The 56,611-nt window shown below is 52.4% G+C and carries 50 protein-coding genes, 1 tRNA gene and 4 pseudogenes; 7 read left to right on the forward strand and 48 right to left on the reverse strand.

Translation table 11 applies throughout. From position 1 onward, the window contains the following. A partial coding sequence (locus HGBM_RS28300) for a selenium metabolism-associated LysR family transcriptional regulator (RefSeq protein ID WP_147512965.1) occupies positions 1–938 on the forward strand: 938 nt, incomplete at its 5' end. A gap of 108 nt (positions 939–1,046) precedes the next feature. Here the strand turns inward: HGBM_RS28300 and HGBM_RS22560 are convergent. The 19 genes and pseudogenes from HGBM_RS22560 to HGBM_RS22650 all read right to left on the reverse strand — a co-directional run bounded on the left by HGBM_RS22560 (position 1,047) and on the right by HGBM_RS22650 (position 20,270). Continuing rightward, entirely contained in the window at positions 1,047–2,267 is a 1,221-nt protein-coding gene (locus HGBM_RS22560) for a M20 family metallopeptidase (protein WP_019123359.1), read from the reverse strand. 6 nt (positions 2,268–2,273) lie between these two features. Continuing rightward, positions 2,274–3,176, reverse strand: coding sequence for a carbohydrate kinase family protein (locus tag HGBM_RS22565; protein WP_019123360.1), 903 nt, complete (start codon positions 3,174–3,176; stop codon positions 2,274–2,276). 14 nt (positions 3,177–3,190) lie between these two features. Continuing rightward, positions 3,191–4,030 (reverse strand): BtpA/SgcQ family protein, encoded by an 840-nt coding sequence (locus tag HGBM_RS22570; protein WP_019123361.1) that lies wholly within the window; start codon positions 4,028–4,030, stop codon positions 3,191–3,193. 9 nt (positions 4,031–4,039) lie between these two features. Further along, positions 4,040–5,044, reverse strand: a complete 1,005-nt coding sequence (locus HGBM_RS22575) for an ABC transporter permease (protein WP_019123362.1) — start codon at positions 5,042–5,044, stop codon at positions 4,040–4,042. After that, positions 5,037–6,539: a sugar ABC transporter ATP-binding protein gene (locus tag HGBM_RS22580; RefSeq protein ID WP_019123363.1), complete on the reverse strand. Its 1,503-nt coding sequence runs from the start codon at positions 6,537–6,539 to the stop codon at positions 5,037–5,039. Before HGBM_RS22580 ends, HGBM_RS22575 begins: the two co-directional genes overlap by 8 nt. A 112-nt stretch (positions 6,540–6,651) precedes the next feature. Beyond that, a complete protein-coding gene (locus HGBM_RS22585) occupies positions 6,652–7,629 on the reverse strand; it encodes a substrate-binding domain-containing protein (RefSeq protein WP_019123364.1) in 978 nt (325 codons plus the stop codon). A 32-nt stretch (positions 7,630–7,661) separates the two neighbouring features. Further along, the gene (locus HGBM_RS22590; RefSeq protein ID WP_218917015.1) at positions 7,662–8,945 is read right to left on the reverse strand and encodes a M20 family metallopeptidase; all 1,284 of its coding nucleotides are present in this window, start codon (positions 8,943–8,945) and stop codon (positions 7,662–7,664) included. A gap of 30 nt (positions 8,946–8,975) precedes the next feature. After that, positions 8,976–9,710 (reverse strand): glutamine amidotransferase, encoded by a 735-nt coding sequence (locus tag HGBM_RS22595; protein WP_026074607.1) that lies wholly within the window; start codon positions 9,708–9,710, stop codon positions 8,976–8,978. Positions 9,711–9,742: 32 nt separating this feature from the next. Next, positions 9,743–10,663, reverse strand: coding sequence for a ribokinase (gene rbsK, locus HGBM_RS22600; RefSeq protein WP_019123367.1), 921 nt, complete (start codon positions 10,661–10,663; stop codon positions 9,743–9,745). Positions 10,664–10,691: 28 nt separating this feature from the next. Beyond that, entirely contained in the window at positions 10,692–11,693 is a 1,002-nt protein-coding gene (locus HGBM_RS22605) for a LacI family DNA-binding transcriptional regulator (RefSeq protein WP_019123368.1), read from the reverse strand. A gap of 246 nt (positions 11,694–11,939) precedes the next feature. Beyond that, the gene (locus HGBM_RS22610) at positions 11,940–12,389 is read right to left on the reverse strand and encodes a PTS sugar transporter subunit IIA (protein ID WP_019123369.1); all 450 of its coding nucleotides are present in this window, start codon (positions 12,387–12,389) and stop codon (positions 11,940–11,942) included. Between the two features lie 87 nt (positions 12,390–12,476). Further along, entirely contained in the window at positions 12,477–13,928 is a 1,452-nt protein-coding gene (locus HGBM_RS22615; protein WP_019123370.1) for a PTS galactitol transporter subunit IIC, read from the reverse strand. A gap of 28 nt (positions 13,929–13,956) precedes the next feature. Further along, the gene (locus tag HGBM_RS22620) at positions 13,957–14,268 is read right to left on the reverse strand and encodes a PTS sugar transporter subunit IIB (RefSeq protein WP_019123371.1); all 312 of its coding nucleotides are present in this window, start codon (positions 14,266–14,268) and stop codon (positions 13,957–13,959) included. Positions 14,269–14,300: 32 nt separating this feature from the next. Continuing rightward, the gene (locus HGBM_RS22625; protein ID WP_019123372.1) at positions 14,301–15,323 is read right to left on the reverse strand and encodes a zinc-binding dehydrogenase; all 1,023 of its coding nucleotides are present in this window, start codon (positions 15,321–15,323) and stop codon (positions 14,301–14,303) included. A gap of 187 nt (positions 15,324–15,510) precedes the next feature. Beyond that, positions 15,511–17,054, reverse strand: a pseudogene (locus HGBM_RS29885) (DEAD/DEAH box helicase); the annotation flags it as partial. Between the two features lie 376 nt (positions 17,055–17,430). Beyond that, on the reverse strand, positions 17,431–17,772 hold the full coding sequence (locus tag HGBM_RS22635; protein WP_019123373.1) for a hypothetical protein: 342 nt from the start codon (positions 17,770–17,772) through the stop codon (positions 17,431–17,433). Further along, positions 17,769–18,683 (reverse strand): fumarylacetoacetate hydrolase family protein, encoded by a 915-nt coding sequence (locus HGBM_RS22640; RefSeq protein ID WP_019123374.1) that lies wholly within the window; start codon positions 18,681–18,683, stop codon positions 17,769–17,771. The genes HGBM_RS22635 and HGBM_RS22640 overlap by 4 nt, the downstream gene beginning before the upstream one ends. An 18-nt stretch (positions 18,684–18,701) precedes the next feature. Next, positions 18,702–19,475, reverse strand: coding sequence for an SDR family NAD(P)-dependent oxidoreductase (locus HGBM_RS22645; RefSeq protein ID WP_019123375.1), 774 nt, complete (start codon positions 19,473–19,475; stop codon positions 18,702–18,704). A 27-nt stretch (positions 19,476–19,502) separates the two neighbouring features. Further along, entirely contained in the window at positions 19,503–20,270 is a 768-nt protein-coding gene (locus tag HGBM_RS22650; RefSeq protein ID WP_019123376.1) for an IclR family transcriptional regulator, read from the reverse strand. Positions 20,271–20,553: 283 nt separating this feature from the next. Here HGBM_RS22650 and HGBM_RS22655 point away from each other — a divergent pair, with 283 nt between their 5' ends. The 3 genes from HGBM_RS22655 to gucD are packed head-to-tail and all read left to right on the forward strand — an operon-like array spanning position 20,554 to position 23,541. After that, a complete protein-coding gene (locus HGBM_RS22655) occupies positions 20,554–20,856 on the forward strand; it encodes a UxaA family hydrolase (RefSeq protein ID WP_019123377.1) in 303 nt (100 codons plus the stop codon). 21 nt (positions 20,857–20,877) lie between these two features. Then, positions 20,878–22,026, forward strand: coding sequence for a UxaA family hydrolase (locus tag HGBM_RS22660; protein ID WP_019123378.1), 1,149 nt, complete (start codon positions 20,878–20,880; stop codon positions 22,024–22,026). A gap of 48 nt (positions 22,027–22,074) precedes the next feature. Further along, the gene (gene gucD / locus HGBM_RS22665) at positions 22,075–23,541 is read left to right on the forward strand and encodes an alpha-ketoglutaric semialdehyde dehydrogenase GucD (protein ID WP_019123379.1); all 1,467 of its coding nucleotides are present in this window, start codon (positions 22,075–22,077) and stop codon (positions 23,539–23,541) included. A 251-nt stretch (positions 23,542–23,792) separates the two neighbouring features. Here the strand turns inward: gucD and eutH are convergent. Both eutH and HGBM_RS22675 read right to left on the reverse strand, forming a co-directional pair. Then, positions 23,793–24,437 (reverse strand): annotated as a pseudogene (eutH, locus tag HGBM_RS28310) (ethanolamine utilization protein EutH); the annotation flags it as partial. Beyond that, on the reverse strand, positions 24,416–24,646 hold the full coding sequence (locus tag HGBM_RS22675; protein WP_019123381.1) for a hypothetical protein: 231 nt from the start codon (positions 24,644–24,646) through the stop codon (positions 24,416–24,418). The pseudogene eutH and the gene HGBM_RS22675, both read right to left, overlap by 22 nt. Before the next feature lie 325 nt (positions 24,647–24,971). Between HGBM_RS22675 and HGBM_RS22680 the strand changes: the two genes are divergently transcribed. Continuing rightward, positions 24,972–25,047, forward strand: a tRNA-Lys gene (locus HGBM_RS22680). A 253-nt stretch (positions 25,048–25,300) separates the two neighbouring features. Here HGBM_RS22680 and HGBM_RS22685 read toward each other — a convergent pair. Genes HGBM_RS22685 through HGBM_RS22695 form a run of 3 tightly spaced genes read right to left on the reverse strand, consistent with a single transcriptional unit; the run spans position 25,301 to position 28,946 of the window. Beyond that, positions 25,301–26,653 (reverse strand): APC family permease, encoded by a 1,353-nt coding sequence (locus tag HGBM_RS22685; RefSeq protein WP_019123382.1) that lies wholly within the window; start codon positions 26,651–26,653, stop codon positions 25,301–25,303. Between the two features lie 11 nt (positions 26,654–26,664). Beyond that, a complete protein-coding gene (locus HGBM_RS22690; RefSeq protein WP_019123383.1) occupies positions 26,665–27,579 on the reverse strand; it encodes an acetamidase/formamidase family protein in 915 nt (304 codons plus the stop codon). Positions 27,580–27,602: 23 nt separating this feature from the next. Then, complete coding sequence (locus tag HGBM_RS22695; RefSeq protein WP_019123384.1) at positions 27,603–28,946, reverse strand: glutamine synthetase family protein; 1,344 nt, start codon at positions 28,944–28,946, stop codon at positions 27,603–27,605. A gap of 308 nt (positions 28,947–29,254) precedes the next feature. Between HGBM_RS22695 and HGBM_RS22700 the strand changes: the two genes are divergently transcribed. Beyond that, the gene (locus HGBM_RS22700; protein WP_019123385.1) at positions 29,255–30,232 is read left to right on the forward strand and encodes a sigma-54 interaction domain-containing protein; all 978 of its coding nucleotides are present in this window, start codon (positions 29,255–29,257) and stop codon (positions 30,230–30,232) included. A gap of 143 nt (positions 30,233–30,375) precedes the next feature. On the opposite strand, the gene HGBM_RS22705 is transcribed toward HGBM_RS22700, so the two are convergent. Then, positions 30,376–31,257 (reverse strand): LysR family transcriptional regulator, encoded by an 882-nt coding sequence (locus HGBM_RS22705; RefSeq protein WP_019123386.1) that lies wholly within the window; start codon positions 31,255–31,257, stop codon positions 30,376–30,378. A 128-nt stretch (positions 31,258–31,385) separates the two neighbouring features. Here HGBM_RS22705 and HGBM_RS22710 point away from each other — a divergent pair, with 128 nt between their 5' ends. After that, a complete protein-coding gene (locus tag HGBM_RS22710; RefSeq protein ID WP_019123387.1) occupies positions 31,386–33,569 on the forward strand; it encodes a malate synthase G in 2,184 nt (727 codons plus the stop codon). A gap of 472 nt (positions 33,570–34,041) precedes the next feature. On the opposite strand, the gene HGBM_RS22720 is transcribed toward HGBM_RS22710, so the two are convergent. The 23 genes and pseudogenes from HGBM_RS22720 to HGBM_RS22840 all read right to left on the reverse strand — a co-directional run bounded on the left by HGBM_RS22720 (position 34,042) and on the right by HGBM_RS22840 (position 56,570). Further along, positions 34,042–34,419, reverse strand: coding sequence for a hypothetical protein (locus HGBM_RS22720; RefSeq protein WP_019123389.1), 378 nt, complete (start codon positions 34,417–34,419; stop codon positions 34,042–34,044). Positions 34,420–34,698: 279 nt separating this feature from the next. Then, positions 34,699–35,979 (reverse strand): imidazolonepropionase, encoded by a 1,281-nt coding sequence (gene hutI / locus HGBM_RS22730; RefSeq protein WP_019123391.1) that lies wholly within the window; start codon positions 35,977–35,979, stop codon positions 34,699–34,701. Positions 35,980–36,046: 67 nt separating this feature from the next. Beyond that, positions 36,047–37,711 carry a urocanate hydratase gene (hutU, locus tag HGBM_RS22735; protein WP_019123392.1) on the reverse strand — a complete coding sequence of 555 codons (1,665 nt, stop codon included), beginning with the start codon at positions 37,709–37,711 and terminating at the stop codon, positions 36,047–36,049. A 25-nt stretch (positions 37,712–37,736) separates the two neighbouring features. Next, positions 37,737–38,533 (reverse strand): annotated as a pseudogene (locus tag HGBM_RS32640) (agmatinase family protein). Between the two features lie 204 nt (positions 38,534–38,737). Beyond that, complete coding sequence (locus tag HGBM_RS22745) at positions 38,738–39,442, reverse strand: ABC transporter ATP-binding protein (protein ID WP_019123393.1); 705 nt, start codon at positions 39,440–39,442, stop codon at positions 38,738–38,740. Further along, positions 39,429–40,214 (reverse strand): ABC transporter ATP-binding protein, encoded by a 786-nt coding sequence (locus tag HGBM_RS22750; RefSeq protein ID WP_019123394.1) that lies wholly within the window; start codon positions 40,212–40,214, stop codon positions 39,429–39,431. The genes HGBM_RS22745 and HGBM_RS22750 overlap by 14 nt, the downstream gene beginning before the upstream one ends. Next, positions 40,207–40,755 carry an ABC transporter permease subunit gene (locus HGBM_RS32165; protein WP_019123395.1) on the reverse strand — a complete coding sequence of 183 codons (549 nt, stop codon included), beginning with the start codon at positions 40,753–40,755 and terminating at the stop codon, positions 40,207–40,209. Before HGBM_RS32165 ends, HGBM_RS22750 begins: the two co-directional genes overlap by 8 nt. Continuing rightward, positions 40,745–41,155: a branched-chain amino acid ABC transporter permease gene (locus HGBM_RS32170; RefSeq protein ID WP_280990815.1), complete on the reverse strand. Its 411-nt coding sequence runs from the start codon at positions 41,153–41,155 to the stop codon at positions 40,745–40,747. Before HGBM_RS32170 ends, HGBM_RS32165 begins: the two co-directional genes overlap by 11 nt. 9 nt (positions 41,156–41,164) lie before the next feature. Continuing rightward, a complete protein-coding gene (locus HGBM_RS22760) occupies positions 41,165–42,046 on the reverse strand; it encodes a branched-chain amino acid ABC transporter permease (protein WP_019123397.1) in 882 nt (293 codons plus the stop codon). A gap of 86 nt (positions 42,047–42,132) precedes the next feature. Next, the gene (locus HGBM_RS22765) at positions 42,133–43,296 is read right to left on the reverse strand and encodes an ABC transporter substrate-binding protein (RefSeq protein WP_019123398.1); all 1,164 of its coding nucleotides are present in this window, start codon (positions 43,294–43,296) and stop codon (positions 42,133–42,135) included. Positions 43,297–43,400: 104 nt separating this feature from the next. Further along, a complete protein-coding gene (locus HGBM_RS22770) occupies positions 43,401–44,591 on the reverse strand; it encodes a helix-turn-helix domain-containing protein (RefSeq protein ID WP_019123399.1) in 1,191 nt (396 codons plus the stop codon). Between the two features lie 222 nt (positions 44,592–44,813). Beyond that, positions 44,814–45,179 carry a Wadjet anti-phage system protein JetD domain-containing protein gene (locus HGBM_RS32645; RefSeq protein WP_081590281.1) on the reverse strand — a complete coding sequence of 122 codons (366 nt, stop codon included), beginning with the start codon at positions 45,177–45,179 and terminating at the stop codon, positions 44,814–44,816. Between the two features lie 507 nt (positions 45,180–45,686). Continuing rightward, a pseudogene (locus tag HGBM_RS29120) lies at positions 45,687–45,989 on the reverse strand (SbcC/MukB-like Walker B domain-containing protein); the annotation flags it as partial. Between the two features lie 201 nt (positions 45,990–46,190). After that, the gene (locus HGBM_RS22795) at positions 46,191–46,532 is read right to left on the reverse strand and encodes a DUF1904 family protein (protein ID WP_019123404.1); all 342 of its coding nucleotides are present in this window, start codon (positions 46,530–46,532) and stop codon (positions 46,191–46,193) included. Between the two features lie 87 nt (positions 46,533–46,619). Next, positions 46,620–47,027, reverse strand: coding sequence for an NUDIX hydrolase (locus HGBM_RS22800; protein WP_019123405.1), 408 nt, complete (start codon positions 47,025–47,027; stop codon positions 46,620–46,622). Next, positions 46,969–47,862 carry a phosphocholine cytidylyltransferase family protein gene (locus tag HGBM_RS28330; RefSeq protein ID WP_019123406.1) on the reverse strand — a complete coding sequence of 298 codons (894 nt, stop codon included), beginning with the start codon at positions 47,860–47,862 and terminating at the stop codon, positions 46,969–46,971. Before HGBM_RS28330 ends, HGBM_RS22800 begins: the two co-directional genes overlap by 59 nt. Next, a complete protein-coding gene (locus HGBM_RS22810) occupies positions 47,852–49,282 on the reverse strand; it encodes a Mur ligase family protein (protein WP_026074608.1) in 1,431 nt (476 codons plus the stop codon). The genes HGBM_RS28330 and HGBM_RS22810 overlap by 11 nt, the downstream gene beginning before the upstream one ends. Positions 49,283–49,726: 444 nt before the next feature. Beyond that, positions 49,727–50,191, reverse strand: a complete 465-nt coding sequence (locus HGBM_RS31940) for a CPBP family intramembrane glutamic endopeptidase (protein WP_261798190.1) — start codon at positions 50,189–50,191, stop codon at positions 49,727–49,729. Then, complete coding sequence (locus HGBM_RS31945) at positions 50,109–50,408, reverse strand: hypothetical protein (protein ID WP_245553054.1); 300 nt, start codon at positions 50,406–50,408, stop codon at positions 50,109–50,111. Before HGBM_RS31945 ends, HGBM_RS31940 begins: the two co-directional genes overlap by 83 nt. Positions 50,409–50,635: 227 nt before the next feature. Then, the gene (locus HGBM_RS22825; RefSeq protein ID WP_019123410.1) at positions 50,636–52,216 is read right to left on the reverse strand and encodes a SagB family peptide dehydrogenase; all 1,581 of its coding nucleotides are present in this window, start codon (positions 52,214–52,216) and stop codon (positions 50,636–50,638) included. Between the two features lie 22 nt (positions 52,217–52,238). Beyond that, entirely contained in the window at positions 52,239–54,182 is a 1,944-nt protein-coding gene (locus HGBM_RS22830) for a TOMM precursor leader peptide-binding protein (protein ID WP_019123411.1), read from the reverse strand. After that, complete coding sequence (locus HGBM_RS22835; RefSeq protein WP_019123412.1) at positions 54,179–56,095, reverse strand: putative thiazole-containing bacteriocin maturation protein; 1,917 nt, start codon at positions 56,093–56,095, stop codon at positions 54,179–54,181. Before HGBM_RS22835 ends, HGBM_RS22830 begins: the two co-directional genes overlap by 4 nt. A 208-nt stretch (positions 56,096–56,303) precedes the next feature. Further along, positions 56,304–56,570, reverse strand: a complete 267-nt coding sequence (locus HGBM_RS22840) for a hypothetical protein (protein WP_019123413.1) — start codon at positions 56,568–56,570, stop codon at positions 56,304–56,306. Positions 56,571–56,611 lie beyond the last annotated feature (41 nt).

The following is a 56,611-nucleotide window of genomic DNA, read 5'->3' on the forward strand; positions in this document are numbered from 1 at the left end:
GCGCGGCGATGAAAAAAAACTTTTCTGAGACGGCAAAAGTGATTCACCTTTCGCAGCCAACCGTCAGCCAGCAAATTCAGCAATTGGAATCCACCTTGTCCGTCAAACTGTTTGAGCGAACGACAAAGTCGATCAAATTGACAGATTCGGGAAGGGTGCTCTACGATTATGCCGAAAAAATTCTGCAGCTTGTGGAGAAAGCGAAGAAAGAGCTGCACCTGTTATCCCAGTCGATTCACGGAGACTTGCAGATCGGGGCCAGTCTAACCATCGGCGAGTACATCCTGCCTTATCTTTTGGGGAAGTTTTCAAAGGAGTACCCCAAGATCGACCTGCTCATGAAAACGTACAACTCCAGGCAAATCGTCGAACTGCTGGAGAACAGGGAGATCGATCTGGGTTTTGTCGAGGCGCCTGTCCCGGGTAAAAACCTGTCTCAATGCCCGTTCCTGGACGATGAATTGGTGGTGATTGCATCAGCGCTGGAGCCTGACCCCCAGCTTGAAAACAGGGATTGTATCACGGCCGAGGAGTTGTTCCGGCTTCCCGTCATTCTCAGGGAACCCGGGTCCGGAACGAGGCAGGTCATTGAAGATGCGCTCCGCCAAAACCATCTTGATCCCGGGAAACTGCAGGTTGTGCTGGAATTGGGGAATACGGAATCGATCAAGGCCACCGTGGAATCCGGATTGGGCATCTCGATCATCTCCCGGTCCGCCATTCAAAAGGAGCTGAGATTAGGCAGCCTGAAAATGATGAAGGTTCAAGGAATTCACCTCCAGCGGTTTTTTTCGATCGTGTACGACAGGAGCAGGATTATGCCTGTACACGTCGAGGCCTTTCTTCAATACGTCCTGAAACATGCGGATCTGCTGCGGCATCAGCTGCGTTTGCAGGACGCGGCTGCGGATTGCATCAGCCAAAACGACGCGGGATGACGTTCGTCCAACGTCTGGTCCGAAGCTGCAGGCCGCTTACCGTGTGCACAAAAAAAGAGCACTTCCCGGCGTGCTCTTTTGGCCAAGGGAGCCTTAGCTCCCCCCGTTTCAATTGTCTGACGGCCCGTCGCCTGCCACTTGCAGGTAATCCAAGGCCAGCGCCATGTAGAAGCGAATCGCGTCCAGATATTTTGCGACATCCACCCATTCATCCGGCTGATGGGCCAAGCCCGGTTCACCCGGCCCGTAAATCAAGACAGGAATTCCCTTCAGATGAGGCTGATACACCGAAGCATCCGTATAGTAATTGACTCCTCTTGGAGAAGATTTCTGTTGAAAGCAGGATTCATGTGTCCGGATGGCCGTTTTGATAAAGGGATGGTCGGCGGATGTGTGGACACAAGCCAGATCGTTGCGAATGTCTACCTGAAAACCGGCCGACACGCTCTCGCTTGCCCGCTTGGCGAGCTGCGTGATTTCAGCGACGATCGCCTGATGATCCTGCCCCGGCACAGTCCGAATGTCAATCGTGACACTGCACTTGTCCGGTACGACATTCGGGCTGACTCCCCCTCTGATCATCCCGATATTGATGGTGGAGTTCCCCAGAACGGGATGGATCTCAAACTGAAACCGGTACTCGTTCAATGCAGTGATGAACCGGTTGACGGCCTGGATCGCGTTGATGCCGTGCTCCGGCATGGACCCGTGGGCCGTTTTCCCGAACATCGTCACTTCCAGCCACAGCGCCCCTTTATGGGCGATTACAACCTGATTGGACGTCGGTTCGCCGACGACGATCGCTGTCGCGTGGTCAATCTGTCCTTTTTTCACCGCTTCCCGCGCACCCAGACAGTCCACTTCTTCGCCAACGGTGCCCATGAACAGCAGGTTGCCGGCCAGCTTGATGTTTGCCTTGGCCATGCACTCCAGCGCGAGTACCATCGCAGCCACACCGCTTTTCATGTCTGTTGCGCCGCGCCCGTAGAGGCGGTCTCCGACCTGTACCCCGGCAAAGGCAGGGTGTTTCCATTTGACATCACCCACCGGAACCGTATCGAAATGGCCGCTGAAGACAAGGGTTTTCCGCTCCTTTGCGGAAGCTTCAGGCGCCCCGGCAGCCGGCCGGGAAACGAGCAGATTGGTCCGTCTCTCTGCCACCTCGTCCAGCTGAAGCTGCAAATCCGTTCCTGACAGGCGCTGTTTTATCGCTTCGGCAACTGCCCGCTCCGCACCCGGCGGATTTACGCTGTTGATCTGGATGAGCGACTGCAAAAAAGCGAGTGCGTCCGCCTCGTCGATCTGCCGAAACAAGTTTTCTCTCTCCATACCGATCTAACCTCCCCATTCCCCGGCAAAGGGCAGGCCGTCTCTCGCTCCCATCCGCGCGACGACCCGTCCGCCCAAGGTGATGCCCCCCTGCAGGATCTTTTCTTTTGACCATCCCCGGGCAAATCCGTACAGCACGCCAATGGCAAAGGCATCACCCGAACCGGTCGAATCCACTGCCTTCACACTTTGGGCCGGCAGGGACAGCACTTCCCGGGAGTGGTCCGACAGCGAGCTGTAGACAGCGCCGTCCCGGCCCCTTTTCACAAAAATCTCCTGAATCCCCAGCCCATGCAGGGTTTGCAGGGCCTGGTCGATCTGTTGGTCAGGAAACAAATCGTGCAATTCCGTGCGATTCACAAACAGGATGTCTGTCTCGGACAAGAGCGGCTCCAGGCAGGCCAACCCTTTTTTCGTCAGCAGGGAACTGGGGTCAAAGGAAACGCGCAAACGAGGATTTTGCCGCTTCCATTGGACAAGCTGCCTGGCCTGGGGAACACGCGGGCTGCTCATATGCAGGAAATCCAGATCTTGGATAAAACGCTGCGGAATCTGCGTAACATCGTACTGTGCGTTTGCCCCCGGGTACGTGTACATCGTGCGCAGCCCATCGCCGTTTACCAGGACCATCACCATGCCGGAAGGGGCGTCCGCGATCGTCTGGACGTAATCCCGGTGCACGCCCTCCAGACTGTCGAGCAAAAAGGACGTATACAGCTGCCCGCCGACTGCCCCCAGAAAATAGACATCCTCGCCCAAACGGGCAAGCCCTACAGCGACGTTCGCCGCCGATCCTCCCGGCGAAATTTGCAGGCTGTTCATCTCGGTCTCCTGATCTATTTTCGCAAAGGCAGCCACTTGACCGATGATGTCTGTATTGATAAAGCCATGTACAGCGATTTTCGCCATCGGTGACCGCCAGCCTATCGCAGGGTATAGACCTGCTCCATGAAGCGTTTTACTTTGTCAACATCAACAGGCTCCCACCAATTTCCATTTTCTTTCAGGAAGCTTCCGACGATCGCCCCGTCTGCCACGGAGAGAATTTTCGCCGCGTTCTGCTCGGTCATCCCGCTGCCGATGATCACCGGAAGGGACGTACTCTCTTTAATGCCCAGAATCTCGTCAAGCGATGTCTCGTCGCCGGTGCGATTTCCTGTCGCGATCAGGACGTCCGCATCAAAAAATTCATTGTCGCGCGTCTGTTCCGCCAGACTGCGATCGGCGACAATCGCATGACTGCCGTGCTTCACGTGAACGTCCGCGAGGATTTTGATATCGTCTCCGAAGAGCCGCGCCTTGTACCTCATCGCCTTGGCGGAGGCTCCTTCGACAAATCCCTCGTTGGCGATGTAGGCGTTTACCCACTGATTGGAACGCACCCATTTTGCTTGCGACGCTTTGGCGATGGCGATCGCCGGAATGACGGCGTTCGCCAGGCAATTGACGCCAAGAGGCAATTTGGTTATCTTGGAGATTTCCACTCCGACCGCGGTCATCGCTGCCACTGTCTCAAAGCCAAAGTCTTCCGGCTTGGGAAAAGGCAGGTCCCAGGCGTTTTCAATTTGCAACCCGTCTACGCCGCCCGCTTCGAGCCTGCGGACATCCTCCAGCGCAAATTCGATTATTTCATTGATCGATTCCCCTTTGTAACGCGGGGAGCCTGGAAGCGGTTTGAGATGAACCATGCCGATAATCGGTTTCTTTACCTGAAAAATTTCTGTTAACGCGTTTTTCTTTTTGGGAAAAATGCCGCCGCCCATCTGCATCACCTACACGCTCTGTTTTTTTCTTGCTTTGATCGAATTCAGCCAAACAGCCAACAAGATGACAAGCCCTTTGATCATCAACTGGTTGTAAGAGGAAACGTCGAGCAGGTTTAATCCGTTGTTGAGGATGGAGATGATCGCGACCCCCATCAAGGTGCCGACAATCTTGCCTTCCCCTCCGAAGAGGTTGGTTCCGCCCAGTACAACGGCGGCGATGGCATCCAGCTCAGAGCCTGTCCCTGAATTGGGCGAACCGGTAGACAGGCGGGAAGCGAGGATGATTCCAGCGATGGCCATGACCGCTCCGCCAAAGGCGTACACGCCGGTCTTCACCCACGTGACGTTGATCCCGCACAATCTGGCAGCTTCTTCGTTGTCTCCGATGGTGTAGACATACCGGCCAAATCTCGTGTGGGTCAACAGCACATGTCCGATAATCACGACGACGACCATGATCATGACGGGAATCGGGATGGGGCCGAGGTACCCGCGGCCGAGCGCTCGAAAGGCAGCATCGGTCACAGCGATCGGGTTGCCCTGGGTGTAGACGAAGGCAAGTCCGCTGAGAATTGTCGTCATCCCCAAGGTCACGATAAATGGCGGAATCTTCTGTGTGGAGACGGCTGCGCCGATAAACAGCCCGATCAACCCGCCCAGGATGATGGTCAGGAGAACCGCCAGCGGAATTGGCACTCCGGCAGTGATCAGTCCCGCTACAGCTACGCCGCTGACGGCAATTTGCGACCCGGCACTCAGATCAATACCGCCGGTGATGATGATAAAGGTCATCCCCACGGCCATAATGCAGAGTACGGTTGCCTGACGGGTGACGTTGATCAGGTTGTCAACGGTGAGAAAGTCCGTTGTGACGATGGACAAAACGACGAAGAGCAGGACGAGGCCAACCATTGTGCTGCCTTTGTCAAAAATCAGATAAAGCGTATCCTTCCAACCGGTTTGCTTCCTGTTTTGGGTGACTTCCAGACCTGATGCAGAATCTTTAAGCACTTACCCCACCCCCAAATGCGAGTTTCAAAATATTATCAGGTGTGATCGCCGGTTTTTCGAGGATGCCGGCGATCCTGCCTTCGCGCATGACGATCGCCCGGTCGCTCATCCCGACAATCTCCGGAATCTCCGAGGAGATCATGATGATCCCGACCCCCTGCTGGGCAAGCTGGCTGATCTGGGCAAAAATCTCCGCCTTCGCACCGACATCCACCCCGCGGCACGGCTCGTCAAGAATGAGAATCCGCGGTTCCTGGATGATCCAGCGGGAAAGAATCGCCTTCTGCTGATTTCCGCCGCTCAAGGTTGAAATCGGCTGCTCCAGCGTGGCGGTTTTGATGTTCAGCTTTTTCTTATACTCTTCTGCTGCCTTTTTCTCTGCCTGTTTATTTACCAGCAGGTACTTCACATATTTTTTCAGGTTGGACATCGTGATGTTTGCACGGACGCTTTGCTTTAGAGCCAAACCTGTTTCTTTGCGGTTTTCAGTCACAAATCCAATCCCCAATTTAATGGCATCTGACGGTTTTTTAATCTCTACTTTTTGATGATCGATATAAATATCTCCGGTATCCTTTTTCAACAATCCAAACAGGGCCTGGGCGATTTCGGTACGGCCCGCCCCCACCAGCCCGGCGATTCCGAGGATTTCCCCGCGCCGCAGTTCAAAGCTGATATTTTTCAGGACGCCACTCTTCGCAAGATTTTGCACGGATAAGATCGGCTCGCCCAGCGGGGCGTCAACCTTGTTGAAATAATCAGTCACTTTGCGGTTGACCATTAATTCCACAAGCGTGTCGACGTTTTTCACCTCGTTCATGGGAAGCGTTTTAATATGCTGCCCGTCGCGAAGCACTGTCACTGTGTCACAAACCCGGAAGATCTCGTCCATCCGGTGTGAGACGTATAAAATGCTGACCCCTTTTTGCTTCAGCTCCTCTACCAGCGACAACAGGACCTCTGTTTCTCTCTCTGAGAGCGAAGACGTAGGTTCATCCATGATCAGTATTTTGGCGTTTTGGGAAATCGCCCGTGCGATCTCAACCATCTGCTTTTGCGCAATGCTGATGTCTTTCACCAGTTGTTTCGGGTTGATATCAATTTGCAAAGAAGAAAAAATCTCTTTCGCCGCACGGTTCATTTTCTTCCAATCGATCAGGCCAAAACGCGTTGTAGGCTGCGTTCCGAGAAAGACGTTTTCGGCGACAGTCTGGTACCTGGCGACGTTCAATTCCTGGTAAATGCAATGAATGCCCAATTTTTTGGAGAGCTTCGGATCCATCTGTTCGATCTCTTGGCCCTGAAAGGTAATCGTGCCGCTCGTTTTGGAATAAGCTCCTGTCAGTATTTTGATCAACGTGGATTTGCCTGCCCCGTTTTCTCCCACCAAGGCGTGCACGCTTCCTGGATAGACCGTCAGGGAAACATCAGACAGAGCTTTTACACCGGAAAATTCTTTACAGATATGCTGCAGCTCCAGAATCGGTGAACTCAACAGGGACCCTCCTCCCACATGGTGATTCGAAAATCCATCCGGCTGTACATTCCCTTTCTTTTGTGAGGGCCCCCGCCTGGCGAAAATAGCAGGCAGGGGCCAAAATCACGGCCTATTTTTTGAAGTATTCATCAACGTTCGACTTGTCCATAAGCACCACGGGAACACTGATATTCTTGTCCAGCTGTTTTCCCTTGATCGCGTCTACTGCCGCTTTTACTGCTTCTTCCCCGATTTTTTCCGGCTGCTGCTGAATCATGGCGAGAATTTTGCCGTCGCGGATCCCTTCGGCTGCTTCCGGCGTGACGTCGAAACCGACGATCTTCGTATTGGTCTGCTTGGCGGATTCAAGCGCGGCCAGCGCCCCGAGCACGCTGTTTTCCGCTGTTGCGTAGATGTAGTCGACATCCGGGTTGGCCTGGAGGATGTTCTCTACGGTTGCCATGGATTTTTCGCGGTCATAGCCTGGCTGATCGTTCAGAATGGTAACACCCTTCACGTCGGCGAGAGCTTCTTTAAAGCCGCGCAATCTCTCTTTTTGGACGAAAGATTGAACATGGGTGACAACTGCGATCTTTACGTCTTTGCCGTCTTTTTCAATCTGTTTCTTCAAGTACTCCCCGATTTGTTTGCCCGCTTCGTAGTTTTCCGTTCCGATAAACGTGTCCACTTTGTCGCTTGGCACGACCGAGTCTGCTGTGATGACCGGGATTCCTTTGTCTTTTGCTTCCTCCACTACCGGGACCACGCCGGAATTGTCTACGGCCAGAACGATCAGACCGTCTACGCCTTTTTGCATGTAGTCCTCAATCGCGGAAACCTGCTTTGCCAAATCGAGGTTGGGATCGTTGACCAACAGTTTTACGCCAGCTTCCTCTGCGGCTTTTTTCATTCCTTTATCGATGTCGATAAAGAACTGGTGGCGAAGTGTTGCCGTCGTCACGCCAATCGTGATCTCTTTATCCGATTGGGCCGCCGGAGCAGAATCGGAACTGCCCTCGGGCATTTCCGCAGTGCCCGCTCCGCCACTGCACCCTGCCAGGATCGTAAACATTGCGGCAATTGCCAAGACAGAAGCTTTTTTGAACATCGTTGTAACCCCCCGTTTTTTGAATGTATCTGTTAAGATTCGATACCACACCAGGAAATGATAAAGTTGGCATACACTTCAATCAATAAAAGGAACTGGTCGATTGGAACCGATTCATCAATGCAGTGGCACTGTCTCGGGTCCCCGCATCCGAGAATAATGGTAGGGATATCGGCGAATCCGGCCAGCAGGCGGGCATCACAACCGGCAGGCATGCCCTCGATCACAGCTTCTTCCTGAAGGACCTCTTGCAAAACGTCCCTGACCTTTTGGACAAGCGGGTGGGATACCGGTGTCTCGAACGGAAATCCTTCCTGATAAACCGTTACCTTCGGCGGGTGTGCCCGCAGCCACTCATCTCCCTTGACGACTCGGTCGATCGCGTCGAGCACCTGCTGATGGACGCGTTCGCGGGTTGTTTCGTACGGTTCGTTTGGCTTTGGCTGGTAGTGGAGACACGTCTTTAACGTACAAGACCCTGGGACGACTGAACCGGCAATGCCTCCCTTGATCTCGCCGAGGTTGATCGTCTGCCCGGGCAGCAACGGATGCCGCTCCGTCATCAGCCACTGGTGCTCCAGCTCTTTCAGCGATTGATAGATCTTAATCGCCTTGTCGATGGCATTGACGCCTTCCCACAGTTGGCTGGAGTGCAGGCTTTTTCCCTCGACGGTGATCTCGTGGAACAAAAATCCCATGTGAGCCGGCTGAATGTGCAATTGCGTAGGCTCGCCGACAATCGCAGCGTCCGCCCTGTAACCCCGTTCGACACAGGCCAGGGTACCGTTGCCGCCGCCCTCTTCGTCAACCACCGATTGGATGATGAGATCCCCTTTGAGCCGGACGCCCAGGGTCTGAATCACCTCTGCGGCCAGAACCATGGCGGCCAGGGATGCTTTCATGTCCGTTGAGCCCAATCCGTAGAGCACGTCGCCCTTCACTTGACCGCTAAAGGGGTCGTCCGCCCATTTTTCCCGGTCGCCAAACGGCATCGTGTCGATATGGCCGTTTAAGATCAGCGATTTCCCGCCGCCCGTACCTTTTCGGACACCGACGATATTGGGCCGTCCGTCGTTTTTGTGCCCCAGATTGGCGCCGGGGTATTTCTTGATTTTCTCGTCATCGACGCAAAACTCGTCGATTTGAAAGCCCATCTGCTGAAGCTTCCGACGGATGATTTCCTGCCCGGCCCGCTCGTTGCCGCCAAGCACGCCATGCCCGATGACCTGGGTATCCGTCTGGACTAATGCAGACAAAAAATCGATGTACGCATCCTTGTTTTGCCGAACAATCTCCTTCACCTGCACACGTACCACCACTCTTTCCCGTCGATTAGTTTGCCTCTCTTACCGCTTGATGTGCTCCAGGATGCGGGCCCACAGCTTTTGATAGTGCGGCCACTCCATAAACTCCCTGGGTCCCCAGTGCGGTGCGCAATCGCTGGCAAAACAAGCCGTCTTGCCCTTGCCGTAGCGGCCGACGACGAGAAACGGATCTTCCTCGATCTTGACCAGCACTTCGGCATCTGCCTTGGCCGCAAACCGGTTGTAGCCAAGAAAGCGCGGCCAGCTTCCCAGACCCTCTGTGATCGCGTGCTCCCGCACGGTTTGCGGCTGTACGCCCTGCGGTTTTTCGACGCGATCATCGGCATCCATCAGTTCGACCGGGAGGACATCGGCAAGGACGGTGTTTTTGTAGTTGGCCTTTCCTTCAATTCCCATAAAGGAAAGATAGCCGCCAATCATCAGAAAACCGCCGCCGCCCGCGACATATTCACGGATCAGCTCCAGGCTGTTGGGGATGATCTCCATTTGGTAGAACGTCGGGTTTTGCAAAAGGAACGTATTGCTGCCGATGTCGCTGAGGACAATCGCATCATACTTTTCCAGCTCCTCGAGCTTCTTGGGAAAACGGACCTGCACCTCATGTGCCGGCATGTAATCAACGTCAATCGCGGAATCCCGCAGACACTGGAGCAAATACGTAGCCCCTTCCTCGTATTTCGTGGAAGTAAAACTGTCGTACCCCTTCGTGTGGATCATATGAATGACCCAGGATTCACCAATGAACAACACCTTCACCAAACATGCACCTCTTTCCAAAATGTTATATGTTATGGGGATTGTTCGCAGGATTCTGAAAAGCGGACAACCTCTTCGAGCGTCGGCATGCCCAATTGGGCGCCAAACCTGCCAACGGCGACAGCCGCTACTTTATTGGCGAAGGAGATCGCTTCGCCAGGCGGTTTCCCCAAGCCAAGCGCATACGCAAGGCCGGCGTTAAATGCGTCTCCGGCACCGGTGGTATCGACTACCGGGACGCGGTAGCCGGGAATGCGCTCAAGCTGCTGCCCCCGCTGTTTGCTGGCCACGCCCTGCGCGCCAAGTGTGGTGATGACATGCCGCACTCCCGAAGCGAGCAGCGTGTCAATTCCTTCCTCCAGGCCTGCTTGTCCATCTGCCAGAATTACCAGCTCCGTCTCGTTCGGCGTCAGGTAGTCAATGCATGCCAGCAATTCATCCGGCAGTTTTTGCGCCGGAGCAGGGTTTAAGATGACCGTCTTGCCCAATCGCTTTGCCGCCTGCGTAGCGTAGGAAACGGTTTCCAGCGGAATTTCCATTTGCAAAAGGACGATATCCGCGTTTTGGATCAGCTTCATATGGGCGTCGATATCAGCCGGTGTACAGCAGGCGTTCGCCCCTGGGACGACGATAATGCTGTTCTCTCCTTCGGCCAACAAGATGAATGCCGCCCCCGTGCCGCTCGTTTCGACTTCCTTCACACCCGTCCGGTCGACGCCTGCGGTCCCGAGCGAAAACAGCAGTTCGCTGGCAAAGAAGTCCTTGCCGACACTGCCAATCAGCGCGACTTCGGCTCCGAGCCGGGCTAGTGCCACCGCTTGATTGGCCCCTTTCCCTCCCGGAACAAACTGCATGCCCTCGCCCAGGATCGTCTCACCCGCAGCGGGGGGACGTGATGCTTGGACAACCAGATCCATATTTAAACTTCCGATAACGACGATTTTTGGCCTCACTCTTCCAGTACTCCTTTTTTTGTGTGTATCATCGGCATTTTTTCGTAGATTCCCTGACGATGAGCGAGACATCCAGCTCTATCACTTCACGTTGGCTGCTGGAATGGTTGATTCTCTCAATCAGCTTGTCTGCGGCGAGTTCACCCATCTGGTAAATAGGCTGGGCAACGGTAGACAGCTCCGGCTGGGTGATTTCCGACAGGTTCACTCCGTCAAAACCGCAAACAGCTACCTGATCGGGTACGGAAATGCCCTTTTTGTACAAGCCCTTCAACACCCCGACGGCCATCAAATCATTGCCGGCGAAAATCCCATCGATGTCAGGATGCCTGCCGAGGAGCTCCTCTACTGCCTTCAGTCCTCCTTCGAGGGTGAAATAGCCGGGAGCCAGCAGCGTGGGTGTATACCAGGGGTATGCCTTGGCGGCTTCCTCATATCCGGCCAGCCTCTCTCTTGCCGTAATCAGCTCCTGGGGGCCGTACACGTGAGCGATTTTTTTGCAGCCGACATCGATCAAGTGCTGCACGGCCGCTTTCGCTCCGCCGAAGTTGTTCACCCGGATGATGCAGCCAGACCCCGTCATCGGCGCCCTGTCTAAGACGACAAAGGGAATCCCGAATTCCTCCATCCGCTCGATATCTTCCGGGAGCAGATTATGGGTGGCAAAGATGATGCCGTCTACGTACTTCTGCTTCAACACCTCGATATAGGCTCTCTCTTTTACTCCCAGATCGTCTGAGTTGCACAAGATGACGGTAAAACCATTCTGCTTTGCTACATCTTCCACGCCCCTGGCCAATCCCGGAAAAAACGGGTTGGTGATATCGGGGAGGATCAAGGCAATCGTCTTGGTTTGTTTGCCCGCCAGTCCTCTGGCCACGTGGTTTGGCTCGAACTGAAGCTGTTTCATCGCCTTTTTCACTTTCTTCTCCGTTTCGCTGTTCACATATCCCTTCCGGTTCATCACCCGTGAAACAGTCGCGACCGAAACCCCGGCAAGCTTCGCCACATCCCGGATTGTTGCCGCCATACTCACTCACCACCAAAATGTGTAACCGGTTACACACGCCATAATAAAAAAGGTATATTTCTAGGGTGTTTGATGTGTAACCGGTTACTCATAGAATACTTTGAGTTGAACCTCTTGTCAATATAGTAGTTATTTTTACATAATTCGCCACGGTCAGATAAAACGGCCCCATTCCCCCTGACTCTCCTGTAACCTGCCGGGAGTTTGTCCGGGTGGAATGGGGCCGCTGAGCGCCTGCTCTTTGCGCTAGCCTATGCTTGTCTGCAGTAGCGCGACAACCTGATCAGCGGTTGACGCTTCTTTGATGCTTTTTAAAAGGGAGCCATTCGACAGCACGCCCATGATGTCTTTCAATAAGTCAAGCTGTTTTTGCGGATCGGCAATCGCCAGTAGCATGACCAGCCCGACATCCAGTTTCTTCTCGGCATCCCCCATCAGGCCAAAGGTTACCGGGTGTTCCAGCGTGGCGATGGCTATGCTCGACTCCTTGACATGGCTGCTGTCTGTGTGGGGAATCGCGATAAACACTTCTTTGCTCGGCAGTCCGGTAGGGTACTGCTTTTCACGTTCCACCACCGCTTCGTAATAGCTCTCCTTGACCGTATCGTTGGCCAGGAACAAATCGCTCAACTGCTTGATCACTTCTTCTGCGCTGGCTGCTTTCGAATTCAGCACGACGAATTCGGGACGTAACATCGCAATCAACCTCCTCGTTGGCACATCACCTGGTTTGGCCTGCACCCAGACTTGCCCGTACATGCGGTCGCCTGGCGACGCGGGTCCTCATCCGACCTGCGGAGCCTGCTCATGGTTCGGCTGTTTCTCCGGAGTGCTGCCGTATAATGCGCTGCGCTCCAGATAGTCCACGATCGCCGCTTTCTTTTTCTTGAACAGCACGTAAGCGACGGCGTATATCGCCAGAACAACGCCAATCCACAGCCAGGATTGCGATAAAAAGGCGAGGAAAATCAGTGCCGTTACCGGCGAGGTCAAAATGCCGAAACTGGTGATGAGCAGGGTTTCCGCCGGGATGGTGACGCCGACCCCTTTTGCCACTTCCGTAAACAGGGGCGCGGTATAAGTAGCCGCGTACAGCCCCAGGCTGAACCAAATGGCCCCGATGATGACGGATTTGAAAATGTTGCCGTTGGTAATCGCGACGATACCCTGGATCATGAAGGGCAGCGCGATCAAGTCGACGAGCGGCAGGACTTCATTTCCCGGCAGGATCAGCGCCAGGACGACCATGATCGGGATGAGCAGGATGCCGGAGGTCAGCGTAGCCGTCTCCCCGTACCCCATCGCGTCATTTACGCCCAGATACCACTCCCTTGATTTGTCGCCAGATTTGCTGTTGGACTTCTTCAGATTTTTCTTGGCCGTCTCCGTCAGCGGCAGGAACGCCTGGGCAAAAATGCTGGATACCTTCGGAAAGATCACCATGATCGCGCTGGTCGCAATCCCGACTGTGGCGATCTGGCCCCAGGAGGCCAGTTGGCCCAGGCTCGTCAGATTGCCCAAGAGCCCGAGCAAGAGGCCCAGAATCAAGCCCAGGGAGATCGGCTCTCCGAAAATGCCCAGCCGCTTTTGCAGGGCGTCCGGACTCAGGTTGATTTTGCTGGCGCCCAGCTTGTTCAGCACCCAGTTGAGGGCGATGGCGAAGGGAATGCTGCCCACGTGATGAAGCTGGACGATCGTAACGCGCGGATACTGAAAGTACGTCGACCACCTCTTCGCAAACAATTCGGAAAAGAGCAGGCTGTACAGGTTCAGCACGATCATGCAGGCAATCGCCAGGAACATGCTGTCGGTAATCAGGTAAACCATCGACCCCCAGACCATGTAGGAGTAATTGTTCCACAAATCCCCCGGCTGAAAGACATTCGTCCACTTGATCGCAAACAGGAAGATTTGCAGCACGAGTGCAAGCCCGAGGAAGATCATGCCTACCCGCGTGGAGTAGGCGACGATGGCCGTGGCCTGCCAACCGATGTCAAAGACGGGAAGGCTGACCCCGGTGCTTTTGACCATATTTTGGACAACCGGCATGATAATCGGAATAAAGGCATTGGTCAACAGGTTGAAGCCAAACAGACCGATCCCGGCATAAAGCGCGGAATAGAGAGCTTTTTTGACTTCCACTTTCATCGCCAGCGAAATGATAAAGATGACGACCGGGACAAAAACGGGAGCGCCAAACGTGTCAAAAATATCCTTTAACGTCTGCAGAAACATACGGGTTGACTCCTCTCAGGGCTGTGAATTAGTTGGCTTCGCGCTCCTGAATTTGCGCGATCACGCTGCGTACTTCTTCGAGAAACTCCTCTTCCTCCAGTCCCGTCAGAAAACCGACGCCGTTGATGACCGGGATGGGGATGTTGTCGGGAACGGGAGTGGTGTTGACGACGAAATCGTAGCTCCCTTGTTCCACATGGCTGACGACTTGGGTCGGCTTTACTTCCGTGGTGGCGATTTTGATCCCTTCCGCCGCCAGCGCCTCTTTTAACTTTTGCGCGACCATGGTCGAACTGACGGTACCGGAACCGCAGACCGTCAAAATTTGAATGGTTCTCATGCTGGATCATCCTTTTCTATTTTTTTGGAAAACTATGGATACACGATGGCATTTTTGATCGCCAGGCCCTGCGCGTGAGTGCGGATCGCCTGCTCGATCTCCTGCAGCCGATACTCTTCATTGACGAAATCTACTGCGGAGATGACGCCCCGGCAGATCAGGTCAAAGGCCGCCTTCACGTGGCGCGGTGTCGTATGGAACACGCCCTTGATCGTAATTTGCGAATAGTGCAGGAGCTTCGTGTCAAAAGTGACGGTCGTCCCCGGCTTGGGCCCGCCAAACAGGGTGGCGATCCCCCCTTTCCTGACCATTGCGACGGTCTTTTCCCACAACTCGGGAAACCCGGCCGCTTCAATGGCGACATCCGCTCCCCGCTCCTCTTCCGTGTACGCTTTCACGGCTTGGACCTGATCGGAAACGTCGCGAATGTCGATCGTCACCGCTGCCCCCAGTTTTCGCGCCAGCTCCAGCCGCATCGGATGCAAATCCGTTGCGATGACACGGGCTCCCCGCAGCACCGCCAGACGAATCAGCATCAAACCGATCGGCCCTGCACCGTTGACCACGACCGTGTCGCCAAGTTTGATCTCCGACTGCTCGATGCCGTAGAGAGCGCAGGCAAAAGGCTCTGTCAAAGCGGCATCTTTACAGGACACCTCCGGAGGGATGAGGAAGGTATTTTGGCTGACGATCACTGCCGGAATTTTTTGAATCTCGGCAAACGCCCCCAGGTTAAAGGTAAGCCGATCGCACAGCGAGTGCTGCCCTTGCTTGCAAAAATAGCATGTGCCGCACGGGGCGGAATTGTGGGCGACGACACGGTCCCCGACAGCAAAGGGGGCGCCTTCGCCAGCCGCGATCACTACGCCGGCCGATTCATGTCCAAACGGCGCAGGCGGCGTCCAATAGGGGTGACCGCGAAAAAAAGTCTTGACATCCGTTCCGCAAGTCAGGGTTACCCGATTTTGCACAACGATTTCACCCGCGCCGGGAACCGGAGACGGTCGTTCCTCGATCCTCACATCCTCCGGCCCGTAATACATGGCAATCTTCATGGCATACGCTCCTTCCCCCTCGTCCACGATGCCCCGCAGCCAAAATGCAGGCCGGCAGCTGGGCTTGGTTCGAATGTGATCATAGTTTAATATGATTAATCCGATGAGTCAACTATGAATTATATGTATATGTCAACTGAAAAAACGCTAAGCGGCGGACAGGGGCGCTTAGCGTAGCAGGGTACTATCATTCACTTTCTATATTTTTCCTCTCAAAATACACATGCAATCGATAAAGGCAGATATCTTTTGTCCATCTGTACAATACAGAGCTGTTCGCAACATCTATCTCTAAATTGAGCGAAAAAACATGATTCTTGAAAGAGACAATTCCCTTCGAACTTCCGCTCCACTTTGACATCGGCATTTCCGCGATGAGTCTGCTCATCTTCGCTTCATTGTACTCCCAGAGCGCTTGGGAGGATTTATCCGAGAAATCGATCTTCTTTCGATATTCTTTCTCCACCATATAGCGATGAAAAAAGGGAGCTGCTTCCTGCGAAGTTATGGGTTTGTGCCAGTCTTCTTCTCCGCGTTTAAGCATGGATAAGAGCAAAACCATCTTACAGCTTTTGGTCATTCCCGTACCTTCAACTTCATTTATCCAAGCTTCATACTTGTTAAAAGCTTCCTTCTCCTCGTCGTTTAACTGATCAGCCCAATGGAGAAAGCGAACGTAAGATGCAAACTCCTGCCTGTATTCTCTGCTGTTTTCCCTCCCGTGGAGGTGAAGATCCAGGTAGGTAGGCACTCTGCCAAGATCACGCTTTACTTCCAGGTAGGCGGACAAAAGCCTTTCTTTTCGCGGGTGCTTTTTGGCAGCCAGCTCTTGAAGCAGGTTGACGACCCCGACGTCAAGGTGAATCTGAAAATTCTCCGGGACGATTGGGGCAGCAAAACCGTGAGCCTTGACGGGCCGCTCTGTCGTATCAAACAGGCTCATTTTTAGATCAGCGTTGCGATAATTTCCGACTAAATCGATAATTGTACAATGTCGCTTCTCAGGATGCAGGCGCAATCCCCGCCCGAGCTGCTGTGTAAAAATGGTAAGCGACTCCGTCGGCCTTACAAAAAGGAGGGTTTCAACGGAGGGAATATCTGTCCCTTCATTAAACAGATCAACTGTAAAGATCAACTCCAATGTGCCTTTTGCTGGGACAGTAACAGTTCTTCTTCATCATAACGGGTTCCCACCCATTTTACCTGCGAATAATCCGTATCATCGTAGATCCCATAATAATGGAAAGGAGCAAGCCATCCGCGCTGTACGGCCTCGATAAAGTCAATCTGATAGACAACGTTCCCCTCGCAAATAGCGTAAATATCTTTTCCGTCGGTACGAGTCGGCGTCGCGGTGATGCCCAAAAGAAAAGCTGGCTGAAAATTATTCAGCACCCGCCTGTACGTCGAAGCTGCGGCATGATTGAACTCATCGATGATCACCAGATCAAATGCATCCGGTTCAAAACTCTCCAGATGCTTCTTCATGCTCAATGTTAAAATGGACGCAAAAACAGTGTCTGCATCCCCTTCTTTGTGTTGGCCGTCATATATCCCTACGGTACGTTCAGGCATCACTTCTGCAAAGGATTTGCTTGCTTGCCGCAACAGCTCTTCCCGATGGGCAGCAAACAGAACTCTTCGGTAGTTTTTGGCAAAAAACGCAGCGAGATAGGTCTTTCCCAGTCCGGTAGCCATGACTACCATGGCCTTATTACACCCTGTCTCATAAAAATTCCTGCAAAAATGCCAAAACCCAGTACTGCTCCATCGGTTGCGTATCTATTTATCACATGAAACAATATTAAAACAAGAAATACGGAAATATTTTTCCCCGTTCCAAAGTAAAAACTCTCCCGCATCTGACCATTGACCTATACCACATGCCATTGCTCAATCTGTTGCTTCAGCACAAACCGGACGATCGCAAACGCCATCTGTTCCTCTCATTTCTTTTTACTGTACCATTTGAACGGACAGAACTTGTCAGAGAACAAGTGTTCTGTCAAAAAAACAACCATGCCCCCGACGGATTTCTCCGCCAGAGGGCACGGTGGCCCTTCCAGCTTTGTCTCGGTAGACTGTCTCAGCTGGTCGCAGCGTCTGCTTACATCAACAGATTGGGCAGCCAAAGTGATACAGCCGGAACATACGTTATGATCACAAGCAGCAGAAGGAGTACGACGTACAAGGGGAGCATTCCCTTTAAGAACTCTTCCAGCTTCAGCTTGCCGCCGCTCTTTTCCTCGGCGATCCTTTTCCACTCATTGGCCGCCAGATCGATCGGCTCACCCGGTTGGTTTTCGTAAGAGATTTTCACCACACAGGTCGAGTCTTTCTCCTGATTTGTCCCGCCGGAGGCAGCCGGCTGACCGGCGCCTCCCCGCATGCCCCAAGCAGCAGGGCGGCACTGGCGCAGTGCCATGAAAACGCTCTTCTTTTTCATCATCCTGCGTTCCCCCTTTTTTCCCTCATCACGTTGGCCAGCCGTCCCAGCCCCTCGATCTCAATCTCGACCACATCGCCGTCCTTCAGCCACACCTGCTTGTCCTTGGGGTACCCGAGGATCACGCCCTCTGGAGTGCCGGTGAGAATCACGTCGCCTGGCATCAATGTCATGTACTGGGAAATGTAGTGGACGATTTCATCGCAGGGGAAGATCATGTCGGCCGTGTTGGAATGCTGCCGAACCTGGCCGTTGACGATCGACTTGATCTCCAATTCGTTGGGATTGCCCACTTCGTCGGCAGTCACCAGCCAGGGACCGAGCGGACTGAATCCGTCGCAGCATTTTCCCAGCAGCCACTGGCTGGTCCGCGTCTGCAGGTCCCGCGCCGAGATGTCGTTCACATTGCAATAGCCTGCGACGTGGGAGAGAGCCTGTTCCCGGCTGACGCGCTTCGCTGGTTTCCCGATGACGATTCCCAGCTCCGCCTCGTAGTCTACCTGTGCGGACTCGGGAGGCAGTTCAATTTCCTCGCCATGGGCAGCCAGCGAGTTGGCAAACTTGTTGAACAGCACGGGGTACTCCGGCACCGGCATGTTCGATTCTTCTGCGTGTTTCTTGTAGTTCAACCCGACGCAGATGATTTTTCCGGGCTCCGGTACGCACGGTCCGAGCTTCAAAGCCGATTCATCCAGGAACAGCTCCGCTTCCCCTTCCTGCTCCATGCGCCGGACATGGGCGGACAAGGCCGCAAACGCCTCGTCTCCCCCCCGCAAAAACTGTCCGACCGATTGGGGCAGGTCCGCTGTTTCCAGTCCGTGCCGCTTGGCGGAGGCGGTCACATCCAGGACGCCCCGTTCCGTTTTCACTCCCAGTCTCCATTCTTCTTGCAGATAAAAGTTGAGCAGTTTCATCATCGATTCCTCCCTTTTTTATGCCATTTTGCCAAATACGACGCCCCCGTCGATGTACAGCGGCGCCCCCATCATGAAGCGCGACTCGTCTGACGCGAGAAACAGGGCAGCCTTCGCTACGTCTTCAGGCCGGCCCAGTTCGCCGCTGAGCTGCCGTTTTTTGATCGTGGACAGCGCTTCCTCGGGGTCGTCGTATGACGATTTCAGATAGTTCTCCACAAACGGCGTCAATATCGTTCCCGGCAGCAGCGCATTTACCCGAATGTTGTACGGCGCGTAATCCACCTGCATGGATTTGGTCAAGGCCAGTACCGCCCCTTTGGTGGCCGAGTAGACGGCCCGCCGCATCAACCCGATCTCCGCGATGCAGGAGGACATGTTGATAATGCAGCCTGACTTTCGCTCCATCATGTGGGGCAAGATGTGCTTGCTCGGCAAAAAGACCCCCTTCAAGTTGACGGCAACGACCCTGTCCCACAGCTCTTCGCTGGTTTCATGAATGGCTCCGACGCCGGAGATCCCCGCGTTATTGAACAGGACATCGATGTGCCCTAAGGTCTGAAGCGCTTTTTGCACCATTTCCGCCACTTCTGTTTCGGAAGTGACGTCCGCCGGCAAAAAAACAGCCTTGCCGCCGGTCCGGCAGATCTCCTCCACCGTTTCCATACCGCTCTCGCGGCAGACGTCGTTTACCGCCACCGTCGCCCCCTCACTGGCAAACAGCAGTGCGGTGCTCTTCCCGATACCGGAACCGGCACCGGTGATCAAGGCCACTTTTCCCTCTAGTCTCATGAAAACCGCCTCTTTCCTTTTTGATGATCATGGGGAAAAAACGTGACCGGCCCGCCTTGAGAGCCGTTTGCCCAAATCGACGATTTCTGCTTTGGCCAGGTCCGCCTTTTCCTTCCACGCATTTTCCAACATGGTAAAACTGACGGAAGCGATCATTTGGCCTTCATGGTTGTACACCGGAGCCGCAATGCAAAAAAATCCGGTGACAGCCTCCTGCTGTTCGCTTCCATAGCCTGCTGCTTTCATCGCCTGCAGCTGCTCCCACAACTGGTCCACGTCGCCAACCGTCCAGGGGGTCTTCGGCTCCAGATGATACTCGGGATAGAGCGCTTTCAATTCGGAATAATCGAGGGCGGAAAGCTGCACTTTTCCCATGGCCGTCGCGTAAGCCGGAAACCTCATGCCCGCATCTGTCGCTACCCGGAGCGGTCCGAGGCTCTCTTCCTTGGCCAAATAGATGATATCCCGCCCATTTCGCACGGAAAGCTGTACGGTCTCCTGCACCTGCCGCACCGAAGCCGGAGCCTCGGCATAAAACGCTTGCAAAATGTGGAACTGGCGAAAGTAGGCCGCGGAAAGCGCTCCAATGGTCGGGCCAAGCGAATAGGTACCGCCTTTTTCCTTCACCACAAAGCCAAGCGTCTCCAGCGTATGCAAGAGGGAGAACATGGAGCTTTTGTTGATGGAGAGAGCGTGGGCCAAGTCGATCAGCTTCAACTGGGACGGCTCCGACGCAAGCAGCTGAAGGATGTCATTCGCCCGCTCCAACGCAGGTACCCAGTATTTCTTTTCCATGATGAACAGCGCCTTTCGTATCAAGACTGTTGGTTTAGTATAATAAACCTGGTTTATTATTTTGAATACCCACATCTTACCACAGCATTTTTCCATCAGGCAACGGGTTATTTCAAAAAAATAATTGTATTCAAAAAACTATTGCAAATCCCGCTTTTCCTGCTCTATCATAAGGGTGGCTTGTATTTATCCGATATTGTTTAACATTGTTCTGCATTATAAAACGAAATTCTCTGTACCGGAAAACCCTAAAGATCGCGAGCAAAAGGAGGGGCCTCATCTTATGACCTATCGGGCCATCATGATGCAGCCAAACGACAACGTGGCAACCGCTCTTGAGTCGATCCCGAAAGGAAGCGTCGTAACCGTCGCATGCCAGGATGTTCGGCACAGCGTTACGCTTTTGGAAGCCATCGAATTCGGACACAAGTTTGCCGTCCGGCCCATTCGCGGCGGCGAGGACATCGTGAAGTACGGAGAGGTCATCGGAGTAGCCGTACGCGATATCACCCCTGGCCAGCACATGCATGTGCACAACCTGGAGGGGAAACGCGGGAGAGGAGACAAGATCAGCCATGAATCATGAATCGAAGCAAACGCCTGCATTTTGGGGCATCGCCGTCCTGATGGGCGGGTCGGCGTTCGCAACCACGTCCTGATTTTGCCTACGATCACGTGTGCGACCCAGGCGGCCCGGCAGATTACCGAATTGGTCAGCGGCACGGTTTCATTTATTCACCAGCACGGCTGTGCACAGGTGGGGGTCGATTTTGAGCAGACCTTCCGCACCTACGTCGGGATGGGAGCCAATCCCAATGTGTATGGCGTCGTCGTCCTGGGCCTTGGCTGCGAAACTCATCAGGCCCGCAGCGTAGCCGGGGAAATCACCAAAACAGGCAAGCCGGTGGAGGTGGTCTCCATTCAGGATCACGGCGGCACGCTTATGGCCATCGCACAAGGAGCGAAAATCGCCGCGCAAATGGTGCAGGACGCTTCCCTCTTGCGGCGGGAGCCCTGCGATCTTGGCGAATTGATCGTCGGCACGGAATGCGGCGGTTCGGACGCCTGTTCCGGCCTGTCCGCCAATCCGGCTGTCGGCGTCGTCAGCGACATGATCGTGGACGGCGGCGGAACGTCCATTCTGGCGGAAACGACAGAGTTGATCGGGGCGGAGCATTTGCTCGCGAATCGGGCCGTCAACGACCATGTGGCAAAGCGCGTCTATGAAGTGATTCACGCCATGGAACAGCGCTCGATTCAGATGGGCGTGGATATCCGCACGGGCAACCCCAGTCCCGGCAACATCCGCGGCGGCCTCAGCTCACTGGAAGAAAAATCGCTCGGCGCAGCCAACAAGGCAGGAACCCGCCCGCTGCTGGAACTCATCAACTACGCAGAGAGGCCTACCCAAAAAGGGCTGGTCTGGATGGATACACCGGGCCACGACATCGAACAGCTCACCGGAATGGTTGCCGGCGGGGCCCAGGTGGTCCTGTTCACCACCGGCCGCGCAACGCCGACCGGCTCGCCGATCGCCCCCGTCATCAAGATCGCCACCAACACGGCCATCTTTGGAAAAATGGGGGACAACATCGATCTGAATGCAGGCACGATCATCGAAGGCAAGGAAACGCTCCAGTCAGTGGGCCAGCGCCTGTTCGACGAGATGCTGCAAGTGTGTTCCGGCAAGCTGACCAAGGCAGAAATCCTGAAACAGCACGACTTCGGGATTTGGCGGATCGGCCCCACTTTCTAAGCCGGCTGTACCAATCCGATAAGAAAATTTAGCGAGGAGGATGGAATGATGAGGACAGATGCAGCAGCAAAAACCTATCTCAACTACATTGGCGGGGAATGGTGTGCCTCCCCGTCCAATCAGGTGGAAGCGAGCATCAATCCGGCCAACCGGCACGAAGTGGTCGGATACGTGCAAAAATCGACCGCAGACGACCTGAACCAGGCCGTAGAAGCTGCCCGGTTGGCCCAGTCCACCTGGCGAAAGCTGTCTGGCCCGGCCCGGGGCGAATACCTCTACAAACTGGCGAACGCCCTCGAGAGGCGCCTGGACGAGATTGCCGAGACGATGACCCGCGAAATGGGCAAGACGCTCCCTGAGGCAAAAGGTGAGACTGCCCGGGGTGTGGCCATCCTTCGCTACTATGCCGGCGAAGGAATGCGCAGGGTCGGAGAGGTGATCCCCTCTTCCGACAGCGAGGCGCTGATGTTTACCAGCCGGGTGCCGCTCGGCGTGGTCGGCGTGATCACGCCCTGGAATTTTCCCGTCGCCATCCCGATCTGGAAGATCGCTCCGGCGATCGTCTACGGAAATACCGTCGTGTTCAAGCCAGCCCAGGAGACAGCCGTCACGGCGGCCAAATTGATGGAATGCGCAGCTGAAGCCGGGCTGCCGGCAGGAGTCATCAACATGGTCACAGGTCCGGGCTCCGCCATCGGAACAGGCATCGTGAACCACCCCGGCATCGCCGCGATCACCTTTACCGGTTCCGATGAGGTGGGCAAGCAGGTGGGACAGGGAGCATTTGCCCGCGGCGCCAAATACCAGCTGGAAATGGGCGGCAAGAATCCGGTGATCGTCGCTGCCGATGCCGACCTTGATTTGGCTGTGGAAGCAACCGTCAGCGGCGGGCTGCGTTCCACCGGCCAAAAATGCACCGCCACCAGCCGGGTGATCGTGCAGCGGGCGGTATACGATGCCTTCAAGGAAAAACTGCTTTCCCGGGTGCGTTCCTTGCAAATCGGAGACGGGCTCTCCCCCGACACCTGGATGGGACCGTGTGCGAGCGAACGGCAGATGCAGACCGTGCTCGGCTACATCGAGAAAGGGCTGGCCGAAGGAGCGTCACTCTTGTACGGCGGCAAACGGCTGGATTCTCCCGGCCTTGCAGATGGATTTTATGTGGAGCCGGCGATCTTTGAGCAGGTAACCCCCAACATGACGATTGCCCAGGAGGAGATTTTCGGGCCGGTGCTGGCCTTGATTCCGGCGGACACCATCGAAGAGGCGCTTGCGATCGCCAACGATTCCCGCTTCGGCCTTAGCGCCTCCATCTTCACGCGCGACATCGGCCATATGCTTTCCTTCATCCGGGAAATGGACGCCGGACTCATCCGCATCAACGCCGAAAGCGCCGGGGTTGAACTGCAGGCACCGTTCGGCGGCATGAAACAGTCAAGTTCCCACTCTCGTGAACAAGGACAGGCGGCGATCGAATTTTTCACTGCAATCAAGACCGTATTTGTAAAAGGTTAGAGAAAACGCGGGGAAAAGGCAATTACCCCGCGTCCTTTGCTTTGGAGAACATGGTCGTATAGAAAAAATGGGATCGGCTCCGCACATCCGTACAAGTTGCAACCCTCTTCTATATCGTTTTCCCATGCAAAAATCCCCTTCAAGTAAAGCAGTAAATGTCTTTCTTTTACTGTTTACAAAAGGGGATAAAATGTAAGCGCCCCGAGTCCTTTTTGACTTCGTGTATTTTTATCCAAATGCCGTTCGCCAAACTACTCTTTCGCAGCAGCCGCTTCCCGCCTGGCCTCTTCCAGGTATTCCTCCGCTCCGATCGTGCCACTCTGACGGTCCAGCTTTTCCAGCCCTAACGCTTTCGGGACAGACAGCCAGTAAGTCAGTACGATGGAGATGACGCCGGTTCCGAACTTTCCGATGATCAGCGGCAGGATAATATTGGGCTGGAAGTTGGCCGAAAACGACAAGTGATCACCCAGAAGGAAGGCCGCACAGACGCCAAAGGCGATATTGATGACCTTGTCCTTCGGAGGCATCGAGCGCACCAGCCGGAACATGGCCAGGATGTTGGCGATCGTGGCCAGCAGGCCCGCGCTTCCCGTAGGGCTGAGGCCCATTTTGTTGCCGATGGCCTCCAGCGGCTTGGCCGCGTACTTGCGCAGCAGGTACACCATGGGGAACGCGCCCGCCAGCATGATCCTGATGTAGCCGGCCGTCTCCAAGGCCCGGAATTGGTCAGTCGGATCAGCGATGATGGGATCGAATCCCCAGGCGCCGAAGAGTTTGGAAAACACGCCGGTGAAGTATTCCACGATCGAGCATACGAGAACAAGCTTGATGCCCGCATCCATCGTCCGGCCAAAGATCATGAAGCCCTTGATCATGATGTCAGGCAAGAATCGCTTTCATTCACCGCCTCCAGCAAAACACGTGCCATACGCTCGGCCTCGATCTTGCACAATTCAAACTCGACTTCACCGGACACATGAGAGACGAGTTGTATGATCTCCTGACAATCGTGCCGGCATATCAAAAATTGAGGCCACCTTGCTGCTTCGCGCTTTACCTTCTTTGCATGAAAACCGCTTTGAAATCCGCCGACTTGTTCCATTTTCCCCTCCATTTTTTCCTGCCGAAATGGTAAGACCTGATTCTCCCTCAAAAAATGGTATAATATAACAAAGCACATAGACTAACAGAAAACGATGCCTGCAGTCTCTCGTGATTTCACGCAATGTCGGCACCGTAACGTTTTGTCATATTTATGGTCGCCGTCATTGGAGCGACCCTCATCATCGGCGCAACCTATTTATTGTTAAAGAAGGAATCATCCTCAGAGACAAATAGGTAACGCGAATCGATGTGTTCATTCCAATAATTGCTTGTTTCATTTATCTAGAATAATGTTAAAATAAAAATGTTGATAAATTAGCAAAGGGGTATTAGCTCAGTTGGCAGAGCAGTTGACTCTTAATCATCAGGTCGCAGGTTCGAGGCCTGCATACCCCACCATACGATTGGTTTGAAAATGCGCAGGAGCAGTTTAGCCTGCGTATTTTTGCTTTCGACCGCTCCCGGAGAGCAGGCACGCCTGAGTTCCGCCCGTAAATATGCCAAGGTTGTGCTGAATCCGTGCAAAATCGAATGATCTAGCGGCAGGAGTGAATCGAAAGTTCCCGGCAAGCCTGGTTTCCCTTTTCCATGGCGGCCGGAAGAAAAAGGGCGCCGACCGCAGCCGACGCCCCCCGAAGTTGGCTGTCTTTCCTTATTCCAGCACAACCGTCCTCTTCGAAATTTTCAAAAAGATATAATAGACCAACCCGATTCCCAGCCAGATGAAGCCGAGTTCCTTCGACATCGCATCAAGGCTGTACCAGACATAGCCGATGATGATAAAGCCAATCAACGGCAGCAGCAGGTGTTTGACCACATTTCTTGATTTGTTGCGGATGAAGTAATGGTTAAACACCGAAACGTGCAGCAGCAGAAAAGCGGTCAACGCCCCGAAGTTTACCAGCGAGGTAAGCGCCGCCAGCTGATTCATGAAAAACAGGCCGACCAACAGCGAGATGACCGCAACCAGCACCGTGCTGAGGTAGGGCGTTTTAAACCGGGGGTGAACCTTGGCGAGGAAAGCCGGCAGGTTCTTGTCCCGCCCCATGCTGTACAAGATCCGCGAGATGGCGGCTTGGGCGGCAAGCGCGTTGGCCAAGCCCCAGGAGATGACGGTGGCGAGAATGCAGAGGTTTTTCAGCCAGGGGCCGCCGGCAAGCTCGGCGATCTGGTAGAAAGCGACATCGGCGTTTTCAAAACTGGTGAAATCGGGCCAGATCATCGCAGCGATCCAGGTTTGCACGATGAACAGTCCGCCAACCCCGAACAAAGCGATTATGGCCGCCTTGCCCACGGTGTGGACGCCACCTTTCGTTTCCTCCGCCAGCGTGCTGATTCCGTCAAATCCAAGGAAGCTGAGCACCGCAATGGAAACCGCCCCCATCACCAGCGGCATGCTGAAATGGTTGGCGTCGTAGAGCGGTTTGAGCGAAAATCCTCCCCCCACTCCGTTGATTAACGCCGTCAAGCCAACGATGATAAACAGCAAGAGAACAATCAGTTCAAAGGCGAGAATGATCATATTGGCTTTTGCCGTAAATTCGATGCCCCTGATATTGATCACGGTATTCACCGCGATAAAGACGATCAGCCAGACCCAGACCGGAACCGAGGGTACCAGCGCCCCCAATGCCGAGGCGGAGACGAGGTACAAAAGGGACGGCACCATGATATAGTCAAGCAGCAGCACCCAGCCGGCAAAGAAGCCAACGGTGGGATTGATTCCCCGCTGCGCGTACGAATACACCGAACCGGCGATCGGAAATGCCTCCGACATGCGGGCATAGCTGAGCGCGGTAAAAATCATCCCGACCATTCCGATCAGATAGGTGAGGGCGACCATTCCCCCGGAGCCCTGCGCCACCGAGCCGTAAATGCCGAACGGGGCGATCGGGACCATGAAAATCATGCCGTAGACGACCAGGTCGCGCAGCGTCAGCGACCGCTGCAGCTCCTGCTTGTACCCAAAAGAGGAAACGACTTCCTGTTTTGTTTGTGCTTCCATATTGTTCACCCCTACTTTACAAAATAAATATCAGCGTCAAAACCGGCTGCCTTGGCAAAAGTAAGCGGCAGCTCCATGCGTGCTGTCTTGAGCGGATCGACAATCTGGCATACGCGCAAATCGCCGGCGGCAGACAGCAGGAAGGTCGCCTGTTCTTTTGCCATCTGCAGTTCTTCGTGCAGGAACCGGACCATGTTGACAACGGCGCGGTCTGCGGCTGCGTCCAGCTCTTTTTCCGAAGCGAGCGTCATCAGGTGATCTTTGTTTACCGCCATCGGCAGCGGCCACTTCTTCCCTTTGATCACCTCAAGCGTCACCGTCACTTCTCCGGCCACTTCTACGCCGCAGACGGCCACCTCTCCATCCCCCATGGCGGCATGCAAATCGCCAAGGGCAAACAGCGCTCCCGGCACGTTGACCGGCAAAAACAGCGTCGTGCCTTCCCGGTTTTGTTTGCAATCGAGATTGCCGCCGTGGTCGCCGGGCGTACCGCAGGCGATTGCCCCGCCCGCCGGTGCCGTACCGATCACGCCAATCATCGGATTGATCGGGACTTTCAGGTTTTCGGCAAGCACCGCGCAGCCGTTTTCCACCGGCACCATCCGAATGGTGTTCTGCGTAAAGTCAAAGCCCATCACGCCCAGATTGGGGCCGGTAACCATGACGCCTTGGCTGGCGATGTTGATTTTTTCAATCTTGACGGCAAGGATATCGCCCGGTTCGGCTCCTTCCACATAGACGGGGCCGGTCGCCGGATTAATCCGGTTCCAATCCAGCTCGCCGAAGTCCATATCGGCGGATGTAATCTGGTCTTCAAAGCAATCGCAGGTTTCAAACACCACCCGGCTGCCCGTCGGCACACGCAAGGCAGGCTCGTTTTCCGGCGACATGGCATAAATGAGATGCTCTTTGCTTATCCGATTCATCTTTCATCAACCTCCTGTTTTTGCTAAAACAAATGAAAATACTCGTTTCGCTCCCACTCGCTCACGCTGCGCTGATACCTCTGCCACTCATTCTGGCGAAGCGAGGCATAGTGCCGGATGAAGCGGGAACCGAAAAATTGGGTGAACCATTCATTGGACAAGAGCGCTTCCACAGCAAGATCGAGTCTGGCCGGCAAAGGGCGATGGCCGCCAGGCTGGCGGTAGAGATCGACACCCACGGCAGCGGCTGGCGGTTCCAGCCGCCTCCGGATACCGTCCAGGCCTGCCAGCAGAATCGCCGCCATCGCCAAATACGGATTGGTGTCGGCTCCGGGCAGCCGGTTTTCCAGATGGGTTCCCGCTTCCCCTCTGGCAAACGGAATCCGGATCATCGCGCTGCGGTGCTCGTAGCCCCAGGCGGCATGCGTGGGGGCAAACGTGCCGGGAACGAGGCGCTTGTAGCTGTTCACCGTGCCGTTGCACAGCGCACAAACCGCAGCGGCGTGCTCGATTTGTCCAGCGATAAACCAGCGTGCCAAAGCGGAAAGACCGTCCTGCGACTGCTGATCGTAGAACAGGTTGCGTCCCTGCCGATCCAGCAGCGAAAGGTGGAAATGGCCGCCGCTCCCGCTCATCCGCTCGTCCGGCTTGCTCATAAAAGTGGCCTGCCAGCCCTTTTGGCTCAAGATTTCCTTGATTCCCATCCGGTAGAAATAGGCCATATCGGCGATCGCTTTGCCCTCAAAGGGAGAGTTGGTAACTTCAAACTGTCCCGAGCCGTATTCCGTGTTGGCCACTTCCGGACCGGCGCCGATGCCGCTCAGCCCCTGTTGCAAGTCCTCGAGGATGTCCGCCACTTCCGCCTGGACCACGTCGGAATAGCAGTTAAGGCCGCTCCAGGCCGGCTGCAGCGTCATCTTGTTATAGACAAAAAATTCAAATTCGAAGGCGCCGCGTACGCGGAAGCCCTCTTCCTCGTATGCCCGAAGCACCCGTTCCAACTGATAGCGCGGGGATTCCACGATCGGCTCGCCTGCGCAGTCGAACAGGTCGGCGATCACGCGGGCCGTCTGATTGGCCCAGGGCAGAACGACAAACGTGCTGAGGTCAGGCTTCATCAGCCAACTGGGATAGCCTCCGGCGTAACCGTCGCCGGCCTCCTCAACCAGCTCGGCGGACGTATCCATGGAATAAAGCGCAGAGGGAAAGGTAAGTCCCTCCCTCATCACCTTCTCCAGGAAAAAACGGGCCGGCACAAAGCGAGATCTGGGAATGTTTGAATTGTCTGTCACGGCAACGCGAACGGTTCGAATATTTTGCTCCTGGATCAATTGCTGAACATAACGCTGGAAATCCTTCTCGTCCATAAAGACACCCCTTGGGAGAAATGTACTATGCAATTATCGTGCCAATAACCAAAAACGCATGAAACAAGCCATTTTAACAGACTTTTCAAAAAGGCTGCAAACTGTTTTGTTTCGAAAATAAACCAAAAAGAATCATTTGACGAAAATGCGCGATAAATTTACCATAGTAATTGTATCATATTCGAACCGATTTTTGATCCACAATCGAAACAGCGCTGGTTAAAAAGCGTCTGCAACCACTAGGATTTTCCATTTTGATGAGGTTATTTTGCAGTTCTGCCAATCTTTTTCAAGAAAGAAGGAGCTTTATGTTTCTCTCCACACACGCCCATCATCCGCCTGCTCACCTGACATCGAAAAACGCTCGCTTTTCCCACACGCTTGCGATGATCCGCCGCGTTGCGGTTCACCCATGCACCGTTTTGATCGAGGGCGAAACAGGCGTCGGCAAGGAAGTGATCGCCACGCTGATCCATGAGGAGAGCCCCCGCGCCGGCATGCCGTTTATCCGGCTGAACTGCGGGGCGATTCCCGATGCGCTGGCGGAGTCCGAGCTGTTCGGCTACGAAGGCGGAGCGTTTACCGGAGCAAAAAAGGAAGGCAGCCCGGGGATGTTCGAACAGGCGGACAAGGGAACCATTCTGCTGGATGAAATCAGCGAATTGTCCCCACTGATGCAAGTGAAGCTGCTGCGGGCCCTGCAGGAGCGAGAGATCAGGCGGGTCGGCGGTTCCTGGTCGAAAACGATCGACGTGCGGGTGATCGCCTGCACCAACCGGAATCTCAGCCGGCTTGTAGAAGAAGGGAAATTCCGCGAAGATTTGTTTTACCGGCTGCAGGTGGTTCATTTTGTCATTCCGCCGCTCCGCGAACGACCGGAAGACCTTCCTGATTTTCTCGAAGGGTTTTCCGCGCAGTTTGCCGCCGCTTACGGAACCGGCATCAAAAGCTTCTCGCCGGAAGCGAGGGAGGCGCTGCTCCATTACTCCTGGCCCGGCAATATCCGTCAACTGCGCAACTGTCTGGAGGGCCTGTATGCAACGGTCGAGGGGGAGTTGATCCGCTTATCCGATCTTCCCCCCTATCTTCAGCAATCCGGCATCCGTACAGAGGGCCGGCGTTCTTCCGCAGGCTTGCGCCAGCAGCTGGACCAGTTTGAAAAGCAGGTGATCGAAGAAGCGCTCAAACAGTCAAAAAGCATCCGCCAGGCCGCCGCCATGCTGCGGCTGCCGCACGCCACCCTGCTTCGCCGGATGGAGAAGCTGGGCATCGAAAAGACCCCGTAATAAAACACGACATGGAAGCGGCATGCTCCCATGTGTGTCTGCAGTCAAGCGGAACCTATTTACCCTGTTGCAGCATCCTCGGCAGCATCGCCACTGCCTCTGCCCCGGTCGCTGTACTGTTCGGGGCGAAGCGGTTGCCTTCATCAGCTCATCTGCTTGGTTAATTCGATAAACCGGCGCACACAGTAAGGCAGATACCTGCCTTTTTTCCAGATCAGGCCCAATTCCAGGTTGATCTCAGCTCCTTGCAAAGGAAGGGCGACAACCTCTTGATTGGAAATCTCCCGGCAAATCTTCTCCGGCAAAAACGTCACCCCCAATTTTGCCTCGACTAATTCGATCAGGAAATCTTTTTGAGAGCTTTCACATACGACCTTTGGCGAGAAGCCATTTCTTCTGCACTCTTCCAAAATCCGGTCGTGCAGAGAAAAATCTTTGCGGTACAAGATCAGCGGCTCGTTTTTTACGTCGGTAATATGCACCATCTGCCTGGCGGCCAGGTCACAATCCCTGTGAACAAGCAGCATTAACGGGTCTTCGAGCAGTTTGATCGCTTCCAGGCCGTCGTTTTGAACGGGAAAGCTGCAGATCAAACCGACATCGAGCGAGCCGTCTTCTATTCCCTGCTTGATTTTCTTTGTTCCCACTTCCGTTAAGATGATATCGATGGCCGGATACAGCGCTTTGAACTGGATGATCAATTTCGAGTAAAACGCTGCTCCGACGATGGGGGGGATGCCGATTCTGATCTCCCCTTTTTTGATGTCCATGATGTCATTCAGCTCTGAGGTGAGATTGTCGAATGACTCGAGAACGTGTTTGGCGTTGGCCAGTACCGCTTTTCCTGCATCCGTTAACTCCAACTGCTTGGTTGAACGATAAAACAGCGGAACGCCCAGCTCCTCTTCGATACTCTTGATCACCTTGCTGATGGAGGGCTGGGAAATATGCAGAGCAGAGGCAGCTTTTGAGAAGCTTAAATGCTTCGCCACTTCCGAAAAATACGCCAGATGTCGAATATCCATGGGAATCCACCTTTATAACGAAAATGCATAATATTCTTTCTAAATATATATTTTTAACATAGAGATGCGTCATGTACAATGAAAAAAAGTCTGCAACCTTTCACAAGAAACGAAGGAGGAGACAACAGATGGAACATTACGTAACCGTCGGGAATCTTCGCGTGGCATCCGTCCTGTATCAGTTCATTGAAACGGAAGCCCTTCCCGGCACCGGGCTGTCCAGTGAATCATTCTGGTCTGGTTTTGACAAGTTGATTCACGATCTTGCGCCAAAAAACAAAATCCTTTTAACCAAGCGGGACCAGCTGCAGCGTTTGATCGACCAGTGGCTTCGGGAGCATAAAGGAAACTTTACCCTCGAGACGTACAAATCCTTTTTGCAGGAAATCGGGTATCTTGAGCCGGACGTAGAGGATTTTGAGATTGAAACAGAGGGAATCGACGATGCCATCGCGCTTCAGGCCGGTCCGCAGCTGGTCGTTCCTGTCAATAACGCCCGTTATGCGCTCAACGCGGCCAACGCCCGCTGGGGAAGCCTGTACGATGCCCTGTACGGAACAGATGCCATCGATGATGACGACGGCGCTGAACGCGGCACTGTGTACAATCCGATTCGCGGGGAGAGAGTCATTGCTTTTGCCAAAGACTTTCTCGATCAATCAGCCCCGCTCCAAGCAGGCTCACACAAAGACGCTGTGCAGTATTCGATCGTCAACGGACAGCTGTCTGTCGTCCTCGGCAGCGGCGAGACAACATCCCTGGCGGACGCTTCCCAACTTGCCGGTTACACGGGGGAGCCAGCAAATCCTTCGGCTGTTCTGCTTCGCAATCATCGGCTGCACTTTGAAATCCAGATCGACCGCAGCCATCCGATCGGCAAAACAGATCCGGCCGGCATAAGAGATATCCTCATGGAGGCGGCAATTACAACGATCATGGACTGCGAGGATTCGGTCGCAGCCGTCGATGCGGATGACAAGGTATTGGTATACCGCAACTGGCTGGGCTTGATGAAAGGGGATCTATCGGCAACGTTCTCCAAAGGAAAGGAACTGGTGACGCGGACACTTCATCCCGACCGGCACTACTTGTCCCCGAGCGGTGAGGAATTGATTCTGCCCGGCCGCTCCCTCCTGTTGGTTCGAAACGTCGGCCACTTGATGACCAGCCAGGCCATCCTGGATCAGGACGGACAGGAAGTTCCGGAAGGGATCATGGACGCGGTGATCACTTCCCTGATCGCCATGCACGATCTGCTGCAGAGCGGCCGCTTTGTCAACTCCGCCAAGGGCTCCATTTATATCGTTAAACCGAAAATGCACGGCTCTGAAGAAGTGGCGTTTGCAAATGAACTCTTTGACCGCGTCGAAGACCTGCTCGGCTTGAAGCGACATACGCTGAAAATCGGCGTGATGGATGAGGAGCGCCGCACCTCGTTAAACCTGAAAGCTTGCATTTACCAGGTAAGGAATCGCATCGTTTTTATCAATACCGGATTCCTCGACCGAACTGGCGACGAAATCCATTCATCCATGGAAGCAGGGCCGATGATTCGCAAAAACGAGATGAAAACCACCAGATGGCTGCAAAGTTACGAACAGTCAAACGTCAGCGTAGGACTCGCGTGCGGCTTGCAGGGCCGGGCCCAGATCGGCAAAGGCATGTGGGCGATGCCGGACTTGATGAAAGAAATGTTGAAGCAAAAAAGCGGCCACCTGAAGGCAGGCGGCAATACGGCCTGGGTGCCCTCCCCCACGGCGGCCACCTTGCATGCCCTGCATTATCACCAAATCGATGTAACCGAGGTGCAAAATAAACTGAAGGAAACGATTCGGGATTACCGGGATGACATCCTGGACATTCCGGTCGCTGCGAGTCCGCAGTGGACCCCGGAGGAAATCCAGCAGGAGCTGGACAACAACGCCCAAGGCATCCTGGGTTATGTGGTTCGCTGGGTAGAGCAGGGGATCGGCTGCTCCAAGGTGCCGGATATCCACAACGTAGGGCTGATGGAAGACCGGGCTACCCTGCGCATTTCCAGCCAGCACATGGCAAACTGGCTTCGTCACGGAGTTGTAAGCGAAGAACAGGTCCTCACGACCATGAGGAACATGGCAAAGGTGGTAGACCGGCAAAACGCCGGAGACCCCGCATACACCCCCATGGCTGATGATTTCGAGCAGTCCGCGGCCTTCCAGGCGGCTGTTGAACTGGTGCTCAAAGGTTGTGAGCAGCCGAACGGTTACACCGAACCCATCCTGCACCGCAAACGGAGGGAATACAAGGCCAAGCAAACGGCGCAAAAAGCTTGAGGAAACACTTGAAACCAGCATGTTTTCGGATTTGCCGAAGCGTGCTGGTTTTTCTGTGTTGAAGAGATGCCTATTCCGTTCCGTACTGACGAAAGACCCTTAAATGTGAGGGATGACTACTGGCAAAACGAAACAGCCTCAGTCCATTGGTGTTCAGGACCAAGGCCGATCTGCCAGCCAGTGACCAACTAATTTCTATGCAGGAAAGCGATGTTTTTTATTCCTTAAAGAGCCAGTTTGTTTGCCTGCGAAAACGTACTTTGAAGATCCACGTACGGCTTCAGCCAGTTTGCACCGATGTCATGGACTTTGCAATTCTGCTCCAGTACCTTTTGATCTTGCCGCCCCCATGAGTAAAGCGTATATTTTTCTTTCTCCAGCCATTGTAAAAAACGGCTCATCACTTTGGGAAAAACCTGTGCGTAAGATAGGTCATGTCTTTTCATTCCGGTCAGATCGGTCGTCTTGGCGTTCATTTTCCGATAGGAGGGCCAGTACGCACCCGCACTCCGCTTTTCCCCGCCATGTCAAGTGCCGTTGCGATCAACCGAACCGTCTCTTTGCAAGAGGTGATGCTTACAAATTCGTCCCAGGTATGCTCGTACTGAAATCCCGCCGACAAATTCACGCTGTTGATTCCATAAGACGCAAATGTGCACGCGTCACTAATTCCGCCGCTGACTGCCTTCCAGTCCGGCATTCCGCACAGACGGCCGGCTTCTTCAAAGAATTGGCCCACAGAGGGGTGACAGAAGGGCTGTACATCGGCATAGGAAGTGACAATATCCCGATTTCCTCTTCGGTCCACTACGATGGCTAATTCAATGTCGCCAAGCCGTTCGGCGGACAACCGAATCGCTTCTGGAATCAGGAAAAAGGCGGTCTTTGATCGTTTGCCGGGAAACAGGCCGCATCTGTTCCATCAAAAGCCGAAGCAGTCTTGCCAACTGCTCCGAAAGCTCAATCTGCACGTCCCGCTGAAAGATCAGATAGTATTTTTCCCCCAGCAAATCGAGCCGAACCTCATCAAATGCAAGTTCATTCGCCTGAAGATCAAGGGCTTCCTCCGCTTGAAGCGTTCAGAACCGGTCATATTTAAGTTGTGTCGCCAAGCGGATGATTTTTGCTCTTAGACCAGTCGGCCTTCTGAAACGACGACTCTTCCTTTTTTTATCACGGTATGCACATGGTTGATGCCAAAGTGGTAAGGCAGATAAGCCAAATTTGGAGCCTCAAAAATCACTAAATCGGCGTTTTTATGAGGTTCAAGGCTTCCGACTTGTTCACCTCTGCCGATTGCATAGGCAGCATTGATCGTCATGGCTGTTAACACCTCTTCTGGAGTCATCCCCAGATTGAGACAGCCTAATGTCATTACCATTTGTAAAGATTCAGTCGGAGAACTGCCAGGATTGTAATCGGTTGATAAAGCAACGGGCACTCCCATTTCGATCATCCTTCGGGCGCGTGCGTGTGTATTTAACCGTAGATTAAACGAAGTAGCAGGGAGACAAACCGCGATAACACCTGACTTCTTCATCGCCTCAAACCCTTCATCGGATGCTGCCAGCAAATGTTCGGCAGATATGCAGCCCAACTCGCCGGCAAGCTCTGCACCGCCCATCGGCTCGATTTCATCCGCGTGAATTTTTATTCCGAAGCCCATCTCTTTCGCAGCCGATAAGATTCGACGTGATTCTTCGACGGTAAACACACCGTGTTCGCAAAACACATCGCAAAATTCAGCAAGTCCTTCTTCTTTTACATTCGGCAGCATTTGCTCGATCACAAGCTGAACAAATTCAGAAGATCGCCCTTTGTACTCTAGTGGTACAGCATGGGCTCCCATAAAGGTGGAGACAAGGTCTACGGGGTGAGTCTCATCTAATCGTTTGGCAACCCGAAGCTGCTTTAACTCATCATCCAAGGTGAGGCCATACCCGCTTTTCGCTTCAACGGTTGTCGCTCCATAAAACAGCATCGTATCAAGGCTTTTGCGCGCTTTTTGGTACAGTTCCTCCTCCGTTGCCTGCCTTGTCGCTTTTACCGTACTGAGAATCCCGCCACCCTGTGCGAGGATCTCCAGATATGAGACACCCTTCAGTTTTAAAGCAAGCTCATTTTCACGCGAACCGCCGTGGACCAGGTGTGTATGCGGATCGATCAGACCGGGTGTGACCAATCTGTTTTCGGCATCCAATTCTTCCTTGATCAGCATACCGGCCAATTGAAGGCGAACATCATGTTCACGACCAGCTAGAAATACCTTTCCGTCCTTGATTGCGACGGCACCCTTCTCGATGCAGGAAACCTCTGACATTTCCTTTCCCTTTCTAGGTCCGGGTTTGCCCTGCATCGTTATTAAACATCCAATATTGTAAACGAGCAAATCAATCTGCTGTTGAACCATTGGCTCCTCCTTAAAACCAAGCTGCCCGAAGAATCCTTCGGGCGGTCTTGGGTAATGGCTTACATAATCAGATTCCCAGCATCGGTACACGTACCCCATGTTTTTTCGCAGTTTCCACCGCCAACTCGTAGCCGGCATCGGCATGGCGAATGACGCCCATTCCCGGATCGCTGTTCAGTACGCGGGACAATCTTTCCTCCGCCTCTTTTGTTCCATCTGCCACTACGACCATACCGGCATGGAGTGAATACCCCATTCCGACACCGCCGCCGTGATGCACAGACACCCAGCTTGCTCCCGATGCTGTGTTTACCAGCGCGTTCAGAATTGCCCAGTCACCGACCACATCGCTTCCATCTTTCATCGCCTCAGTTTCACGGTTGGGAGAAGCAACGGAACCGCAATCCAGGTGATCCCGTCCAATCACGATCGGTGCAGAGATTTCACCTTTCCGTACCATTTCATTAATGGCCAAGCCCATTTTGACGCGCTCGCCGTAGCCTAACCAGCAGATGCGGGCAGGAAGGCCTTGGAAAGCAACCTGCTCACGGGCCATCGTAATCCAGCGGCGAAGGTGCTGATTTTCCGGAAAGAGTTTCAACACGAGTTCGTCTGTTTTGTAAATATCCTCGGGATCCCCGGACAGGGCTGCCCACCGGAAAGGACCTTTCCCTTCACAGAAAAGCGGGCGGATATACGCAGGCACGAATCCAGGGAAGTTGAAAGCATCCTCCACCCCTTCATCGAAAGCTACCTGGCGAATGTTGTTGCCGTAGTCGAAAACAACCGAGCCCATTTTTTGCAAATCGAGCATTGCCTGAACATGCGCTGCCATCGATTTCTTAGAGAGACGGATATACTCTTCCGGGTTGTTTTTGCGCAAATCTGCAGCTGCTTCCAGCGAATATCCTGCAGGCACATATCCGTTCAACGGATCGTGAGCCGAGGTTTGGTCGGTCACAAAGTCAGGCACGATTCCCCGTTTCACGAATTCCGGATAGAGTTCCGCCGCATTGCCCACCAGTCCAATCGAGAGCGGTTTGCCCTGTTCCTGTGCCTCACGGGCAAGCTTCAACGCTTCGTCCAAATCATACACCATCACATCGCAATAGCGTGTATCGATACGCCGTTTGATCCGGGATGGATCGACATCGATGCCGATGACTACCCCTTCGTTCATTGTGACGGCAAGAGGTTGAGCTCCACCCATACCGCCCAGGCCCGCGGTCAAGGTAAGCGTCCCTTTCAGTGTTCCGTTGCTGTGCTGGCGGGCCGCTTCCGCGAACGTCTCATAGGTTCCCTGTAAAATGCCCTGTGTGCCGATGTAAATCCAGCTTCCGGCTGTCATCTGGCCATACATCATTAGCCCTTTTCGATCCAGATCGCGGAACGTATCCCAGTTGGCGAAGGCAGGAACCAGTACGGAATTGGAGATCAATACACGCGGGGCCATCGTGTGTGTTTTGAAAATGCCGACTGGTTTGCCAGATTGCACAAGCAGCGTTTCATCCGCTTCCAGGTTCGTAAGCGACTCCACAATCTTGTCATAGCACTCCCAGTTCCGTGCCGCTTTCCCTATGCCTCCATACACGACCAGATCTTCCGGGCGCTCTGCCACTTCCGGATCCAAATTATTCATCAGCATCCGCAACACTGCTTCTTGCTGCCATCCTTTTGCCGTCAATTTTGTACCGCGGGCTGCTCGAATCTCGCGTACAGATTTTTTTTCCATCATTGATCTCTCCCATTCATCCATTCTATTGTCGATTTCGTTTCATATAACCGGCGAGAAATGTCAATATCGTATGCAAAGTCATTCTGACCGTGGCTCTGCGAGGATCCTGCATCGGATCGACACAAACGATATCAAACCCTTTTACCTTTGGATTCTGTCCCAAAAGATATACCGCATCCAGCAGTTGCCAGGAAGTCATGCCGACAGGCACCATAGCCGGCACCCCTGGTGCATAAGCTTGGTCGAGCACATCCATATCGACTGTTACATAGATCGCATCGGTACCATTGCCTGCTATCGCCATTGCTTGTTCCACAAGAGATTCAATTCCTTCACGACCACCTGTCTTGCCGTAAATTGCGTGATTCCCTTGGAAACAGCATAGTCTCGATACGGTTTGGAATTAGCAAAACTATGAATGCCAATCTGTGCGATATGTTTCCCCTCCACCGTATCGGATTCGATCAATCCGCGAATCGGCGTACCGTTGGTTGGCCCGCCATCCTCCAGATTTCGCACATCCATATGGGAATCAATCTGCACGATCCCCACTTTTCCCTGAAACCGTTTTTTAAATGCTTTGACTGACGGGCAGGTTATGGAATGATCTCCACCCGCAATGATCGGAAACAGGTGAGGGAGCGCCCGATAGACATTGGTTAAGCCCTGCTCGATATTGGCGTGGCATTGCAGCAAATCTGTCACATGCATCTGGATATCGCCCATGTCTTTTGCTGATAATTGCTGCAGGTCCACATCGTGGTCGATGCTGTAAGTGGTTACCGCCGAAAATAATTCGCGCAGCGCATTTGGTGTCATCGAAGCTCCGGACAAGCTGATCGATGTTTTTGACAAAGGGATGCCAATAAAACCGATCTCCACGGATTCTTCCCCATCCCAGGGAGTTAACCATTGAGCTACTTTCGTCTCGTATCGATCCCGCCAATTAAATCGCCTAACCAACTCGGGCGGGTTAAGCAACTCTATCTTGTTCAACCCAAATAGCCTCCTTTTGAGCTCAGTTTATTTTCCCAGGTACGCTTTTTTGACAATATCCTGATTGCGCAGGTTCTCTGCCGTATCGTGGAATCCGATCTCTCCATGCTCCAGCACATAACCCCGATCGGCCACCGACAGCGCCATCGTGGCATTTTGTTCAATTAAAAGAATCGTCAGACCCTGCTGTTTAATTCGGCGAATGGTCTCAAAGATGTCTTTCACTACAATCGGCGCCAAGCCCATGGAAGGCTCATCGAGGATCAGCAGTTTCGGCATCGCCATCAAGGCTCGCCCAATGGCCAGCATTTGCTGTTCTCCTCCGCTCATGGTGCCTGCCATTTGGCTTTTGCGCTCAGCAAGTCTGGGAAAAAGTTGATAAACCATGTTAAGATCTTCCTGCAGTTCTAACTTTGTCGCTTTTCGGGAATAAGCGCCCATCAGCAAGTTGTTTGCTACGGAAAGCTTTGGAAAGACACGCCTTCCTTCCGGCACCATCACAATTCCCTCTTTTACAATCTGATGGGTGGGCAGGCCGTTTATTTCTTTATTTTGATACCGGATGGAGCCTTTGGAGGGAATCACGCCGCAAATCGCGTTAAGAGTGGTGGTTTTCCCGGCACCATTCGAACCGATCAGGGTGACCACCTCTCCCTGATTCACCTCCAAGCTGATATCTCTCACTGCGTGAATGCTGCCGTAGGAGACGTTCAGTTTTTCAATGTGCAACATGCTCGCTCACCTCCCCGATACCCTCTTTTCCGATATACGCTTCAATGACATCAGGATGCGAGATAATCGCTTCCGGCTCCCCGTCCGCTATTTTCACGCCATGGTCAAGCACGGCAATCCGATCGCATAGCTCGACAACCATCGCCACATTATGCTCGATCAAGATGACAGTCGTTCCTTTCTGCTGGATTTGTTTGATCAGCTCTGTCATTTCCTGGACCTCTCCAGCGTTCATTCCCGCCGTTGGTTCATCCAGCAGAAGCAGCTTCGGTTGTGATACAAGGGCCCTCGCAATCTCGACCCGCCGTTGGTTGCCGTACGAGAGACTGCCCGCGACTTCTTCCTCATAGCCTTTCAATCCCACTGTTTCCAAGATGCGCAGACTTTCCTCGGTTACAAATTGTTCCTCATCGCGTGCTGCGCGAAATCCGAGAATCGACGCCCAGAGGCCGGAATTTGTCGTGCGGAACATCCCCACTTTGACGTTGTCCAATACGGTCTCTTCTTTTAAAAGGCGGATGTTTTGGAAGGTCCGCGATATTCCTTGTTGGGCAATCCGGAATGGTTTGATTCCGGCGATCTCCGCCCCCTCAAACGAGATGCTTCCCTGATCCGGTTTGTAAATGCCAGTCAGGATATTGAAAAAGGTCGTTTTTCCGGCGCCGTTCGGTCCTATCAGGCCGACGATCTCTCCCTGGTTTACCTCTAAACTCACACCGCCAACAGCCGTTAAACCGCCAAATCGTTTGGTGATTCCTTCGATTCTAAGCAACGTGACCACCGTCCTTCAGCGACTTTTGCTCGGGAAATTGACGGTTTTTTGATTTCTTCATTTGTGTTTTTCCAAAAATGCCTTTTGGGCGGTATCTCATGACAAGGACCATCAGTATTCCGTACAGCATCATTTTGTACATATCCAGATACTTCATATCGACAATGCCGATGTTGAATAAGCGGAAAGCTTCCGGCAACAGGTAGAGTGCGGATACTCCGAAGATCGTTCCGCGAATGCTGCCAAGTCCTCCCAACACAACCATGCTAAGAACCGTAGCGGAAATAGGAAAGCCAAACGATTCGGCGCTGATAAATGAAACCTTGTGGGCAAACAGCGCGCCAGCAGCTCCTGCGTAGGCTCCCCCAATCGCAAATACCAAAACCTTGTAGTAGGTAGTATTGATTCCCATCGATTGGGCAACCGTCTCGTCTTCCCGGATCGTCATCCAGGCGCGCCCTATGCGCGATTGCGTCATCTTTTTCAATACGTAAATGGCAACCAGCATTACCAGGACGACAAAAAGCAAGTTAGCTTGCATTTTTTAATTCAAAGCCGAATAGGGAAGGCAGCGGAACGGAATCGATGCCGTAGGCACCTCCGGTGATCTCCGCGTTTTTAAAAAACGATTGAATGATCAGCCCTAGTCCCAGCGTGGTAATCGCCAGAAAGTCCTCCCGAACACGCAAGCTGGGCAGACCCAGGATGGCGCTGAGCAAAAATGTGATCACAACAGCAAGAATCATCGACAGCCATGGATTCAAGTCAAACTTGACTGACAAAATGGCCGAGGAGTAAGCGCCAATCCCGTAAAAGGCTGCATGCCCGAGCGTTACCTGTCCGGCATAGCCGGTGATTAGATTCAACCCTAAACCAAGCAAAATATAGATGACTAAAAAGACGACAATGTCAACGTAATAAGGATTAAAAATGTCATCCATCTCCATCACCTACACTTTCTCAATGTTCTTTCCAAATAGTCCGGACGGTTTCACCAGCAGGATAATGATCAAGATAACGAACGCGATCGCATCCTTGTCAATCACCATTCCCGTCATGTAACCCTCGCTCAGCGATTCGACAATTCCTAAAATCAAACCGCCCACAATTGTTCCCGGGATGGAGCCCAATCCGCCAAGCACTACGACACAAAACGCTTTCAATCCAGGAATCGCACCCATTGTCGGGAAGATCGAGTTAAAGTTCAGCGCCACCAGAACACCGGCAACCCCTGCCAATGCGGAACCGATCATAAATGTTACGGAAACGACACGGTTTACGTTTACCCCCATCAGCGATGCAGCACGCAAATCTTGTGCCGCCGCCTGAATCGCGATCCCCAATCTGGTCCATTTCAAAAAGGCATAGAGTAAAGCAAGCCCAACCACACCGGCTAGAATGATATACATTTTGACATTGGTCATCGTGATCGATTGAGACAGCTTGATGATGGAAACTTCAATGCCTGTCTCCGGAAACGCCTGCGTATCCGATGTAAAGACAACCTGGAACAGATTCTCCAAAAAGATCGCTACACCCACACCGCTGATTAACGTGGTGATCGGATGGACACCACGCAGCGGGCGGTAGGCAAACTTTTCAATGGCCATTCCGGCTAGAGCTGATACAAACATCGCGAAAAGCAACGCGACCAGAAAATTCATATGGAAATACATGATTCCCACCATTGCTGCAAATGCCCCGACCGTGTAAATCACCCCATGCGCAAAGTGCAACAGTTTAAGCACACCATACACCATGGTTAACCCGACAGCGATTAAAATATAGGTAAATCCCAATGCAATGCCGTTTACAATTTGTTGGCCAAGCATATCGATTTCACCCCTTTCACAAAAATGGGATAACGAAAGGAGGACCGTTCTTGGTCCCCCTTGGTAGAACGCTCTGTGATGAAAAGTTAGTTATACACTTTTGACGTCACAAACTGGAATTTTCCATCTTTTACTGTCATAAAGATCACCGGCTTAATCACCTCATGGTCAGGACCAAATGAAATTTTTCCGGAGGTGCCTTCCAAATCTTTTGTTTCATTGATCGCTTTCGCCAGTTTTTCCCTGTCTGGACCAGATTTTTTCAATCCTTCCAGAATCACTTTTGTGGCATCAAAGCTTTGTGAGGAGAGCATGTCCGGTTCGCCTTGATATTTCTCTTTCCATGCTTTTACGAAGTTTTGCACCACTTCTCTGCTGTCACTCGTGTAGAAAGAGGTTGTGAAGATAGAACCTTCTGTATTGGCTTTCCCCAGCTCCAGATATTTCGGGGAGTCAAATCCGTCCACTCCGAGCAGCTGTGCCTCAATGCCGGATTCCCTAGCCTGTTTGACGATAGCGGAAGCCTCGTTGTAGTAGCCAACAATATACAACGCCTCAGGGTTGGCTTGTTTTACCGCTGTCAGCAAAGAGCTAAAATCCTTGTCACCCATCTTGAACGGACGACCAATCACAATCTGTCCGCCCAATTTTTCCACATGTTCTTTAAACGCTCCATAAATCGATTGTCCGTAATCAATCTCCACATAAAGAACCGCTATTTTTTTCTTATGAAGTTCATTTACTGTATAGTCGGCCATCGCTTTTCCCTGTATGGGACCGGTATAAATCACACGATTTACGTAATCGCCGCCCGTCGTAATCTCGGGATGCACAGCGTAAGCAGCTACCATCGGAACTTTTGCTTCTTGCGCCTTGGGAGCCACTGTTTTGGACGGCCCGCTGTAGGCCCCGTCTACAATCGCGATAACTTTGTCACTATTGATCAGTTTTTGCACAGCCTTTAACGCTTCTTCCGGTTTCCCCTGATCGTCTTCCGCAACCAATTCCACCTGTTTGCCATTCACTCCGCCCTCTGCGTTCACCTGCTCCACAGCAAGCAATGCCGCATCCCTGCTATGCGTGCCATCGGTCGCAGTCGGTCCGGTCAACGGCCCGAACCAGCCGATTTTTATTGTGTCTGCCCCTGCGTTACCGCTATTTCCTCCGTTGGAAGCCGCCTGGTTTCCGCAACCGGCAAACAACAGAGAAAGAGCGAGTACACTTGAGAGAGCTGTTATTTTCTTTTTCACTAAAATACCCCCTGTAATTTTTGCTTCTTTTTAAAACAATCAAATCATTGATTATTATCTTACTCGATAACGCTTACAAAACATCTAGCAAAAATTGTGGAGTACTAGCATAATTTTGCTTTCCTATACTTTGTCGGCGTGATATCCATATATTTTTTAAAGGTTCTGCTAAAATAATTGGGATCATCAAAGCCAACAAGCTGTGCTGTCTGCTGCACGCTGAAATCGGGATTTTCCAAGTAAAATAACGATTTTTTCACCCTGATGCGATTCAGATAATCGATAAAGCTCTCCCCGATTTCCCGTTTGAACAGGTGGCTGAAATGATAGACGCTCAGACAACAATATTGTGCTACTTCCCCTAAAGATATTCTTCTTTGATGGTTGTCCAATATATAACGAACCGCCTTCTGAATCACCGGTGATACTTTAGATACATGCAACCCCTGCACCTGTTGTGTCAATCTTTTGCAATGTTCACACACCTTGAGAACAAATTTGTCATAGCGAATCGTTTTATAAAGGTCCTGAATGAACCGTGTATTTTCCGACAGGATGGTTGAGGCATCCCTGCCTGATTCCAGCACAATGCGCGTAATCGTCATGACCAGATCCACAACCTCTGACTTAAATATGTCCACATCCTTTTGATAGGCTTCCGCCATCTTTTCAAGGTGAGCTTTCAGCAGGTCACAAACACCATCATCATCGCCAATCCGCACACGAGCCAGCAGCTCTGTCCTCTCCTGCGCCGAAAGAGCGTCTTGCCACTGCTTGTTGTGCGCCTTTTTTTCGTAACGGAAAATCAGTTGATTTCCCTGAAAAAAACGATCGTTCATAGACTCTATAGCTTCTTCATATGAGTAATGAAGCAAGTAGGGATTATCCTGATAGCTTCCGATCCCGATCGACACAGAAGCTCCTCTGCGGGCCACACATTTTTGTATCTTACGGGCAATCTCTTCGGTCATTCTCCAATAGTCGTCCCGCTGTTTTTGCTCCAATTGCACTTCCAACAGAACAGCCAGCACTCCTTCCGCTACCCAAATCCAGGCGAAAGGTACAGGGATCGCTTCTGAAACGCCTTCTACTACGTGTTTCCCTATCTCCATTCGCCATAGAAATGGTTTCCCGATAATCAAATCCGGATATCTGTCAATGGACACGATCATCACGATTTGCGGGTGGAACTGAATTCCATAGCTTTTTTGAATCTCTTCAAAGCTCCCTTCATGCACCAATGTTCCTGAAAGAAGCAATTGGGAAAATGCAGTTTGTGCGAAGTGAAGTGTCATCGGGCAACTCCTTTTCTTTCATACACGTGTATGATTCTATCAATATAGATCAAGCTACTACTTGCTTGAATGTACCTGATCTGCGTCGGCAACATCTCTCCTGCCATCATTAAACTCGAATTAAAGTAAGGGTAAAGTTTCGAGGTTGGACAAAAGCTGGAAGGCTACCTGCTGCATAAGCCAGGTCCTTTTATTCAAACTTTCTGCAATTAGCGTAACCGTTTATGGGATCATATAAGGCAAATCATCATATTCAAATACACTCTCCTGTTCAAGACGGACATGATGCTGCAGCATGGCCCGCAAGACTTTTGTCCAGGAACTATACCGAGGGTCTTCAAACACGGCATTGACTTTGGCCAAATAGGAATCTTTTATCGGGATGCCTCTCTCTTTGTACTTGAAAAGCATATGCTCGTCCATCCACAGCGGCTGCAACTGTCCAAAAAAGTGCTGCCGCAGGTATTCAAAAATTCGGATACCGCCCAGATCGATATCCCCCAGTGAAAGACGGGAATTTTGACGTCGGAGGCATCCATAAAGGCGGCAAGCTTGGAAAGGAAGCTCCTGAGTACCCCATGCGGGAATCCGCCTGTATAAATGACAATTTCATTCGCTTCGGTATGGTACTGAATCCATTGATAATAGCTTGTGAGGTTCTCGATCATCACGATTCATTTGGATTGCAGGCTCAACAGCTCTCGGCGACTGTTTGCATGGAAAGACTGATTCCCCCCCGGAAGTCCGCTTGTATTGGTCACGGTCTGTCCAATTTGAAACGTTAGCCTTCCAGACACGAAAACACTTCTCGGGTGTTGAACAATCCCGATGTTGTCCAGATACTCCTGATCAGTATCGAACTCTGACTCCATGTATGTTTTTAACAGAGTGACTAGCCGTTTTTCCACTTTTTGCTCAAAATGTTTCGAGTCAAGAAACAGCTCCTGACTGAACAACCGTTTTGGTGTATCTTGCTGCAGTTCTGGCAACTTTCGCAACACTTTTACCAGATCCGTATAGCCATCCGGGTCATCGAGGTTGAGCCCGGATGATTTTCTGCGAGAAAGCTCTTTGTCTGTCTCTTCCCACCATTTTTTAACCCAATTCCAAAGGCTGGAGAATCTGGCGCAAACGTTTGATTTTTTCTCCTTTGGGCGTTATTCCGGAAAGAGAATACGCACGCTCTATGGAGTCAGAAGAAAGAGCAACCTTGGAAAGCTCCGTTCCCTCCTTAAATTTCACCAGGACATTCATCTGCTTGATCAGGCGCAGGCCTGTTTGAATTCGCTGTTCGTCCATTTTGTTGAACGCTTCATCGAAAATTACCAGACGCATCGTTTTTCCCCCTGTGTACAGGTAATGAAACGAAGCGAGAATGGCAATATAAAACGGCGTCTGCTTTTCCCCCGTTCATCGTCTGGGTTGTCGAATAAAGATCCTCTTTCTTATAGTCCACCCCGCCAAATTGTACGCGGTTTGGGTCTTTTGTGAGCGTGACCGCAAGCAACATGCCTTTTTTGACCCATCCGCCTTTTCCGTTTCCATTTCTCCAACCCGCACAAGAGGATATGTCCTTCTTGTCTGGAGCGGGGTTTTGGTTCAATCCTTGCTGTCAAAGCAGCATTCACCATTTACGTAGTAACTGTCTTCCCGATACGTGCGAAAAGCGATCTCTACCTCTTCGATGCCAAGTGCCAGCACATGCTTCGCAATCGCTTTGGCCGCACGATCTCTCGTTTCCACTCCCCGCTCAAACCAGGCCACCTCAATAAACGGATAGGACGCTGCCAGCTTGCCGTCAAAAACAGCTGTCGTATGAAGGCATTCGATGAGAAAATTGTCCGTTCCACATTCACAAATCGCTGCCAATTCCTCTACGACCGATTTGCTGATCGAGCACATTTGATCCGGTGTAATTCCTCTAACCATGAGATGCGGCATGTTTTTGGTCTCCTTTTTACGGATATTTGATGATCTGTCTCATGGACATTCTATCATCTGCAACAAGTGGTGACCAACCATTTGCGCTCACATCTCAATGACAAATGGTTGGCTGTCTTGCTGCAGGCAGCGGACAACTCTTTGTTGAAACGCCTTTAAGCTGATCTTCCTCATCGCCTCTTCAACGGAAAAGTAGCCGACATCAAGATGTTCATAAGAGCAGGCAAGCTCGCCGCTAACCGGTTTTCCCTGAAACAAAAAAACACAGATGGATCTGGCAATATCCTGTTCGATTCCACACAGCCTGGCCAATTCAATGTCGATTCCCGACTCTTCCTTCACTTCCCTGATGGCTGCTTTCGTAATCGATTCACCTGTTTCTACGTATCCGCCGGGAAACTCCCACCCCCTGCTGTATGCCTTTACCAGAAGCAGTTTATTTTCCGGGTTGGTCACCATAACCGCAACGGCCAATTTCTGCTTTGGAATGGCCATCAACCTCACCCCCTTGCCCGCCACCGTTTGATCGATCAGCTTCCCGCGCTTTGATCATGGGATAAATCTGCAGGGCCGCCTGGTTCCAATGATACTCGTTATCCACTTCACACCAGGCCAGGTCATGTAGTTTGCGTACAAACAATTTCACTTCCTTGGAAATTCCGATAAGCGCATGTTCGTAATCCAGAGTGGATGTGGTTGGCAACATCTTCGCAACATACCTGCACATCGCATGAAAGGCCGTACAGGAGAGTTTCGTCATCCCCACATATTCCGCATAAATGCTGGCCAGATCTTCGACTCTTTTGGACAGATTGACGAGATGGCGGTCTTCATCTGTTTCGATAAAGACTTCATCACCGGAGTGAGTGAATGTACTTGCCAAAATGACGTCCGGCCGCTCATCTTCCATTAATCTGCGCAAAGCCTTTTTTTCATAGATCAAATCGGACTCAAGCAGTATAAAATCCTCGCTGATATGATCCTTTAACTGATACAGGGTGTACATGCTCCCTGTCGATTCGTAATGATCATTATAGACACATTGGATTTGAGGATAGCGAGCAGCGAGACGTTCATACATTTCGCTGACATACCCCGTTCCGATCACGATTTTGTCAATTCCCACCTCCAGCAATTTGGCGATGGAATGTTCGATAATCGGCTTTTCATCGATGACCAAAAAACCTTTCGGGCGACCATTTGTCCTGCTGCCCAGCCTCTTTCCCATTCCCGCAGCGACAATGACCGCCGTCTTGACGATTGCAGCACCTGCACCCCGGCAGCTGTCGCGACAGCCGCCCCAACCATTCTCGTGCAGATCATTGCCCATCCGTTCCCGCCTGCCGCTGATGGGGTATAAGCTTGCTCTTCAAGCTTTGAAAGGACGGTCTCATCATTACCCGGTAGGTAACTTTCAACAGAATCATCGCGTTTTCATCAAGGTGAGGCTCTAAAATCTTGTAAATTTGCGAACCGTTCTCACAAAAATAAACGCTGTGCTCGTTCATCCCCTGTCTCAAGGCGCTAAGACCGATTTCCTCCGCTTCCTCACCAACGACGATCAACAGGTCAAGATTGGTTTCTACCGCTTTTTCACCCATTTTCGCATATTGTTCCAGCGCGTATTCACTTTCACCCAACTGCGGCATGTAGCCCAACAGAGCGATTGTTTTCCTTCCCTGGGAAATATCTTTCAGCACTTGAAGCGCAGTGGCCATTGCGAGCGGAGAAGAATTCCAGGTATCGTCGATTACCGTACAGCCGTTGACGCCTGTTTTTACCTCCAAATGCTCTTCCACCTGTTCAAAGCCGGCTAATCGATGCAGCGCTGTTTCAATCTCCACCCCAATACGCGACACTGCTGCGATCGCTGCAAGAGCATTGTACACATTGTGTTCTCCATAGCCGGGAACGTAACCCTGATAAGATTTGCCTTGATGCGCCAGTTCAAAATTCATCCCTTTGTCTGCATAGCTGATGTTTTTGGCGCGAAAATCGGACCGGTCGGTTTTGCCGAAATAGACGACTTGCTGCAATCCGCTGACATCGATCACTTTTTTACTATTTTCATCATCATCATTCAGGATGAGGACTCCGCTTTCCGGATCGATTCCTTCCATGATTTCCGCTTTTGCCTTCATATACTCTTCGGGTGTTTCGCAACCAGCCAAGTGGTGCACATCGATGTTTAGCAAAAGGCGGATCTGCGGTTGGAAGTACCGGCAGGCCGTGCCCAAATAGCCCGGATAAACAACCGGTATTTCGAAAACAGCCACGTCCGTGTGTTGGTCAATTTCGAGTAAATATTCCACATTGTCCCAAATACCATTGATGCTCCTCCAAGTAGCCGTTACTGTAAAATCTTCTTCATCGAGAATCTGCCGTATCATTTCTTTTGTCGTCGTTTTGCCGCAGGTTCCTGTGATGCCGATCACCGGGATTGGAAAAAGGTTTCGGTAGTACTGGACAAACTGCTCATAAGCCTGCTCTACCTGTTCAACCTGGATGAGAATGATCGAATCCTCCAAATCCATGCAAAAATCCGGTTTATCTGAAATAATCGCGACCGACTGGTAAACTCTCCAATACTTTCCGTGGATTGGCTCTCTGTCCAGATGGAAGACCAAGGTATGGTCGTCGATCTCCTTCTTCGACCAATCGATTACGTTCATCATCATCGGGTTGCCGGACCCATGAATGATGCGGCCACCTATTTGTTGAACAATGTCACGTAACGGTATGCTTTTCACCTCAAGTCACTCCCATTCAATTGAATTTTACGTTGTTTCCCTTCATGACCGGTCAATGACAAATCGACTGCCAACTCCCCGAATGACCGCACTTTTGCGCATCTACTAATTCACAGAGTCGATCTCTCATCGGCTCCACAAGAAAACCTCCCATTTATCAATTTGCCTCAGACTTGTCTTGCCCATGATTTCGTTTATTAGCATAGTATGGAAAATGAATAAAGTTTCTTGTGTACTTATCGCTGTTCAGTCAACCATATTATCAGTTGCGGAAGCGTGCAGGAAATGCTTCTTTCTTCATGCCACTCCCCCTTTTGCCGATCTGTTCGCGGACAAAATTGTTGCAGCACTCATTGATCGAACCGGATGTACGGGAATGGAACAGCCCATTCTCTTTAAAAAGCAAAAAAGGGCCTAAAAAAGCCCTTTTTAGCGTATCGGCCACTACCTTAAAAAAAGCGCATACACCGCCATGATCCCTGAGTCTGCGAGAATATGGCAGGCGATCGAACCGATTAACGAATTGCTTTTGATTCGCATATATGCCCATACGATTCCGGCAAAAAAGACAGGGATGATGACAAAAATATGATAAGGCCAATTAAACAAAGGGATGACGGAAAGGAAATGATACAGGCTGTAAAACAGAGAGGTAAGAAACATGATCCCCCGCTTCCCCAGTTTCCCTTCTAACTTTGTAAACAGATATCCTCTCCAGTAGATCTCTTCCAGAAAGGGATTGACAAACATGATAGTCAGCACCAACCATGGAAGAAGATTTCCTGAAAAATGCCATTTGACCAATAGATTCTGTAGATTGGCTTTATCAAAGAAGCAGCTTTGCAAGAAATATCCGGACAAAACAATGGCGAAAAAGCAAAAAATGCCCAAATAAATGCCATGATACACATTTTTCCGCTTGATAACCAAGCCAAAGTGTTGAAGCGTCTCCGGCCATTTCTGTCTTTTCACCAAGAGCATTTCTCCAAACGGAACGGCCGACAGCCAACCGTAAAAAAGCAGAAATGTTAACGGTACACTGCCCATAACTTGCAGGCCGAAAAAAATCATGATCGTTGGACCCAGCAATAAAATCATTCGCGTCATCATATCCCCACCACATCATGTCGGTTATTCATAACCCAATATTATCCGGTTAAACAAAAAGGCAGCAGTACCAACTTATCGTAGTACCTAATAGATAATAAAAGACACGGTACAAGATTGTCCGTGCCTTTTCGCAGTCCCTTTCTCCCGCGGGAACCGTAAACCAGCATGCAGATTCCCCACTTACTGGTAACTGACTGCGCACACTTCATGAGATTTTACGCTAAGCTGTGCAACCAAATTCGGTCAGGCATGCAGCCCTCCCTCCAGCTTTGAGCGAGGACGATGATGGCCAACCGGGATTTGAATCAGGCTGGTTTTTCCATGAGGAGCCAATTGATACAGCTCATCACACAGGTTCGCATCATAGTCAAGCAGCGGGTGTCCCCCCATCCCGAGGGCGGTCGCTGTCAACAGCAGACGCTGCACGAGCATGCCGCATTCCATCTGCTGGATGCGGTATCCTCTATATCCCAGCTCCGTTTGGAGGTGACCCTTATCGCCGACGACATGGAAACAGAAGGGTACCTGAAACAGATTGACGTTATGCATCGACATTCCTTGCTGCAGCCAGCAGCGATGATCCCCAGGATGGATCTGACACAAGGCATGTGCGGCGCTGTCGTAGCAGTAGGCGCCATTCGGGATATGTTCCACATCATAAAAGCAGCCATACAGGGCGACACGGGGCTGATGCCTTTCCCGCTCTCCATCCAGGTCATTTCGATACGGGAAAGAAGCCGCAACCTCTTGCAGCAAGACGGCCAACTGGGTCTGGCTTACTTTCTTCAAAATAAAATCCATATCCGGTGAATACCGACTCCTGCAAGCGGTGGAGAAATCATATGCGATCCGCTTGACGTCAGGCAGCGGCATTGCCTGGCCCGCGCAGGCATTGCTGATTTCTTCCCCAATCTGCCGAAACGATCGTGATGAGTCCAGCAGAGATGCTTCGTTCATTTTGATCAGCATGGGATACTCCCTGATGTTTCGCGAACGCACGTAGTGATCATGCCGAACGCTTGGCAGCTCACGGCACAGTTCGCCGGAAGAGATGTCCTTTTCTCCGTCATTCATGTGATGAAACCAGTCCATCGCAGGCTCCATCGACAGCGGAATGACCGCATACACGCTTTCTTCTTCTTCCACGAGTCCGAGCAGATGATTGACAGCCCGATCAAGGAACTGAAAGTAGACCCCTGTTTCAAAGCCGAACCGCTTCGCCACTTCCAGCAGCTGTCCAAGCAGTACACCGGCATCCAGCCCTTGCAAACGGTAAGAAAAGTTATGGTATTTAAAAAAGTTTTTCCAAAACATGGTTGATACAAAAACCGTGCAAAAACTGGCAGACACGTCACAGCGATAGCCTAGAGCCCTGGCAAGATATGAATCGAAATCACCCTCCCGCACCAGCACCAGGCGATGGTGTGCCACATCATAATGGTACACCCCGCAAGCCGTATCCTCCATTTTCAGATAGACGTACATTTCGCTCGGATACAGGGCTCCCCCGGAGGGGACAAACCGGCGAAACGACTGAATGGATCCTTCCTGCAGACCGGCCTGGGCCAAATCCGGGACAGACTGGCGGAATTGCGTCAGCCCAAATACGTACCAGAGTAAATCACCGATATCGCGAAGGGTTGGCGTCCCGTTCACTTCGCGCCCTTCCAGACTAAGCGGCACTTCCGGTGAAAGAGGAACCGCGGGCAAGTGCCGGTAGAGCTTATAGGCAAGCGGAGCGTCTTGCCAATCGACCTCCCAATCAAGCGGTTTTGCCTGATCTGTGTCAAAATGAAGATCGTTCAAAAATGACTGCAGGTTCATCCTTCATCCTCCTCATCATGGTTCATGGAAACGGATGGGGATGTGGATTCAGCTGCTCAGGCGTCAGCGGCTGCTTCGTATACCCAAGTTCAGCCGGTACTCGCAAAACCCGCTCCAGCCCAGTCACCCGCGTCAAGTGATAGCCAAACGTCATCGGCAGCATCCCCGGAATCAGCACTTTCACGCAATACAGTCCGTTTCGCAGGATTTCCGGGGAAGTCTGGTCGACCACGATCACATCGAGCTTCAAACGGCGGAACGCCTGAAGAAGCTCCTTCAGGTCATCGGTCAAGTCCGCATTCCCTGCTTTCTTTTTATATTCCTGGTCAAATGCTTGCAGCGGACGATTTTCATCCAACAAGAAGTGCAGACGCTCTTCCGCTTCCGGCAAGCTGTACAGCATGGAGTGATCTTCCATCTTTTTCACCAGGGTTGGATCGTGCAGCATTTGCCTATACGTATCCCGGTTGGCCTCAAATTTGTCGTCAAGGCTGATCAGCATGCTGGCCACCTCATAGATCGAGCCTTTTACCGCCCGAATCGGGTCGGGGTGGGCTCCGGCCGCGCAGATCAGATTGACTCCCTTTTGCTTCCTGTTTTTCGCGATCGTCCAAACGCTTGGAATCCCATGCTCCAGCGTGGCGTTAAACAGGTACAGATCATAGCCCGCTACCGCCCGCACACGTTCAATCATCAACCGCAATTCCGGGTCGTTTGCGGAATCAGGGTCAAGGCGCGGGAGAGGCAGCTTCGCATACCAGGCAAGCAGGAACGCATCTCTCTCTACCACTTCCAAAATGCCGTAGAAAATGGCCTCCTCCAAACTTCCCCCCAACGCGCAGCCGTTGGAGGTTTCATAGACGAAGCCGTGCCCGCAGCCCACGCTGTAATAGGCGAGTAATTCAGGAACCAGGATCGGACTCTCTTGTAAAAAAGAATAGCCCCATACCCAATCGATGGGCGCGTCAGGAGAATACGATTCAAACGGAAAATCGGGAAGCTCGTACTGTTCTTTCGAGTGCAGCCCAATCTTCACAGGATCAAGCGCCTGTTCCGCCAGATTGCGGTAACTGTCGCGGATGACCGTCCGTTTGCCGCGGGGCGATATTCCGCAATACCGCTCCAATGCTTCCAAAATCGCGGTAAGCTCGCTTTCGGCATAGGAATGAGTCCGCCCTGCTGTCGCCTCATCCCCGATAAACAGCGGCAGATTCACGCTCACATCGGCAAACGGGGAGATGAGATCGCGAATTTTCCCATTGATAAAGCCAGTCCGATAATCGAGATAATCGCTGATCAGGACTTCCTTCAAGCCGCCCATCGGACGGCAGCGGTAGCTGTCAGCGCTGACTTTTGGGCTGGGCTGCAGCGAGATTTGCGCGGTGATCGCAGAATCGTCGGGCAATTGACCGCATATGCTGCACATCGGGTCAGGCAGAATGAAATGGCGCGAACACTTTAATGTTTTCAAGTTGAACAAAAATACCCGTCCTTCCGACAGAGGCCGATTGCCCTGCAGCACTCTTTGCACCTCACCCTCGATCAGATAAGCCATCTGCAAGAGCCCTGAGCGAGAGGCCCATAGATCACGCGGTACCCCGCCTCGCTCATCCAGGACCTGCCGGAGTTTCCAGTTTTCCTCGCGATCGGGTCCGGCCATGAATTGCCGCATGTCCGCACACTGCGAGCATCCCGGAGTACCCGGACGAACCAAAGGTCCAACAATGCCTTCGCCAAATAAAACGGAGCCGCGGAGCCAAGGGACTCCCGCTCGCTGCAAAACTTCTTCCGCCTCGTGACAAACGGACGGATTCCACCCATCGTGCAGCACCAGTGCCAGATCGGTCGCTTCCCGCACTCCTGCCTTCATATCTCGCTGGCGTTCCACACGGCACTGGTCAGACAAGGATCGGCACACATAGTCGGCCAACATTCCTTCACCGACCACAAGCACGACAGCGCTCATCGCGAACCCTCCTCTCTTATCGCCACGCCGAACACGCCTGCAAGCTCCTCTTGTAAAAACGGTTCGATTGCCAGATCGAGGACCACGAGCCGCTTCTTGTTCTGTTTCAAGTTCTGCAAGGCTGACTGCAAAACTTCAGATTGAGCCGTCTCTTCATATGCGGGGAAAATCGCCCTTTGCCGCACCGTTTCGGAAAGCAGCACGGACGAGGCCTCCAACGCTTCGTTCCGCATACCCGCCGATTGAGTTTGCGCCTTCATCAGAGCCTGCTGCAGCGCTTTTCGCAGCGCTGCTGTCACATGCAGGTCAACGCTGCCATACCAGCGTTCGTTTGTCCCCACCCAAACGACTGGAAAGCCGAAGACTTCAACGCCCAAACCGATCGTCGGCGCTCCCTGCATGATGGTGAGTGCTTCCAAATAAAACTGACAGCGACCATCTTCCACCCCGCTTGCTTCCACTGGAAAAACAATCGGCTTTTGAACCAGCTGTTGGTTGGCCAACTCCTCGGCCAAACATTTTTGCAACCCTCTGCCAATGCCTTCCGCAACCGTTTCTCCCGCTCCCACGCCAACGCCGGCATACCCCTGCGGCTCTATCAACCGCGTCACGTACGCTTCGATTCCAACGAGACCTGCTTCCCGCCGCGCCTCCTCATGTGTCAAACCTGCGCAGACTACATCCGGCAGCAGCTCTGCCGGTCCCCGTGAGAGCGGATCAACCGCCTGCACGCGGCACAGAGCCAGCGGCAGCTGCTTCATATCGCCTTCATCCAAGATATGGAGAATCCCTGATTCTGCCGATGTCACCGAGTTGAAAAAAGCAAACAATCCAGTCGACTCGCTTCTGTCGGAACTCGCAGCGAACAGCAGCTCAAGGTTTTGAATCTCTTCGGGCGCTTTTTGTCCGGTCACCAGGGGATGGGGAATAAATGAATACCAGGTCCCTTCCAATGTCTCCAAATCAAGCAGAAAGAATGTATTCTTCCATTCCGACTCGTACACTCCTATCACCATTTTCAGCCATTCAAACACGAGCACATTGGCCAACATGGCTCCGGCCGTGGAAGAGAAGGCAATCTGCTCTGAATCTTTGCAAATCGCGGAGCGGTGGATGCGACGCAGCGCCGACTCCCAACAGCCCTCAGAGTCCGGATGCACGAGCGGACCGGCCAAACCGGCTTGAAACAAGCACGTGGCGGGGGCAAATACCTTGCGCTCCTCCCGGCAAATGGCATGAAGCATGCGCAGTTCCTCAAGATCGCCCTCCTGCGAGACATAAAAGATCGAATCAAACGGCCCTGCTGCCTCCCGCCAAAAGCCCTCCTTCTCCTGCTGCAGGGCCACCTCCCCGATCTCTACCTCCGGGTCCGATTTGCGGGCGTGCTCTGCAAGTTCCACCAGCCTCTGCCGATTGGTCGGCATTGAGTCCGTAATCAGCACATGAAACTTGGGCAATCCCGATTCAAGCAGGGCGGCAACCAACGAAACAAAAAACGGCCCAGAGCCGATCGCCAGCACCTTGGACTGACGATATGTCTCAAAACGGTGCATACCCGATCCGCCGAAACTGTCCAAAAATTCAATTTGCGATGCGTATGTTTTGCGCACCTCCTCTGGCAGTTGATGCGGCCTGTCTTGGCTTACATCCCGCACAAATCCATTTTGGTACAAGCTCTCTGCAATCTCATATACTCTGTCACGGTATTCATCCGGCAATCCATCTGTCAGATCGTGCAGCGTGTGCTCCCCGTTTAATACCGGAATCAACTTTTCGAGCCACTGATCAATGGCGCTGCCTTCCATACGAAACGACCCAAGGTTATTCCGAAAATATACGCTGCCTTGCGGGTCAGGGAGAAAAAACGTGTCCCCTTTCACTTTCAAACGCATTGAAGGGTTTACACTTGCCATTGCACTCCTCCATTCTCGGATGTCGCATTTGACGTCACTTTCACTGATATCCTATGTACTCCTCATTGTCCTTCTTGCCTATTGTTTGTGAAATCCGAATCAGAAAACCCTGAAAAACTTTTTACATTCCGATATGGAACGAAAAGAACCCCTGCCAGCCCAAATTTCTGCTGTGTACAGGGGTACCCTTGCTTTATGAAGGGATCCATCACGGTTGTTGCACCGATAGAAAAACGGGTCTTTTACCCTTATCCTCAAAAACCACCGCATCTGAAGCAACGTTCACCACATCTGAAGCAACGTTCACCGCATCTGAAGCAGCGTTCACCGCATCTGAAGCAACGTTCACCGCATCTTCCACACCGTTCGCCACAACGCTGTGGAGGATCATTGCTTTCGCAATAGCCCGAGGACGACATTTCGCCCGCCCAGAAATCACCAAGATGCAATCCGCGGAGCTCTTTTTTAAAATCACCCATTTTTACAACCCACCTCTAAAAAATTATTTGTAGGTTA

It is taken from the genome of Brevibacillus massiliensis (assembly GCF_000311785.1).
GTDB lineage: Bacteria > Bacillota > Bacilli > Brevibacillales > Brevibacillaceae > Brevibacillus_C > Brevibacillus_C massiliensis.

Bases quoted from the DNA above. Each gene is read 5' to 3' on its own strand.
- HGBM_RS22560 (WP_019123359.1), bottom strand. From the start codon at position 2,267: ATGGAGAGAGAAAACTTGTTTCGGCAGATCGACGAGGCGGACGCACTC.
- HGBM_RS22565 (WP_019123360.1), bottom strand. From the start codon at position 3,176: ATGGCGAAAATCGCTGTACATGGCTTTATCAATACAGACATCATCGGT.
- HGBM_RS22570 (WP_019123361.1), bottom strand. From the start codon at position 4,030: ATGGGCGGCGGCATTTTTCCCAAAAAGAAAAACGCGTTAACAGAAATT.
- HGBM_RS22585 (WP_019123364.1), bottom strand. From the start codon at position 7,629: ATGTTCAAAAAAGCTTCTGTCTTGGCAATTGCCGCAATGTTTACGATC.
- HGBM_RS22605 (WP_019123368.1), bottom strand. From the start codon at position 11,693: ATGGCGGCAACAATCCGGGATGTGGCGAAGCTTGCCGGGGTTTCGGTC.
- HGBM_RS22610 (WP_019123369.1), bottom strand. From the start codon at position 12,389: ATGTTACGTCCCGAATTCGTCGTGCTGAATTCGAAAGCAGCCAGCGCA.
- HGBM_RS22615 (WP_019123370.1), bottom strand. From the start codon at position 13,928: ATGTTTCTGCAGACGTTAAAGGATATTTTTGACACGTTTGGCGCTCCC.
- HGBM_RS22620 (WP_019123371.1), bottom strand. From the start codon at position 14,268: ATGAGAACCATTCAAATTTTGACGGTCTGCGGTTCCGGTACCGTCAGT.
- HGBM_RS22625 (WP_019123372.1), bottom strand. From the start codon at position 15,323: ATGAAGATTGCCATGTATTACGGGCCGGAGGATGTGAGGATCGAGGAA.
- HGBM_RS22635 (WP_019123373.1), bottom strand. From the start codon at position 17,772: ATGATGAAAAAGAAGAGCGTTTTCATGGCACTGCGCCAGTGCCGCCCT.
- HGBM_RS22640 (WP_019123374.1), bottom strand. From the start codon at position 18,683: ATGAAACTGCTCAACTTTTATCTGCAAGAAGAATGGAGACTGGGAGTG.
- HGBM_RS22645 (WP_019123375.1), bottom strand. From the start codon at position 19,475: ATGAGACTAGAGGGAAAAGTGGCCTTGATCACCGGTGCCGGTTCCGGT.
- HGBM_RS22650 (WP_019123376.1), bottom strand. From the start codon at position 20,270: ATGGAAAAGAAATACTGGGTACCTGCGTTGGAGCGGGCGAATGACATC.
- HGBM_RS22655 (WP_019123377.1), top strand. From the start codon at position 20,554: ATGACCTATCGGGCCATCATGATGCAGCCAAACGACAACGTGGCAACC.
- gucD (WP_019123379.1), top strand. From the start codon at position 22,075: ATGAGGACAGATGCAGCAGCAAAAACCTATCTCAACTACATTGGCGGG.
- HGBM_RS22675 (WP_019123381.1), bottom strand. From the start codon at position 24,646: ATGGAACAAGTCGGCGGATTTCAAAGCGGTTTTCATGCAAAGAAGGTA.
- HGBM_RS22685 (WP_019123382.1), bottom strand. From the start codon at position 26,653: ATGGAAGCACAAACAAAACAGGAAGTCGTTTCCTCTTTTGGGTACAAG.
- HGBM_RS22690 (WP_019123383.1), bottom strand. From the start codon at position 27,579: ATGAATCGGATAAGCAAAGAGCATCTCATTTATGCCATGTCGCCGGAA.
- HGBM_RS22695 (WP_019123384.1), bottom strand. From the start codon at position 28,946: ATGGACGAGAAGGATTTCCAGCGTTATGTTCAGCAATTGATCCAGGAG.
- HGBM_RS22700 (WP_019123385.1), top strand. From the start codon at position 29,255: ATGTTTCTCTCCACACACGCCCATCATCCGCCTGCTCACCTGACATCG.
- HGBM_RS22705 (WP_019123386.1), bottom strand. From the start codon at position 31,257: ATGGATATTCGACATCTGGCGTATTTTTCGGAAGTGGCGAAGCATTTA.
- HGBM_RS22710 (WP_019123387.1), top strand. From the start codon at position 31,386: ATGGAACATTACGTAACCGTCGGGAATCTTCGCGTGGCATCCGTCCTG.
- hutI (WP_019123391.1), bottom strand. From the start codon at position 35,979: ATGGTTCAACAGCAGATTGATTTGCTCGTTTACAATATTGGATGTTTA.
- hutU (WP_019123392.1), bottom strand. From the start codon at position 37,711: ATGGAAAAAAAATCTGTACGCGAGATTCGAGCAGCCCGCGGTACAAAA.
- HGBM_RS22745 (WP_019123393.1), bottom strand. From the start codon at position 39,442: ATGTTGCACATTGAAAAACTGAACGTCTCCTACGGCAGCATTCACGCA.
- HGBM_RS32165 (WP_019123395.1), bottom strand. From the start codon at position 40,755: ATGCAAGCTAACTTGCTTTTTGTCGTCCTGGTAATGCTGGTTGCCATT.
- HGBM_RS32170 (WP_280990815.1), bottom strand. From the start codon at position 41,155: ATGGATGACATTTTTAATCCTTATTACGTTGACATTGTCGTCTTTTTA.
- HGBM_RS22760 (WP_019123397.1), bottom strand. From the start codon at position 42,046: ATGCTTGGCCAACAAATTGTAAACGGCATTGCATTGGGATTTACCTAT.
- HGBM_RS22770 (WP_019123399.1), bottom strand. From the start codon at position 44,591: ATGACACTTCACTTCGCACAAACTGCATTTTCCCAATTGCTTCTTTCA.
- HGBM_RS22795 (WP_019123404.1), bottom strand. From the start codon at position 46,532: ATGCCGCATCTCATGGTTAGAGGAATTACACCGGATCAAATGTGCTCG.
- HGBM_RS22800 (WP_019123405.1), bottom strand. From the start codon at position 47,027: ATGGCCATTCCAAAGCAGAAATTGGCCGTTGCGGTTATGGTGACCAAC.
- HGBM_RS28330 (WP_019123406.1), bottom strand. From the start codon at position 47,862: ATGGGCAATGATCTGCACGAGAATGGTTGGGGCGGCTGTCGCGACAGC.
- HGBM_RS31945 (WP_245553054.1), bottom strand. From the start codon at position 50,408: ATGATGTGGTGGGGATATGATGACGCGAATGATTTTATTGCTGGGTCC.
- HGBM_RS22825 (WP_019123410.1), bottom strand. From the start codon at position 52,216: ATGAACCTGCAGTCATTTTTGAACGATCTTCATTTTGACACAGATCAG.
- HGBM_RS22830 (WP_019123411.1), bottom strand. From the start codon at position 54,182: ATGAGCGCTGTCGTGCTTGTGGTCGGTGAAGGAATGTTGGCCGACTAT.
- HGBM_RS22835 (WP_019123412.1), bottom strand. From the start codon at position 56,095: ATGGCAAGTGTAAACCCTTCAATGCGTTTGAAAGTGAAAGGGGACACG.